Here is a 53971-nt window from a genome sequence, read left to right as displayed (position 1 = left end):
CGGCGAAGTGCTCGACCGGCGCTTCGACGATTGAGCGGGCAGGGGAACCGGTCGGGCGTCTGCCCCTTTCAATTGACTGGTTCCCTTGTCGCCCGATGCCGCTAAGCATCTCCCGGAAAGTGACAGGGAGAGATGCGCATGGCCTACGAACATATCCTGCTCGACGAACAGGACGGCATCGCGACGCTCACCATCAACCGGCCCGAGGTGCTGAACGGTCTCAGCACGCATTCGGTGGGCGAGATGATCCACGCGATCGACGCGGTGCGCGACGGCGGCACCGCGCGTGTCCTGCTGCTCACAGGCGCGGGGCGCGGCTTTTCCTCGGGTGCCGATCTTTCGGGCGGGAACGCGGGCGCGGCGCCGGACAGCAGCGGTCTTCCTGCCGGTCTGGCGGATACCGGAAAGGTGCTCGAAAGCCATTTCAACCCGCTGCTCGAACGCCTGCTCGATCTGCCTTTGCCGTTCATCACCGCCGTCAACGGCCCGGCGGCGGGGGCGGGGGCATCGCTTGCGCTTGCCGGTGATATCGTCATCGCAGGGCGCTCCGCCTATTTCCTGCAGGCCTTCATCAATATCGGCCTCGTGCCCGATGTCGGCTCGACATGGCTCCTGCCGCGCCTCGCCGGCCGCGCGCGGGCGCAGGCGATGATGATGCTGGGCGAAAAGGTGCCCGCCGCGCAGGCTCTCGAATGGGGCATGATCTACAAGGTGGTCGACGATGAAGCGCTTGCGGCCGAGGCGCAGGCGCTCGCCGCGCGGCTCGCGAAGGGCCCGACGAAGGCGTATGCGCTGATCCGTCAGGGCCTGCGCCAGTGCCTCGACACGACGCTCAGCGAAGGCCTGATGGTCGAGCGCCGCAACCAGCGCCTCGCAGGGCTGACCGAGGATTTCGCGGAAGGCGTCAGCGCCTTCCTGCAAAAGCGCCCGGCGAACTTCAAGGGGCGCTAGCCCGCCTGCGTGCGGCCCCGGTCGAGAACGGCCTTTCGCCGCGCCTCGACCGCTGCGGCGCCGATCGCGCTATTGCCCGCCGCCCGCGCCGTCTCCAGCGCCATCGCCTCACCGAAGGGGAGCGCGAACCCGTCGTCGATCAGCGCCTTGAGCGCCTTCAGCGTCTCGGGATCGGCCGACAGCATATCCTCCGCAACGCGCCGCGCCGTCGGCATCAATTCGGCAGGCGCGACGACCCGGCTCACGAGGCCCCAGCGATCCGCCGTCGCGGCGTCGATGAAATTGCCGGTCAGCGACAGTTCCTTGGCACGGGCAACGCCGATCGCGCGGCTCAGACGCTGGCTCAGCCCCCAGCCGGGCATCAGGCCGACGCGCGCATGCGTATCGGCGAAGCGCGCGGTGTCCGACGCGATCAGCACGTCGCAGGCGAGCGCGAGTTCGAAGCCCCCGGTGATGGCGACCCCGTTTATCGCCGCGATCACCGGGCCTGAAAATCGTCCGATCGCGCTCACCGGGTCTTCTTTCGTGACGGCGTCGGCAAGGCTCGACGCGCCCGATCCCAGTTCCTTGAGGTCGAGCCCGGCGGTGAACGCCCGCTCGCCCGCGCCGGTCAGGATCGCAACGCGGATGTCGGGATCAGCCTCCAGCGCGTCGAACGCGCGCGCGAGGTCGCTGCGCAGCGCCGCCGAAAGCGCGTTCATCGCGTCGGGGCGGTTCATGGTGACGACGGCGTAACCCCCGCAGCGCTCGATCTCGACAATCGCCATCAGGTCTCCCTTCGGTAGCGGCTGACGAACGCGCGCGCGAACGCCTCCAGCCGCCCCTCTGCGATGGCCTGTCGCAGCCCCGCCATCAACTGCTGATAAAAAGAGAGGTTGTGCTGGGTCATCAGCATCGCGCCCAGGATTTCGCCCGAGCGGACCAGGTGGTGGATATAGGCGCGGCTCCAGGTGGCGCAGACCGGGCAGCTGCAATCCGGGTCGAGCGGGCCTGTGTCTTCCGCGAAGCGGGCGTTGCGAAGGTTGATCGGCCCGTCGTGCGTGAAGGCCTGCCCGTTGCGGCCCGATCGCGTCGGCAGCACGCAGTCGAACATGTCGACGCCGCGCTGCACCGCGCCCACGATGTCGTCGGGCTTGCCGACCCCCATCAGGTAGCGTGGCCGGTCTTCGGGCAGCAGCCCCGGCGCATAATCGAGCACCTCGAACATCTGCGCCTGCCCCTCGCCCACCGCGAGCCCGCCGATCGCGTAGCCGTCGAAGCCGATCTCCGTCAGCGCCCCAGACGACGTCCGCCGCAGATCCTCGAACATCGATCCCTGCTGGATGCCGAACAGCGCCGCGCGGCCCGCGTGCGCGTGACCGTCGAAGGCGTCCCGCGAACGCTTTGCCCAGCGCATCGACATTTCCATCGATTTCGCGGCGACGGCGTGCGGTGCGGGAAACGCGGTGCATTCGTCGAACGCCATCACGATGTCGCTGCCGAGATTGCGCTGGATCTCCATCGAGCGTTCGGGCGTCAGCAGGTGCCTTGAACCGTCGAGGTGCGAGGCGAAGCGCACGCCCTCTTCGGTCACCTTGGTGAGGTCCGAAAGGCTCATCACCTGATAGCCGCCCGAATCGGTGAGGATCGGCCGGTCCCACCCCATGAAGCGGTGCAGGCCGCCGAGGCGCGCCATGCGCTCGTCGCCGGGGCGCAGCATCAGGTGATAGGTGTTGCCCAGGATGATGTCCGCGCCCGTCGCGCGCACGTCCGTGGGTTTCATCGCTTTGACGGTCGCGGCGGTGCCGACGGGCATGAACGCGGGCGTGCGGATTTCGCCGCGCAGCATGCGGATGGTGCCCGTGCGGGCGCGGCCCTCGCGGGCATGGACGGAAAAGGAAAAGCGGTCGGTCACCGCCGCCCCATAGACCGAACACCCGCGAGAGGGAACCGGCCCGCCGCGCGAAACGGTCAGGGCAGAAGCAGGCTCGCGTCGCCGTAGGAATAGAAACGGTATTCGTTCGCGATCGCGTGTGAATATGCGCCGCGCATGGTCTCCAGTCCCGCAAGCGCGCTCACCAGCATGAACAGCGTCGAACGCGGCAGATGGAAGTTGGTCATCAGGCCCTGCACGGCGCGGAAGCGGTAGCCGGGCGTGATGAAGATGTCGGTGTCGCCGCTGAACGGCGCGATCACACCGTCCTCGCGCGCGGCGCTCTCCAGAAGGCGCAGCGACGTGGTGCCCACGGCGATGATGCGCCCGCCCGCCGCGCGCGCCGCGTTCAGCCGCGCTGCCGCTTCGGGGCTCACCTCGCCCCATTCGGCGTGCATCCGGTGGTCGCGCGTGTCGTCCACCTTCACGGGCAGGAACGTCCCCGCGCCGACGTGCAGCGTCAGCGTCTCGCGGGCGATCCCGCGCGCATCCAGCGCCGCGATCAGGTCGGGCGTGAAGTGCAGCGCGGCCGTCGGCGCGGCGACCGCGCCCTCGCGCGCCGCGAACATCGTCTGATAATCCTCGGCGTCGCGGGCGTCGGCGGGGCGCTTTCCCGCGATGTAGGGCGGCAGCGGCATGGTGCCCGCCCCGTGCAGCGCCGCTTCGAGCGGGCCTTCGCATTCGAAGCGCCACAGGATGCTGCCGTCCGCCGCCTTGTTCAGCACGGTGCCGTCCAGCCCCGCGCCGAAATCGATTCGGTCGCCGGGCTTCAGCCGCTTGGCGTTGCGCACGAAGGCGAGCCATTCATAGGGCCCCTCGCGCTTGTGCAGCGTCACGCCGATCTTCGCGTCGCCCTTGCGGCCGAAAAGCTGCGCGGGGATGACGCGCGTATCGTTGAAGACGAGCACGTCGCCGGGGGCGAGCAGCGCGGGGAGATCGCGCACGACGTGGTCGTTCAGCCCGCCCTCCCGCACAAGCAGCATCCGCGCCGCATCGCGCGGGCTCGCCGGACGAAGCGCGATCAGATCCTGCGGAAGCGCGAAATCGAAATCGTCGACGCGCAAGTCAGTTCTGCGGCGGGACCGGAGCGGGTGCCGGAGTCGCGGGAGTCGCGGCCGGGGCCGGAGTCGCAGCCTCGGCGGGCGCGGGAACCGCAGTCGGCTCCACCGCCGTTGCGGCAACCGTGGGCGGCGAGGGAGGGGGCGGCACGTTGTCGGCCCCGATCGAGGCCTTCAGGATGCGCGAGGGCGTCGCGGGCGGTTCGCCGCGCGCGATCTTGTCCACGAATTCCATGCCCGAAAACACGCGGCCCCATCCGGTGTAATTGCCGTCCATCGTCCCGGTCATCGGCATGAACATGATGAAGAACTGGCTGTTGGCGCTGTCGGGTTCCTGCGTGCGCGCCATCGAAACCGTGCCGCGCAGGTGCGGCAGCGCATTGAATTCCGCCTTGAGATCGGGAAGGTCGGAGCCGCCCTGGCCGGTGCCCTGCGGGTCTCCGGTCTGTGCCATGAACCCTTCGATCACGCGGTGGAAAATGATGCCGTCGTAGAAGCCGCGCCGAACCAGCGTCTTGATCCGTTCGATATGGCCCGGCGCCAAGTCCGGCCGCATCAGAATGGAGACGCGGCCGCCCGTCGAAAGGTCGAGATGGAGCACATTCTCGGGATCCTGAATCGTCGGCGCGGCGGTTGCGGCGACTGCTGCGCTCGCTGTCGGCGCGGTTTCGAGGGCCTTCATCGCCGCCTCCGGCGACATCTTTCCCGCTTCCTGCGCGGCAGCGGGCATCGCCGTCGCGAACGCCAGCATCGCAATCAGCGCAGTCAATACTCGTGTCATGCTGAACCCTCGATTTCCACCTTGCCGCCCGCCCTAGTCCGGAAAGGCTGCACCCATTCTGAACATCATGATTTGGCCGCGTCGACCTTCGCCTTCACCGCCGCCGCGACCGACGGGGTCACGAACTTGATGATTTCCCCGCCGAACACGGCGATCTCTTTTACAAGGCGCGAGGCGATGGGTTGAAGCGCGACGTCCGCCATCAGGAACACCGTCTCTATGTCGCTGTTCAGCTGCTGGTTCATGCCCGCCATCTGGTATTCATATTCGAAGTCGGCAACCGCGCGCAGGCCCCGCACGATCATGCTTGCGTTCTGGCTTGCGGCGAAATCCATCAGCAGCGCATTGAACGACACCACTTCGATCGTGCCGTTCGCGATCCCCGCGATTTCGCGGCGGACCTGATCCAGCCGTTCGTCGAGCGTGAACATCGGCGATTTGGATGGATTGGTGGACACGCCGATAATCAGCTTGTCGACCAGCTTGGCGCCGCGCCGAATGATGTCGATGTGGCCGAGCGTGATCGGGTCGAACGTCCCGGGATAAACGCCGATGCGCATGATGTGTCCCCCTGCTGCCGTTCTAGCGGTCGCGTTCGATCGCGAAGCGCGCGATTGCGCGCAGCAGATCGGCGGACTGGCCGAAGCTGTGCAGGTGTCCGATCGCCTGATCGATCAGCATCTCCGCCTGCTTGCGCGCGCGCTCGATGCCGAACAGCGACACGAAGGTCGCCTTGCCCGCGCCTGCGTCCTTGCGCACGGCTTTTCCCGTGCGGCTGCTTTCGCCTTCCACGTCGAGCAGATCGTCAGCGATCTGGAAGGCGAGGCCGAGATCGCGCGCATAGCCGCGCAGCTTCATTCGGCTTTCGGCGTTCGCCTTGCCCATGATCGCGCCGGCCTCCACCGAAAACCCGATCAGCGCGCCGGTCTTCAATTGCTGAAGCCGCGTCGTCGTCGGCAGGTCGAACGTCTCCGTCTCGGCGACGAGGTCCATCATCTGCCCGCCCGCCATGCCGCCGGGACCGCTCGCGCGCGCAAGTTCGAGAACAAGCTCGGAGCGCACATAGGGGTCTTCGTGCGTGGCCTCGTCGGAGAGCACCTCGAACGCGAGCGCCTGCAGCGCGTCCCCGGCAAGCACGGCGGTCGCCTCGTCGAACGCCTTGTGCAGCGTCGGCTTGCCGCGCCGCGTGTCGTCGTCGTCCATGCACGGCAGATCATCGTGGACGAGGCTGTAGACATGCACGCATTCGGTGGCGATCGCGGCGCGAAGCGCGCGCTCCTTGTCGACATGGAACAGGTCGCAGGATGCCACCACGAGCAAGGGGCGCATCCGCTTGCCGCCGCCCATCGCGGCATAGCGCATCGCCTCCACGAGACGGCGGCGCGGATCGGAAGGCACGGGGAGAAGTTTGTCGAAGCGCTGATCGATCGCGGTTCCGATCGCGTCGAGCGCGGGTTTCAGACTGAGCGAAGCGTACACCTGCGCGCCTATTCGGTGTCGAAGGGCCGCGTGCCCTTCGGTTCGCCGTCGGGGCCGAGCTGAATGAGTTCGATGCGGGCCTGCGCCGCCTTCAGCTTCGATTCGCAGAAGGCCTTCAATTGCTGGCCCTGTTCGTAAAGACCGATCGAGGCTTCGAGATCGACCTCGCCGGCCTCGAGCTGGTGCACGATCTTCTCCAGCCGCGCGAGCGCAGCTTCAAAGCTCATCCCATCCAGCGATGCCGTATCTGCGCCGGTCATCAGACTCCCTGCCTTCGGTCCATGCAGGGCGTTTTGGACGGGCGATGCCCGCCGGTCAACAGGGCTTTGGGCTGATGGCTTGCACGGCGCACTCAAACGCCGCAGCATCCGGCGGAGGGGCGCGGGGCAAGCAAGGCGCATTGATGCAGACAGTCTTCGACATCGCGAACACGCGCTACGAGGAATGGGTGTTCTTTGCGATCCCGCTCGCGCTGTTCATTCTGGCGGCCATCGGGCGCCGCCGCAGCAAGGCGCAGCGCTGGTCGAAGGTGCTTCTGGTGTTCGCCGCGCTCACGTTTCTGGTGATGCTCATTCCGCTTTGGGATTACCACGCGATGAAGGGCGTGATGGCTGAAGGCCGCGACATCAAGGTGGCCGAAGGCATCGTCAGCGATGCCTGGACACGGGAACGCCGCGAAGCCCGCAGCCAGGGCGACATCGGCTATCGTTACCGCACATGGGAAGGCTTCACCGTCGGCGGCGTCACGTTCGGCTACTGGCGCGGGTTCCAGCCATCAGGCGCGAGCTTCACGAACCGGGGCGATCCGCCCGTTCCCATCGAAAACGGGATGCGCGCCCGCGTCACCTACCACGAACAGTGGGACGACAAGCGCATCCTGAAGCTGGAACTGGAACCGGCCGCCGTGAGCAATCCCGGCGCCGTAGCATCGTTCGCAGCCGACTGGACCCGTTTCGCCACTGCCGCCGCCACAGGCGACGCCGCGACCGTCAAGGCGCTGACCCGCTTTCCGTTCCTCTTCGAAGGCCGGAAACTCACTGCCGACCGCTTCGATTCGATCTGGATGGGCCTGTTCACCCCGACCGTCCGCGAATGCATGGGCAGAGCGCAGCCGCAACCCGAAGACAATCGCTTCGCCGTATTCTGCGCGCCCTACGCCTTCTACTTCGATCAAGGCGCCGAAGGCTGGCGCTTCAGCGAATTCACCGCCGACCCGGAGGGTTAGCACTTTCCCCCCTCCTCTTCAGGGGAGGGGCCGGGGGTGGGGCGTATCCTCAAGCCCGGCGTTGGAGAAGCGGCACTGCCCCACCCCAACCCCTCCCCTGAAGGAGAGGGGCTTCGAGATACTACTCGGCCGCGATGCTCTCCGGCGTCCAGCTCAGCACCGGTTTTCGTGCCGCCAGCGTCTCATCCAGGCGGCGGCGGGGGGCGAAATAGGGCGCGGTCCTGAAGTAATCCGCCTCGCCCGCCTTTGCGCGCGCCACCAGATGCCGCAGCGTGGCGATGAACTGGTCGAGCGCCGCCTTGCTCTCGGTTTCGGTGGGTTCGATCAGCATCGCGCCGTGGACGACGAGCGGGAAGTACATCGTCATCGGGTGATAGCCCTCGTCGATCAGCGCCTTGGCGATGTCGAGCGTGGAAACCCCGGTGCCTTCCAGGAAGCCGTCGTCGAACAGCGCTTCGTGCATGCACGGGCCGGACGCCCCGAACGGCGCCGTCATCACGTCGTCGAGGCTGCGCAGCACGTAGTTCGCATTCAGCACCGCGTCCTCGGCGACCTGTCGCAGGCCGTCGGCGCCGTGGCTCATGATGTAGCTGAGCGCGCGCACGAACATGCCCATCTGGCCGTGGAACGCGACCATGCGGCCGAAACTTTTCGCATGCGCGTCGCCGCCGTGCGCCTGCTCCTCCTCGACCAGTTCGAAGTGCGTGCCGGTGTGGCGCACGAACGGCAGCGGCGCGAACGGCGCGAGCGCCGCCGAAAACACCACCGGCCCCGCGCCCGGCCCGCCGCCGCCGTGCGGCGTCGAGAAGGTCTTGTGGAGGTTGATGTGCATGGCGTCGATGCCCAGGTCGCCGGGGCGGACCTTGCCGACGATGGCGTTGAAATTGGCGCCGTCGCAGTAGACGTAAGCGCCCGCCGCGTGGACGGCCTGCGAAATCGCGATCATCTCGGGCTCGAAGAGCCCGCAGGTGTTAGGGTTGGTGATCATCACCGCCGCCACGTCCGGCCCGAGCCGCGCCTTCAGCGCCGAAAGGTCGACCCGTCCGGCGGGTGTCGCCGGGATGTTCTCCACCTCATAGCCGCAAAAAGCCGCCGTCGCCGGGTTGGTGCCGTGCGCCGATTCGGGAACCAGAACCACCTTGCGCGCCTCGCCGCGCGCCTCGTGCGCCGCGCGGATCGCGAGCATCCCGCACAGCTCGCCGTGCGCGCCCGCCTTCGGGCTCATGGCGACCTCGGGCATCCCCGTCAGCGTCTTCAGCCAGTGCGCGAGGCTGTCGATGAGTTCGAGCGCGCCCTGCACGCTGTCCACCGGCTGCAGCGGGTGGATGTCCGAGAAACCCGGCAGGCGCGCCATCTTCTCGTTGAGGCGCGGATTGTGCTTCATCGTGCACGAACCGAGCGGGAAAAGCCCCATGTCGATCGCGAAGTTCTGGCGGCTGAGCCGCGTGTAGTGGCGCACGACCTCGGGTTCCGACAGGCCGGGAAGCCCGATCGCCTCGCGCTCCAGCCCGCCGAGCCGCGATGCGACCTTGGGCGGCGCGGGCAGGTCGACGCCGGTGCGCGCGTTGTCGCCGATCTCGAAGATCAGGGGCTCTTCAAGCGCAAGGCCCCGGTTGCCGGTGAAAGTATCCGCCTGCGCTTCGGCCGTTCCCGGCGCCGTCTCACGACCTGTGCGGTTCAGCATGACACGGCCTCCTCATACGCTGCGACAAGTTCGTCTACATCGTCCTCGGTCTGCGTCTCGGTCACGGCGACGACGACCCCATTGGCGAGGGCAGTCTCCCCCGGATAGAGCCGCCCGAGCGCGACACCGCCGAGCACGCCCGCGTCCGCCATGCGCCGCATCGCGGGCCGCGCCTCCACCGGCAGCGCCAGCGTGAACTCGTTGAAGAACGGCCCGTTCAGCAGCGTCACGCCCGGTATCGCCCCCAGCCGTTCCGCCACCTGCACGGCGCGCGCGTGATTGAGCGCCGCAAGATCGCGCAGCCCCTTCTCGCCGAGCAGACTCATGTGGATGGTGAAGGCAAGGCTGATGAGGCCCGAGTTGGTGCAGATGTTCGAGGTCGCCTTCTCGCGGCGGATATGCTGCTCGCGCGTCGAAAGCGTCAGCACGAAGCCGCGCTTGCCTTCCGCGTCCACCGTCTCGCCGCAGAGCCGCCCCGGCATCTGGCGGACATGCTTGTGATTGCACGCGAAGAGGCCGAGGTACGGCCCGCCGAAGCTCAGCCCGCCGCCGATCGACTGGCCTTCGCCGACCATGATATCGGCGCCCATCGCGCCGGGCGAGCGGACCGCGCCGAACGCGACCGCTTCCGTCACCACAGCGATCAGCAGCGCACCCTTCTCGTGGCAGCGCGCCGCAAGCTCCGACAGATCGGCGACATGGCCGAAGAGGTTGGGGTTCTGCACGACGACGCAGCTCGTCTCATCGTCGATCGCCGCGATGAGCGCCGCAACATCGTCGCCCGGCGCGCCTTCCGTCAGCGTCGGCACAGAGGCCACCACCGCGTCGTCGGTAAAGTGCGTCAGCGTCTTCGCGACCGCGACATAATGCGGGTGCAGCCCCGCCGAGAGCAGCGCCTTCGCCCGGCGTGTGACGCGCCGCGCCATGAAGATTGCCTCCACGCAGGCGGTCGAGCCGTCGTACATCGAGGCGTTCGCCACATCCATGCCGGTCAGCCGCGCGACCTGCGTCTGGAATTCGAACAGATACTGCAGCGTGCCCTGCGCGATCTCGGGCTGATAGGGCGTGTAGCTGGTCAGGAACTCGCCGCGCTGGATCAGGTGATCGACGCTCGCCGGCACATGGTGCTTGTACGCGCCGCAGCCGAGGAAGAAGGGCACGTGCGTCGCGGTCAGGTTCTTCCGCGCCATCGCCGAAAGCGCGCGCTCCACCTCCATCTCGCTCATGTGCAGCGGCAGGCCCTCGACGGGGCCGGAAAGCCGCGCGGCGGCGGGAACGTCGCGGAACAGATCGTCGACGCCGGGTGCGCCGATGCGCCCAAGCATCGCGGTGCGGTCGTCGGCAGTAAGGGGCAGGTATCGCATTCGCTACTCCGGTTTTGTGGCCGCGAAGCGCAGCCGCACGTAATCCGCAATCCAGTTGCCGTCCGCATCGCAGAGGATGGGACGGAGAAGTTCGACGGTCTCGTCGATCACTGCCTGCCGGTCGCTGTCCGTGACCTTGAGCACGTCGAGAAAGCCCGTACGAAACGTCGTGAGCCACGCCGCCATGCCGCTGGCGAGCGGGGTCTGGCGCGGGATGATGTCGCACGCCTCAACCGCGAACCCGGCCGCCTCCAATGCGGTCCGCGCTTGCGCCGCGGTCATGTAGACCTGATCCTCGTGCCCCGGCACGGCATAGCCGCGCGCCTTCAGGATGCCGCGCAACGCGGCACGGATCGCCGCGATGTTGCCGAAGCCGCCACACTCGGCGACGAACCGCCCGCCCGGCTTCAGCGCGCGGTACACCCCGGCGAAAACGGCGGCGGTATCGGGCATCCAGTGCAGCGCCGCGTTCGAGAACACGGCATCGAATTCGGCGTCGAACGTCAGCCGCTGCCCGTCCATCACCTCGGCATCGAGGCCCTTCATCCGCGCCGCTGCGATCATCGCCGGATCGGAGTCGGTGCCGAGCACGCTTGCGCCCGCCTCGACCAGCTTCTGCGTCAGCACGCCGTCGCCGCAGCCGAGATCGAGAATGCGCTGCCCCGGCTTCGGCGCCAGCAGAGTCAGCACGGCAGCGCCGAGCGCAGGTACGAACGCCGCGTGGGCGGCGTACGCTGCGGGATCGAAATTATGCTGCCGTGCCATTGCTCTAGAGGTCCGCGCAGAACGCTGCGTAGGCGTCCGCGTCCATCAGGCCGGAAAGCTCCGCCGGATCGCCGACGCTCATGCGGAAGAACCAGCCGTCGGTTTCCGCCGCCGTGTTGACGAGCGCGGGATCGGCTTCGAGCGCGTCATTGCCCTCGGTGACCGTACCGGAGATCGGCGCGTAGACCTCGCTCGCGGCCTTCACCGATTCGACGACGGCGGCGTCCTTGCCCTGCACCAGCGCCTTGCCGACGGCGGGAAGCTCGACGAACACGACGTCGCCGAGCTGGCCCTGCGCATAATCGGTGATGCCCACGGTCGCGGTGTCGCCGTCGACACTGACCCACTCGTGTTCTTTCGAATAATAGACGGTCATCACTGGCCTCCCTGTCTGACGTAACGGTGCGGAACAAACGGCATGGGCGCGGCGAGGGCGGCGATGCGCCGGCCGCGAACATCGATTTCGAGCGCGGTGCCGTCGGCGGCGTGGTCGGCCGAGACGTAGCCCATCGCAATCGGCGCACCCACGCTGGGCGCGAAGCCGCCCGAGGTGATGACGCCGACCTTGGTATCGCCTGCGAAGATTTCCGCGCCCTCGCGCGCCGGGAGCTTGCCCTCGACGCGAAGCCCGATGCGCTTCACCGCCGCGCCGTTCAGCAGCTGGCCAAGCACGCGCTCGGCGCCGGGGAAGCCGCCTTCCATCTTGCGGCGCTTGGAAACGGCGAAGGCGAGGTCGGCCTCGATCGGTGTCGAGGCGGTGGAAAGGTCGTGGCCGTAGAGCGGCAGGCCCGCCTCGAGGCGCAGCGAATCGCGCGCACCGAGGCCGATCGGCCTCACTTCGGGCTGCGCGAGAAGCGCGCGCGCCACCGTTTCGGCATGGTCCGCCGCCACGGAAATCTCGAACCCGTCCTCGCCCGTGTAGCCCGATCGGCTGACCCACACGTCGATGCCTTCGATACGAAAGGCGCCCGCGCGCATGAACACCAGCGTAGAGACCTCACCGGCAAGCCGGGAGAGCGCATCCGCCGCCTTCGGACCCTGCAGCGCGAGGAGCGCCAGATCGGTGCGGTGGCGCAGAGACACCGCTGCGGGCAAGTGCGTCATCATGCAGGCGATGTCGCCATGCTTGGTGGCGCCGTTCACCACGACATAGAAATGATCGCCGCGATTCGTCACCATCAGGTCGTCGATGATGCCGCCGTTGGTATCGAGCAGCAGTGAATAGCGCATGCGGTTCTCGCGCAGCGCAAGGAAATCGCCTGGCATCAGCGCCTCAAGCGCCGCCGCGACGCCGTCCCCGCGGAATTCGAGCTGGCCCATGTGGCTGACATCGAACAGGCCCGCGCTTTCCCGCGTCCAGTTGTGCTCGGCCATGATGCCGTCGAACTGCACGGGCATCGCATAGCCCGCGAAGGGCACCATGCGGGCGCCGAGTTCGCGGTGCAGGGCGTCGAGCGGCAATGCCAGCGCGGCTTCATCGGAATGGGACATCAAGGCTCCGTTCGTGACACAGATTCCCGAAGCAAAGCCGCTGCGGGCCGCCCCCATCTGTCACGGAACCTGAGAGTTTCGCGCGAGCCGAGCTCGTGCTTACCCCGTCGGTGGGATGAACCCGAAGGCGCATCCGCTTTCCAGAGCGCCGTACAAGGTGGCCGCGCGGTCCGTTGGCCTGAGAGATTCCGGGGGCGGTTGCTCCTTCGGCGCCGCATCCCGAAGAATGCGGACTCTCCCGCGCGTCACCGGTGCCGGAGCACCGACGGCACGGCCTCAATGCGGGGCGGCAGGGATTCTGTCAACGGCGATCAGGCCCGCGGCTTCACTTCCCGACGTTGTAGGCGAGCGCTGCGTCGTCGAGCTGGAAGCCCACCAGCAGTTCGAAGCTGGCGTTGCGCAGCGCGGCGCGGGCTTCGGGGGCGGCGAGCGGGTCGATCGCGGCATCGGCGTCGCCGGGTTTGCGCTCGCGGTTGATCTCGCGGGTGATGTTTTCGGGCAGCGAGGCGGCGGCGCGGCTGATATCGCTGCGCGCATAGCCGGTCGTGCGGGTGCGAAGCTGTCCGTCCTCGAAGCGCAGGGTCACGCTGCCGATCTGTTTCGACAGCAGTTGATCGCCTGCGCGCAGCACCACGGCGAAATAGGGCAGGGTCACATCGCGTGCGCCGCCGGCGTTCGTGCGCTGCGCGACGACGTCGAAGCTGAGCTGACTGTTCAGCCTGTCGGCCGATTCGGCGCACGTGGCGCGCACGTTGGTGATCGCGGCGGTCACGTCGATCGCGCTCGCGTCCCGGCTTGTCTCGGGCGAAAACAGCGTCACGTCGCTTGCATATTGCAGCGTTCCGGCTGCCGGGCAGGGGCTGCGCGTGATCTTCAGCGGATTGCCGCCGCCGCAGGCCGCCAGAATGAGGAGCGCAGGGACAACAACGAAAAACTGGCGCACGTGTGACGGTCCTTCCCGCATCGGGCTAAAGACGCCCTCTGGCGCCCCTGTCGTCCGTCTCTATAGGAAGCGGCTTTTGAAGCGGCAAGCAATCGCGTAGAGGAAGCGCCGTTATGGCTGACATTGATCCAGAACTGAAGCGACCGCTCCGCGTGCTCGTCGCAGGCCCGCGCGGCTTCTGCGCGGGTGTGGACCGCGCGATTCGCATCGTCGAGCTTGCGCTCGAAAAGTGGGGCGCGCCCGTCTATGTGCGCCACGAAATCGTCCATAACCGCTTCGTCGTCGATAGCCTGCGCGCCAAGGGCGCCGTCTTCGTCGAGGAACTGGACGAAGTGCCGGAGGATGTGCCGGTGATCTTTTCGGCGCACGGCGTGGCGAAAAGCGTGCCGAAGGCGGCCGAGGCGCGCAAGATGGTCTATGTCGATGCGACCTGCCCGCTCGTGTCCAAGGTTCACCGGCAGGCCGAGCGGCTGATCGAGCAGGGGCGGCACATCATCTTCGTCGGCCACGCCGGGCATCCCGAGGTGATCGGTACGTTCGGACAGGTGCCCGAAGGCGCGATGACGCTGGTGGAAACCATCGAGGACGCGGAAAGCGCGGTATTCGCAGACACGTCGCGCCTTGCTTTCCTCACGCAGACGACGCTCTCGGTGGATGATACGCACGCGATCGTCGATGCGCTGCGCCGCCGTTTCCCGGAAATTCAGGCGCCGCGCGGCGAGGACATCTGCTACGCGACCTCCAACCGGCAGGATGCCGTGAAGGCGATTGCGGGAGACTGCGACGTCGTATTCGTCATCGGCGCGCCCAATTCCTCCAATTCGCTTCGCCTGCGTGAAGTGGCGGAGCGGTGCGGCGCGCGCGCCTATCTCGTCCAGCGTGCCGCCGAACTCGATTGGGCATGGCTGGACGGTGCGAACACCGTCGGCATCTCCGCCGGAGCGTCCGCGCCCGAAGTGCTGGTGCAGGAACTTCTGGAGGCCCTCGGCAAGCGGTGTGTGCTCAGTGTCGAGCAGATATCGACTGCGGTGGAGGACGTCGCCTTCAAGCTGCCGCGCGTACTCTCGGAGTAATTCGGTGGCGGTTTACACGCATGTTCCCGGCGAGACGCTGGCTGTCTTCATCGCACGCTACGATATCGGCGATCTGGTTGCGGCCAAGGGCATCGCCGAGGGCGTCGAGAATTCCAACTATCTGATCGATACCACGCGCGGGCGCTACATCCTGACGCTCTACGAAAAGCGGGTCGACACCGCCGATCTCCCCTATTTCCTCGCGCTGATGCGTCACGCCGCAGAGGGCGGGCTGCCCGTGCCGCGCCCGATCGAAGACCGGGAGGGCGCGGCGCTGCAGGATCTTGCGGGCCGACCGGCGTGCGTGATCGAGTTCCTGACGGGCATTTCCGTGACGGAACCGACTCCCGCGCTGTGCCGCGCAGCGGGCGAAGCGCTCGGGCGCCTGCATGCCGTGACGGCGGATTTCAAAGACATACGCGCCAACGCGCTCGGGCATGAGGGGCGGCTGAAGCTGGGCGCGCAATGCCTGCCGCGCGCGGACGAGATCGATCCGGCGCTTGCAGCGCTCATCGAAAGCGAAATGGCGTTTCAGGCCGCGCACTGGCCTGCCGATCTGCCGCAGGCGACGATCCATGCCGACCTGTTTCCCGATAATGTTCTCGCGCTCGGCGAAACGGTGACCGGCATCATCGACTTCTATTTCGCCTGCACCGATGCGCGCGCCTATGATCTTGCCGTGATGCACGGCGCCTGGTGCTTCAGCAACGACGGGGCCGTGTTCTATCCGGAGCGCGCCGAAGCCTTGCAGGCAGGCTATCGGGCGGCCCACCCCATCAGCGAGGCCGAAGCGGCGGTGATGCCCGTCCTGCAGCGCGCCGCAGCGCTTCGCTTTCTGCTGACCCGCGCGTGGGACTGGCTGAACACGCCTGCCGACGCCCTCGTCACCCGCAAGGATCCCATGGCGTTCGCGCGGCGGCTCCGGCACCTTCGCGAGGCGCAATGAGCGCCGCCCCCGACGTCGAAGTGTTCACCGACGGCGCGTGCAAGGGCAATCCCGGCCCGGGCGGCTGGGGCGCCCTGCTCCGCGCGAAAGGCAGCGAGCGGGAACTGATGGGCGCAGAATCGCTCACAACCAACAACCGCATGGAACTCACGGCTGCGATCGAGGCGCTGAAGGCGTTGAAGCGCCCCTGCACCGTGATCCTGTCCACGGATTCGGTTTACGTGCGCGACGGGATCACCAAGTGGATTCACGGGTGGCAACGAAACGGTTGGCGGACGGCCGATCGCAAGCCCGTGAAGAACGCCGATCTCTGGCAGGCGCTGATCGCTGCGGCCGCCCCGCACAGCATCGACTGGCAGTGGGTGAAAGGCCACAGCGGCCACCCCGAGAACGAACGCGCCGACATGCTGGCGAATCTCGCCATTGCGGAGATGAGGGCGGCGGCCGACATCTGATCGGTCCCGCTTACTATTTGTCCCGGAAACGCCCGGGCGCATAGCGCTCTGGATCGACGCCCGGCGCGCTCCACGCGGTGTCCGTTATCAATGCCGCCGCCATGGCGCCCGCCGCCGGAGAGGTCTGGACGCCGAAGCCGCCCTGACCGGCGCACCAGAAGAAACCCGGCGCGTCCGCCGCGAAGCCGTAAACCGGCAGTCTGTCCGGCGCGAAGCTGCGCAGCCCCGCCCACGACCGCGCCACGCGCCGCACCCTGGCGGTCGTCGCATCCTCGAAGCGATCGACCGCGACGGCGATATCGATTTCCTCGGGCTGCACGTCACTTGCCGGTGCGGGCGTTTCGTCGTGGGGGCTCACCCACATCATCCCGGCGTCCGGCTTGAAGTAAAAGCGGCCTTCCACGTCGAACACGACCGGCAGGTCCGGGTTCACGGGTTCGCCGAGGTCGGCCACGACCATCGTGCGTCTCAGCGGCTGCACGGCGAGCGGCCTCGCGCCCGCCAGAACTGCGATTTCGTCCGCCCACGCTCCGGCCGCATTCACCACGATGTCGGCTTCAAAGCGCCCTGCGCGGGTTTCGATCCGCCAGCGCCCGCCGCTGCGGTCCAGCCCGTGAACGCGGGCGTCGGTGACGAGCGCCGCGCCGCGCCGCCGTGCGCCTGCCAGGAACGCCTGATGCAGGCGGGCCACTTCGATATCGGTGCATTCCGGATCCCAAACGGCGCTTTTCCGCCATGCTGGTGCAAGCAAGGGCGCGCGCGCTTCTGCCGCGTCGGCGTCGAGGCGCTCTATGGCGATGCCGGTGGCGCGAAACGTGCGTTCCAGGCGATCGAGCGCGCCCTGCGCGTCCGATGCCGCGATGTGAAGCGCGCCGCGCGGCGTCACGAGCGGGCCCTCCGCGAAACCCGCCGCAGGCTGGAGGAGGAACGCCTTCGACGCGGTCGTCAGCGGCTGCACACCCGGCCCGCCGTAGGTTTCGGCGAAGAAGGCGGCCGATCGCCCGGTGCTGTGCAGACCCGGATGGGTTTCCGCCTCGATCAGCAGAACGGATGCCTGCCGGCTCAGAAACCACGCAAGGCTCGCGCCCGCGATGCCCGCCCCCACAACGACAACGTCGTACCGATCCGTCATAACCCCACCAACCCGTCGACCGCCGCGAGCACGCTGTCCTGCACAGGGCTACGCTCGCGCAGCAGTTCGTGCGCGGCGCCTGCAATGACGTGGAGCCGCCCCTGCGGCAACCGCTGAACGAGCCGCCGCGCGGCAGCCGCATCAACCAGCTGCTCGTTCTCGCCGATGAACACATCGATCGGCAGTTTGATCGCTTCGGGAACGCCGCGCGCCGCGAGCTTGTCGCACGATGCCGATGCCTCGAACAGCCAGCGCCAGCTCGCGCCGCCGAAAGCAAGCTGCGGATCTTTGTCGATCCACCACGCCTCATCGGCAAACCGCGCGGGGTCGCCGGTCAGGATGCGCTGGCGGCGTACGGAGCGCGTGCGCTCTCCATAGGGGCCCTGCAGGGGCGGATAGGTGTCGCCCGCACCGGCTTGCACGCGTGCGCGTGCTAGCCACGCGAGAACGCGTTGCGGAATGCCGTGCGCCGCGATGCCCGCCATCGGCGCGAACAGCACGGCCCGCCGATAATGCCGCGTGCCACCTGCCGCGAGATGCCGGAGCGCGAGGTGGCCGCCCATGCTGTGCGCGGCAAGCACCAGCGGGCCGCTCAGACATTCCGCCGCGCTGTCGGCAAGCCCGTCGAGGTCCGCGAGCCAGGCGTCGAAAGAGTTTCCCGCCCCTGCCGGAAACCGACCCGACGCGCCCTGACCCCGCCAGTCGAACGTCATCAGCCCGTAGCCGCGGCTGCGCCAGTGCCAGTAACTCTCGGAATATTTCTCGATGAAATCGGCGCGCCCGTTCAGAAACAGGATCGAGGGTTTGCCGGGTGCCGGCGGCCACATCACCGTGCGGATTCGCCACCCGTCGGCGGCGGTCCAGTCCGCGCAGCGGGCGCCCGGAGGCAGCGAACGGCGCCGGATCAGCGCATCATCGTGGGGCGGGTTCGGCGTCACGCGCGCATGGTTACGTTTTTTTCAGTGATGACGTCTAGGACCGTGTCCTCATGGCCGGGGCTCTTCAGATCATTTGCGTCGCAGTGCTTTTCGCGCTGCTCGTCTACGTCATCTACAGCGACGTAACCCGGCGTATCATTCCGAATACCGTCAACATCGCCGTCGCGCTGCTTGCCATTCCATTCTGGTTGGGATCCGGCGAGGCGCTTTGGCCGCTCGTCGGCTGGCAGGTGTTGCTTGCTGTTGGCGTATTCGCCGTTTTCGCCGGAATCTTCGCGCTGGGCGCCATGGGCGGAGGGGATGTCAAACTCCTCACCGCGCTCGCACTCTGGCTCCCGGCTATCCCCTATCTGCGGATGCTGGTGATCATGTCGATCATCGGCGGCGTGCTCACGCTTGCCTATCTCGTATGGCATCGGCGGCGCAAAAAAGAGGGGGAACCGGAGGTTCCATACGGCTGCGCTATCTGCCTTGCGACCTTCATCGCGCTTGGCGAACCGATTGTTAAGCAATTCGCGGGATAGTGCACGCAGGGGTTTTCGCCTGGAGGCAACTGGGGTCATGGACGTAAAGAAGCTGATATTGCTGGTCGGGGCGCTCGTCGTAGCGGGTATCTCGGCCTTCTTCGTACGCGCGCTGGTCAGCGATGGCGGTGCGCCGCAGGTGCAGGCAGGCGAAGTCGAACAGAAGGGCCCGAAAGTGCTCGTCGCGACAAAGCCGCTGCCGCTCGGCACCATCCTCACGCAGGAGATGTTCAAGCTCCAGCCGTGGCCGAAGGATCTCGTCGAGAACGTCTATTATCTCGAGGGCGAGACCAATCTCGAAAGCCTCACCGGCAAGGTCGTGCGTGTTTCGGTTCCGGCCGGACAGCCGCTCACCAAGGGCTCGATCGTCGGGCCGGGCGAGCGCGGGTTCCTCGCTGCGGCACTCACACCCGGCATGCGCGCCGTCACCGTGTCGATCAATGCGGAGAGCGGCGTCGCCGGCTTCGTGTTTCCGGGCGACCGCGTCGACATGATTCTCACGCACGGCGTCAGCTATCAGGGTGATACCGAGGAAGGCACGCCGGCGCCGTCGCTGCGTGTTTCCGAAACCATGATGCGCAACGTCCGCGTGCTCGCCATCGATCAGCGCACAAACGAACTCGGCGGCGAAGGCTCCGGTCCCAAGACCGGCCGCACCGTGACGTTCGAAGTGCCGCCGAAGTTCGTCGAGAAGATCGCCGTCGCGCAGACGCTCGGCCAGATTTCGCTCAGCCTGCGTCCGCTTGCGGAAAATACGCAGGAGCTGGAGCAGATGATCGCGACCGGCGAAGTTGAGGTCGGCGACGATCTGAACGCGACGCAGGAAAAGCATATGCAGATCGCGATCCAGATGCAGCCGAACGACCGCAATCCGTCGTTCACCACCGGCGGCGAGGTCTCGCGTTTCGCGTCCAACCTCGATCCGCGTCCGGTGGCCGTGAAGTCCGGCAAACCTGCGGGCCCGAGCGTCCGTGTGTTCCGCGGCAACAAGACCACCGAAGTTTCTGTGGGGGCAGAATAACATGAAGCTCAAGGCAATCCTGTGCGGCTGCACCGCCGCATTGTCGCTGGCCGTAGCGGCCACGCCCGCGACACAGGCGCAGGACACGACGATCACGTCGGCGTCGTCCTCGCTCAACGTGGGCGTCAACAAGGGCACGCTGATCCGGCTCGAACGCTCGATGAGCGACGTGTTCGTCGCCAACCAGAAAATCGCCGACGTCCAGGTTCGCTCCGATCGCCTGCTCTACGTCTACGGCGTGGGCGCGGGTGAAACGACGATCTACGCCACGGACGGCGCCGGGCGCATCGTCTATTCCGCGAACGTCCGCGTCGCGCAGAACATCGATCAGATCCGCACGATGCTGGGCCTTGCGATGCCCGGCGCTGCGATCACGGTCAATTCGATGAACGGCATGACGCTGCTCACCGGCACCGTCGCCAATCCCGAAGAGGTCGAGGAGGCGACACGCCTCGTCAAGACCTTCGTGGGCGAAGGCCAGGCCATCGTCAACAAGCTGCAGACGGCAACGCCCGCGCAGGTCAACCTCCGCGTGAAATTCGCCGAGGTCAGCCGCAGCCTGGTGAAGGAACTCGGCCTCAACCTGACGACGATCGACAATACCGGCGGCTTCCTGTTCGGCATGGCGCGCGGACGCGGCACCGGGGCGCTCACATATGATGCGGCTGCGGGATCGTGGACGCTCAATCAAAACTCCGGCTCCACCACGATCGGCGGCGTCGCCTCGTTGTTCGGGCTGGACGTCGGCGCCGCAATCGACGCGCTTGAACAGGACGGTCTCGTATCCCTTCTGGCCGAACCGAACCTCACGGCGCTTTCGGGCGAAACCGCCAGCTTCCTCGCGGGCGGCGAGTTCCCGATCGCGGTCAGCGACGGCAACGGCGGCATCAGCGTCGAATTCAAGGAATACGGTGTCGGCATCGCCTTCACGCCGACCGTGCTCGACGGCGGCCGCATCAGCCTGCGCGTTCGCCCTGAAGTGTCGGAACTTTCCGAAGCAGGCGCCATTCGTCTCGACAACATCTCGATCCCCGCGCTCACCACGCGCCGGGCCGAAACCTCCGTCGAGCTCGGCTCGGGCCAGAGCTTCATGATCGCCGGCCTGCTCAGGAACCGTGTCGGCACGACGCAGGAGAAGACGCCGCTGCTCGGCAATCTTCCGATCCTCGGCGCGCTGTTCAAGTCCGATCGCTACGCGCGCGACGAATCCGAGCTGGTCATCATCGTGACCCCCTATCTCGTCAAGCCGTCCAACACGCGTCTCACGCTGCCGACGGACGGGCTTGCCGTTCCCAACGATGCGGAACGCTGGCTGCTCGGCAAGACGTTCAAGGGCGCCAAGGCGCCGGTCGCAGAAGCGAAGGTTGCCGCCCCGTCGGCAGTCACCGGCGCCGCCGCGCCCGGCTTCTCTAACAATTGATGGATGGGAAGGGCACAATGACCATGAAGACCATCACCATGCGCCGCCTCGCGGCTGCTACCCTTCTTGCCTCGTCGCTCGCGCTCGGCGCCTGCGGCGGCAGCATGCCCAATCCTGGAATGGCGTCGGCAAAGGCGCCGCTCGTCACGCAGACGATCCTTGTTCACGATCTCGGCTATGCGGGGTCCGACGGTCTTTCCGGCGAACAGCGCAAATCGCTGTCGGAATGGTTCGACGGCATCGGCGTGCGCTACGGCGACCGCGTCAGCGTCGATGACCAGGGCAGCGGTTCGGGCGTTCGCCGCGCGGCGATTGCGTCCGTGCTCGCCGAATACGGCCTTCTGCTGAGCGAGCAGGTGCCGGTGACGCCGGGCGCCGGCAACGCCGGAGCCCGCGTGGTCGTCATGCGCGCGGCGGCGACTGTTCCGGGTTGCCCCGACTGGACGCGCGGGTCGAACGCTGAATTCGAAGCCTCGACGATGAGCAATTACGGCTGCGCCAGCGAGAGCAATCTCGCGGCGATGGTCGTCGATGCCAATGATCTGGTGTCGGGCAAGGCCCACACGGGCACCGATGCGCTCACCACGGTGAAGGCGATCGAAACCTACCGGGGCAAAGCCGCCGAGGGCACCGACAAGGTGAAGAGCACCGTCGGCACGGCCGGCAGCAATTAAACGAGGGGATCAGCAGGTATGAACGCGCCTTGGAATCCGAAAACCGGTGTCGGTGCACGCGACGCCTTCAACGCCTTCGTCTGCGACGACGAAACCGCCGACGCCGTGAAGGTGGTTGCGGCTGAACTCGGCTGGGCGGTCGAGAAGGTCAACAAGGGCGGCCTGCGCAACGCCGTCCAGACGCTCTCGGTCTCTTCGAGCCCGATGGTTCTGCTCGTCGATTTGTCCGAATCGGGCGATCCGCTGAACGACATCAACGCGCTTGCCGAAGTCTGCGAGCCGGGCACGATCGTGATCGCCGTCGGCATGATCAATGATGTGAAGCTCTACCGCGATCTCGTCGCGAGCGGCCTGCAGGATTACCTGCTGAAGCCGCTTTCGGCAGACGCGATGCGCGAAGCCTTCATGCATGCGCAGGTCACGCTGCAGGGCCCCAAGCATGTGGAGGTCGATACAAGCGATCGTCCCCGCTCGACGATCGCGGTCATCGGCACGCGCGGCGGCGTCGGCGCCTCTACGGTGGCAAGCTCGCTGGCGTGGCTTTCAGCCGACAGCCAGGGTCGTTCCACCGCGCTGCTCGATCTTGACGTTCAGTTCGGCACGGGCGCGCTTTCGTTCGATCTCGAACCGGGCCGCGGTCTCACCGACGCGCTCGAGAACCCGAGCCGCATCGACGGTCTCTTCATCGAGCGCGCGATGGTGCGCGTGGGCGACAAGCTCGCCGTGCTTTCGGCCGAAGCGCCGATCAGCCAGCCGCTGATTGCCGACGGCAGCGCGCTGTTCCAGCTTCAGGAAGAAATGCGCAACGCTTTCGAAACCGTTGTCGTCGATCTGCCGCGTACCGTGGCGGTGCAGCACCCGCATCTGCTCGGCGACGTCAACCACGTCGTCGTCGTTACGGAACAGACGCTGGCGTCCACGCGCGATGCGATCCGTCTGCTCGGTTTCCTCAAAGCGAACGCGCCGCACGCCAAGGTCACGATGGTCGCCAATCGCGTCGGCACGAATCCGCCGCCGGAAGTCGCCCGCAAGGATTTCGAGGCGTCGATCGAGCGCAAGGTCGATATCGTCATTCCGCTCGACGTGAAGCAGGCCGTGGGCGCCGCGAAGCAGGGGCGGGCGCTTTCAGCGGTCGCGACCGGCAAGGTCAGCGGGGCGCTCAACGCCCTGGCTTTCCAGCTCGCGGGCGAACTCGCCGCCGAGGTCGAGGCGAAGACGCTGATGAGCAAGGTTCGCAGCCTGCTGCCTCAAAAGGGCACCGCCAAGGCGTCGGGCAAGAAGTAACGATTCCCGTCCGGGCAAACCGGGCGGGGCTCACTGCGTAAACGGGGTAAGGCATGCAGCCCAAAGGGTTCGGAAAACGAAGCGGCGCAGGACTGCAGGTTGTTGGCGACGGTTTCGGGCAGAGCCCCGCTGCCGCCAGCACCGGCAGACGGCCGCTTGTTGCCGATTCCGGGGATTACGGCCTTTCCAAGCCCGTAGAGGCGCCGCGCGGGCGCAGCACTGAAAACTGCGTCTGGGAATTGCACGCGATCCTGTCTCCGCAGCTTGCCGAACTGTTTCCGCCGGCCAAGACGCGCACGCGCCGCCGCGGCGAACTCGCCGCGCAGATGGAAGACACGATCAAGCGCCTCGCCGATATTCAGGGCATGGCGATCGACGACGGGCAGGTGCGTGATACCGTCACCGTTCTTCTCAACGAACTCATCAATCTCGTCGGCGGGCTGAAGTCGCCGGCGGGTGCGGATGCTGCCGAGCGCACCGCGCGGGCGACGAGTGCGAGCAATCAAAGCGTGCTCGCCGCCAAGGAGCGCGTTCATCCGATTCTGATGGAGCGGATCGATGCGAGCGTCATCGCCGATCTTTCGCGCGGCGAACTCGCCGAACAGATCTCCGATGTCATCTCCGAAATTCTCGTTCAGGAAAAGATCGGTCTCAACCAGCGCGAACAGCGCGATCTCGTCACGCTGCTGCTCAACGACATGCTCGGCCTCGGGCCGCTCGAACCGCTGCTGAACGACGACGACGTCAGCGAAATCATGGTCAATGGTCCCAACGTCGTTTACGCAGAGCGCAAGGGCAAGCTCGCGCAGACCGACGTAAAATTCCGCGACGACGCGCACCTTCTCAACATCGCGCAGCGTATCGTCAGCGCGGTCGGTCGCCGCGTCGATGAAACCTCGCCGATCTGCGATGCGCGTCTCCTCGACGGCAGCCGTGTCAACGTCGTCATCCCGCCGCTCGCCATCGACGGCACCTCGATCTCGATTCGGAAATTCTCCAAGATCAAGCTGACGCTCGACCGCATGATGGACGGCGGATCGATGTCGCCGGCCATGTGCAAGTTTCTGAACATCGCCGGACGCTGCCGTCTCAATATCCTGATCTCGGGCGGCACCGGTTCGGGCAAGACGACGATGCTGAATGCGATCTCGCGCAACATCGATCCGGGCGAACGCATCGTCACGATCGAAGACGCCGCCGAGCTTCAGCTCCAGCAGCCGCACGTCGTGCGCCTGGAAACCCGCCCGGCGAATCTCGAAGGCAACGGCCAGGTCACGATGCGCGATCTCGTGAAGAACGCGCTGCGCATGCGTCCCGATCGCATCATTCTGGGCGAGGTTCGCGGCCCCGAGGCGTTCGATCTGCTCGCCGCCATGAACACGGGCCACGACGGCTCGTTCGGCACGCTGCACGCGAACCGCCCGCGCGAGGCGCTGACGCGTCTTGAAAACATGATCAACATGGCCGGGCTCAATCTCAGCCCCAACGCCATCCGCCAGCAGATTTCCGACGCGCTCAATCTCGTCGTGCAGATCAGCCGCATGCGCGACGGCGGCCGCCGCATCACCCACATTTCCGAAGTGGTCGGCATGGAAGGCGACGTCATCACCATGCAGGATCTGTTCCTCTACCATTACAACGGCGAGGACGAGACAGGGAAACTGCGGGGCGACTACGTGAGTACGGGCCTTCGCCCGCATTGCTACGAACGCGCGGAATATTTCGGCCTTGGCCGCGCCTTGATGGAGTGTATGGGATGAGCCGTGATCTGATGATCGCCGTGATCTTCGGCGGCGTCTTCGTGGCGTTGGCGCTGATCATCATGATGACCGGCGACGGCAACGCGAAGCGCGGTGCAAGGCGGCTGGAGCAGCTGCGCGAGCGGCATTCGTCCTCGCGCGAGGTGCTCGCGCAGGTGCAGATGCGCCGGATTCTCGCCTCGCGCGAGAGCAGGCTCGACACCATGTTCCAGGGCCTGATCCCGAACCGGGCGCTGCTGCGTCAGCGGCTGGAGCGCACCGGAAAATCCTGGTCGCTCGGCCAGTATGCGGTTGCAAGCATCGGCGTCCTGGCGCTGGTTTTCATCGGGGTGATGGGTGCGGGCGCGCCGATTGCGCTTGCCGCGCTGGCGGGGCTGTTCTTCGGCCTGTTTCTTCCCCACATGATCGTCGGCTTCTTCATCAAGAAGCGCATCAAGAATTTCAACGCCCGTTTTCCCGATGCGATCGACCTGCTCGTGCGCGGTCTGCGTTCGGGTCTGCCGATTTCCGAATCGATCGGCGTGGTCGGCAAGGAAATCCTGGACCCGGTCGGATACGAATTCCGTCAGGTGTCGGACAAGATCCGCATCGGCCGCACGATGGAGCAGGCGCTTCAGGAAACCGCGAACCGTTTGACGACGCCGGAATTCCAGTTCTTCGTCATCACGCTGTCCATCCAGCGCGAGACGGGCGGCAACCTTGCCGAAACGCTGAACAACCTCGCCGAGGTGCTGCGCAAGCGCGCGCAGATGAAGCTGAAGATCCGGGCGATGTCGTCTGAATCGAAAGCGTCCGCCTATATCGTCGGCTCGCTGCCGTTCATCGTGTTCACGCTCGTGTACATGATGAACCCCTCGTACCTCAATCCGTTCTTCATCGATCCTCGCCTGATGGTGGCGGGTGTCGGCGGCCTGATCTGGATGTCAATCGGCGCCTTTATCATGGCCAAGATGGTGAGCTTCGAAATCTGATGGAAGAAAAAACCCTCCTTCTCGGCATGACCGGGACCGATCTCGCCACGCTGCTTGCAGCGCTCGGAGTCTTCGCCATGATCGTTGCGGTCTGGTCGGTGGCGACCGTGCGCGATCCGATGCGCGGCCGCGTGAAGGCGCTTCAGGATCGCCGCGAGCAGCTGAAGGCCGGCATCGTCGCGCCTCGGCGGCGCTCCAGCCTTGCCGCGAAGACCGAAGCCACCGATTTCATGCGCGGCATCCTCAAGAAGATGTCGGTCATGCAGGACGAGCAGACCAAGCTCGCCGAAGCGAAACTGGTGCAGGCCGGTATCCGCTCCAAGGATGCGGTCGTCCTCTTCATGTTCAGCCGCCTGATCGCGCCGTTCGCGCTCGGCGCCATCGCCGCGTTCTACATCTACGGCCTCGGCATGTTCCCGGATTATTCATCGTCCACCCGGGCGATGATCGTCGGCGGTGCGCTGCTGATCGGCTACAAGGCGCCCGACATCTACGTGAAGAACCTCATCACGAAGCGTTCGGATGCGATCCGCAAGGGCTTGCCCGATGCGCTCGATCTGCTGGTGATCTGCGCCGAAGCCGGCCTCACCGTGGATGCCGCGTTCAACCGCGTCGCCAAGGAACTTGGTAACGGCTACCCTGAACTCGCGGACGAATTCGCGCTGACCGCGATCGAACTCGGCTTCCTCACCGATCGCCGCCAGGCGTTCGAAAACCTTGCAACCCGTGTCGATCTCGAAGCGCTGCGCGGCGTCGTCACGACGATGATCCAGACCGAGAAATACGGTACGCCGCTCGCGTCATCCCTGCGTGTGCTCTCGGCCGAATTCCGCAACGAGCGCATGATGCGCGCCGAGGAAAAGGCCGCGCGGCTTCCCGCGATCATGACCGTGCCGCTCATCCTGTTCATCCTGCCGGTGCTGTTCGTCGTGATCCTCGGGCCTGCGGCCTGCGCGATCGCCGACAACTTCACGAGCTGAGGCTTCAGGCGCGGGCGTTCGTTTCCACGACGCCCGCCGCCGCCAGCGCATTGATCTCGGCATCGGACAGTCCGGCGGCGCGAAGCACGTCCGCACTGTCCGCGCCGAGTTCCGGCGGCGCCTTGGCATAGTCGGGCGGCGTCTTCGAAAAGCGCATCGGCTGCGCCATCGTGCGCACGGTTCCGGCAAGCGGATGCGTCTGTTCGATCACTAGGCCCCGTGCCTTTGTCTGCTCTTCGGCAAACGCCTGCGCCAGATCGTTGACCGGCCCCGCAGGCACGCCCGCCGCGTCGAGCGCCGCGAGCCAGTGCTCGGCGGTCTCCTGCATCAGCACGGCCTCGATCTCCGCGACCAGCGCGGCGCGGTTGGCGACGCGCGCGGGGCTCGCGGCGTAGCGTGCGTCCTCGCCCCATTCGGGCCGCCCCAGCGCGTTCGCGAAAGCCCGGAACTGGCCGTTGTTGCCGACCGCGACCGCGATGCGGCGCGTGGCGGTGGGGAAGTCCTGATAGGGCACGATGTTGGGGTGCGCATTGCCCATCGGCCGGGGCACCTTGCCCGAAACGAGGTAGTTCATCGCCTGGTTCGCCATCCAGCCGAGCGCCGTGTCGAACAGCGCCATGTCGATATGCTGTCCCTCGCCCGTCGCGTCGCGGTGGCGGATCGCCGCGAGGATGGCGATCGTCGCGTAGAGCCCCGTGGTGATGTCGGCGATCGCGACGCCTGCCTTGGTCGGCGGTCCCCCCGCCGGCCCGGTGATGCTCATCAGCCCCGCCATCGCCTGGATGACGAAATCATAGCCGGGCCGCTCGGCATTGGGGCCGTCCTGCCCGAAGCCGGTGATCGAGCAATAGACGATGTCGGGCTTTACGGCGGCAAGCGCGGCATAATCGAGGCCGTAGCGGGCGAGCCCGCCGGCCTTGAAGTTTTCGACGACCACGTCCGCGCGTTCGGCAAGCGTCCGCACGACCGCCGCGCCGCGCGGGTCGGCGATGTCGATGGCGAGGCTCTTCTTGTTGCGGTTCGCCGAGAGGTAATAGGCCGCGTCGCCCGGTGTCCCGTCCGCATCTGCGATGAACGGCGGGCCCCAGCTTCGCGTGTCGTCGCCTGCGCCGGGGCGCTCCACCTTCACCACCTCGGCGCCCAGATCGGCAAAAATCTGGGTCGCCCACGGTCCCGCGAGCACGCGCGAGAGATCGAGAACCTTGAGCCCGGAAAGCGGTCCCATCGCGATTGTCTCCTTGGATTCGGCGGCGACCGCGCTATCAGTTCGCGGGAAGGACGCCAAGCGAGGACAGGATCATGCCCATAGACATCACCGCGCTGCTGACATTCGGCCTGCCCGGCCTTGTCATCGGGCTGGCGCTCGGCTGGCTGCTGTTTCGCGGCACCGCGAAACTAGAGCTTGTGCAGGCCGAGCACGATCAGACCGCCTCGCGGCTGGCGAGTGCGGGCGCTGAGATCGCGCAGTTGGAAAAGGATCTCGCCTCGGCGCGCGATCAGGTGAAGCCGCTTGCCGACGAAGTCGATCGGCTGCGCCGCGAAAAGGCCGCGCGCAAGGCGGCAGCGCCCGGAACACTGCCGGCAGACAGCGCGCCGAGCGCAGCGCCGACCCCCGGAATCGGCTGGAAACCGGGCCGCAAGCTGCCGACCTTCCTCGAAGCGCCGATCGGCCCGACGGACGATCTTTCGCTTCTGAAAGGCGTCGGCCCCCGTCTCGCCGCGCGGCTTCGCGAGATCGGTATTTTCTATTTCGCGCAGATCGCCGACTGGAGCCCCGAAGAGGTGAAGCTCGTCGATGCCAAGCTCGACAACTTCCGGGGCCGGATCGAAAAGGATCACCTGCTCGAGCAGGCGAAGCTGCTCGCAAGCGGACGCCTCACCGAATACGAAGCCCGCTTCGGCAAGCTCGGCAGCGACTGATGCGCACCGTCTCGATCGCCTTTCTCACCGCGCTCGCCGCCTGCGGAAGCGCGCCTGAACCCGCGCCTGCGGAAAAGGCGGCAACGGCGGCAGTGGAGGCGCCCGCTGAACCTGCGGTGCAATTGCCGCCCCCGCCGCGCTACGTCGGCCGCTGGGCGGAAAGCGCCGATCAATGCACCGAAGGCTGGTGGCGTTTCTGGCACGACGAACTGCTCACCAAGGCGGGAATGCGCTGCGATATCCTGCCGCCCGACGTTGCGAGCGGCGATGAAATGCGGCGCATGGTCTGCCAGAGCGGCGGCAAGTGGTCGCGCGAAGAGTGGACCCTTGCGTATCCGAGCGCCAATACGATGACCGTGTCGCGCGACGGCGGCGCGCCGACGACCTTCGGGAAATGTTGATCTCTCACTGCCCGGTGGAAGGCTTTCGGATGTCGCCGGGCTTCAAGGATTTGATGAGCGGCAGATAGGCGCGGCAGGCGATGGTTTCCAGCCAGTCCATGCGGTGCCGCCAGGGTTTGTCATGGCCCGCAAACATTGTGGTGCCCTCCAGCGATGCTGAAATGAACAGGGCGACCGTTTCGCGCTCCTCCTCCGGCAGCGCCGGGTTGATCTCCGCGATGAGTTCGTTGAGCACGACGCGGGCGCGCCGGTAAAGCTCGTCCATCCGTTCGGATACGAACGCATCATGGTTGGCGAGCGCCCAGATTTCGGTGAAGAAGCGCGTCGTTTTCTTCGTGGTGATGTCTTCAAGGATCAACCGGACGATATTTTCGAAGCGCGCGTCGATGCTTGCGCCTTCCTCGTGGCTGATCGCCTCGAACGATTCCTCGTAACTGCTGATGACGGCATCGAAGAGCGCGCGGACGAGTTCGTCGCGGGTCGGGAAGTAATACGTGACGTTGCCGAGCTTCATGTCGCAGGCCTTGGCGATCGCCCGCATCGTCACCGCGCCGAAGCCCTGCTCGACCAGGATCGTGAGTGCCGCGCGGAGAATTTGCTCCACGCCGTCCTGCCCGCGCGCATAGCCGCCCTCGCGCGGCACCACTTTCAAATCCGGAACAATGAACTCAGGCAACATGGCACTCCATTCGACTCTTGCGGGTGCATAGCGTGCTGTTCTTGAACCGACAAATTAGTACACTTGACAAAATTTGGACATAAGACCTAAATCATTTCCGCATTTGAGGGAAGTGCGACTCGTCGAAAGACGATGCCGAGGGAGGGAATGATGTCACGACGCGCCGGGCTTCTGGCCGCCACGTTGCTGTTTGCCGCAAGCGACGCGCAGGCGCAGCAGGCATTCCCGCAGCCGCTTGCCGAAGAACCGATCCCGGTCGTGGAGACGCTGCCCGAACGCTATCCCGACAGCTTCGTTTTCGTGCACGACCTGCACTTCAAGAGCATTCCCGACGGGCGTGCAGCACTGGTGGATGTATCCAGTCCGGTGTCTTCGGTGAAGGGGCAGATCCCGGTCGCGCAGTTCGGCACGCTGCTGCCGTCCACGACGGGCAGCGAAATCTATGCGGGCGAAACCTTCCTCTCGCGCCTGACGCGCGGCGAGCGCACCGACGTGGTTTCGATCTGGGACAAGGCGACGCTGGCGCACAAGGGTGAAATCGTCCTGCCCGGCGGCAAGCGCGGCATGTTCGTGACGCTGAAGAACGCGATGCAGTTCACGAATGGCGAGAAGTGGATGCTCGTGTTCAATTTCACGCCGGGCTCATCGGTCACGGTGATCGATCTCGAAGCAAGAACGATTCTCGGCGACATCGACCTGCCCGGCTGCATGCTGACGTATCCGACGGGCGCGCGGGGCTTCACGTCGCTGTGCGCCGACGGCACGATGATGACCGTGCTGCTCGACGAGGTGGGCAAGGCGAAATCGACGACGGCGACCAGGGCCGTCAACGACATCGATAATGATCCGTGGTTCATGATGCCCGCGATGGCGGGTCGCACCGCGTGGTTCGTCAGCTTCAAGGGCAGGCTGCACGGCTTCGATCTGTCCGGTGACAAGCCCCGCGATCTCGGCGGGTTCGCGATGGTGCCGGGCGATGCCGCGAAGGGCTGGCGCCCCGGCGGCTGGCAGGTGACCTCCGCCGATGCGGCGGGGCATGTGTATGTGCTGATGGACCCGAACGGCGCGGCGGGCAGCCACAAGAACGGCGGCACCGAAGTCTGGGTGGCGGACACGGCGAAGAAAGCCGTCGCGCGCAAGATCACGATGCAGAACCACACGCTTTCGATCGAGGTGACGGCGGGCGCGAAACCCTACCTCGTCGCGTCGCGGCCCGACGGCAATCTCGACGTGTACGACGCGAACAGCGGCACCTTCCTGCACACGGTCGCACAGGCCGTGAACGACCCGATGACCATGACGGCGGCGGGCAAATGAGCTTCGCGGGCGACAGCATCGCGCTGTTCCTCGCGCTCGTGCTGCTGTCGGCGGCAGTGCAGAAGGCGTTCCAGCAGGACCGGATGGCGGCGGCGGCGGCGCGACTTGCCGGCACCGGCACGGGCTTCGGCAAGGCGCTCGCCGCCGCCGCCGGTGCGACCGAGTTCCTTGCCGCGATCGCACTGCTGTTCGCTGCGACGCGCCCGGCAGGCGCGGCCATCGCCGCAGCGCTCTGGCTTGTCTACGCCGTGCTGCTGGTGCGGCGGCGCGGCGAGGCTTTCGATTGCGGTTGCACCTTCGGCGCGCACGCCGCGGCTCCCCGGGTCTTTGCTCCGGCGCGCGCGCTTCTGTTCTCGGGCCTTGCGATTGCGGCGGCGCTGCTGCCCGCAGGCGCCTGGTCGCCCGAGCCGCTGTTCGCCGCGCTCGCGCTGTTCAGTCTGCAGTCCGCCGCCGGTGAACTGGCGGCCATTCCCCATCCGCATTGGAGGCACGCATGAGCCTGATTTTCGTCTCGCAGGTGCTGCTCTGGATCACCGTCGCCGTTCTCGGCGTGCTCGTCGCCGCGCTCGCGCGGCAGGTCGGCGTGCTTCACGAGCGCATCGCGCCCGCAGGCGCGCTGACGCTGCATCAGGGCGTGAAAGTCGGCGACGCTGCGCCGGAGATGCATGTGAAGTCGCTCGGCGGTGACGCCGTCGTGATCGGCGGCGCGCGCGGCCGCAGCCAGCTGATCTTCTTCCTCTCGCCCGATTGCCCGATCTGCAAGACGCTGCTGCCGGTCTTCAAATCTGCCGCCGCTGCCGAGCGCGGCTGGCTCGACGCGATCCTCGCCAGCGACGGCGAAGAGGCCGCGCACCGGCGCCTGATGATGGCCGAAGGGCTCGCGGCATTCCCCTACGTGCTGTCCGAGGATCTCGGCCGCCGCTTCGGCGTGTCGAAGCTGCCTTATGCGGTGCTGATCGGCGAAGACGGCAGGATCGCCTCGCTCGGCCTCGTCAACACGCGCGAGCATCTCGAAAGCCTGTTCGAAGCCAAGGAGCGCGGCGTCGCCTCGCTCCAGGACTTTCTTGCGAAACGATAGGGGGAAGCGGCCATGGCCATCGACAAGATCACCGAAGCGCTCACCCGGCGGGTGGCGAAAACCACCTCGCGCCGCAGCATGCTGACGCTGATCGGCGGCGCGATCACCGGCGCGGCGGCGTTCCCCGTGCTCCCCGTCTCGCGCGCCTATGCTGCGGCGAATCCCGCGCACGGCGGCGGCGGCGTTGCACCGCAACCCACGGGCAATCCGCAGGATCCCGGCGATCAGGCGTCGTGCGACTATTGGCGCTACTGCGCGATCGACGGTTATCTCTGCTCTTGCTGCGGCGGCACGGCGAGCACCTGCCCGCCCGGAACGGAAATGTCGCCGATCACCTGGATCGGCACCTGCCTCAACCCGGCGGACAACCGCTCGTACATCATCAGCTACAACGATTGCTGCGGCAAATCCTCGTGCGGGCGCTGTCTGTGCAACCGCAACGAAGGCGACCGGCCGGTCGTGCGCCCGCAGGAGAACAACGACATCAACTGGTGCCTCGGCACGTCGAGCGCGATCTACAATTGCTCGACCGCCGTCATCCTCGGCGTCGCGCTGGAAAAATGATGCTGCGGCGGCTGGCCATCACTGTTCTGCTGGCCGTGCCCGCCGCCGCCGCGCAGGCTGCGGACGGCCCCGCGCTCTACAAGCGCTGTGCGGCGTGTCACCTTGCGAGCGGCGCGGGTGTCCCGGGCGCCTTCCCGTCCCTGAAGACCGAGCCTGCGGCGCTTGCCGCAAAACCCGACGGCCGCCGTTTTCTGTCCTTTCCATAACGCGGGGCCTCTCCGGGCCGCTCGTGGTGGACGGCAAGACGTACCGCGGCGTCATGCCCGCGCAGGGCGGCATGAAGGATGACGACGTCGCCGCCGTGCTCAATCATGTGCTCGATGCCATCGCCGCGGCAGACAGGAAAGTGATGCGCTTCACCGCTGCCGAAGTTGCGGGCATCCGCGCCGGCGGCGCGAAATTGACCCCGCGCCAGGTGGCCGAACTGAAAGCCGCGATCAAGTGATGCGCGGCGTTCTTGCGTCGGCGATCCTTGCCGGAATTGCCGGGGCGGGGTTTGCCGCGCAGGGCGTCTCTCGCGAAGCGGCCGTTTCCAATCCCGCGCTCGCGCGGCAGAACTGGATCCTGAAATGCCAGGGCTGTCACCGGCCCGACGCGACGGGAACCCCCGAGACGACGCCTGCCATGGCGGGCATCGTGGCGAAGTTCCTGCATGTGCCGGGCGGACGCGAATACCTGGCGCGCGTGCCGGGCGTGGCGACGGCGCCGGTCAGTGACGCCGAACTTGCCGATCTCCTGAACTGGACGCTTTACCGGTTCGACGCCGGTCATGTTCCTGCGGATTTCAAACCCTATTCGGCTGCGGAAATCGGCAAGCTGCGCAAGGCGCCGCTGCGCACCGAAGCGCCCGCGATGCGCGCCGCACTCATGACGAAGATCAACGCTCTTGCGGAGGGTGACGACACGTAACTCGGGAAACAAAAAGGGGGAAGTCATGACCATGAAAACTTCAGGACGCGCGGCGCTTTCCGCCGCCATCGTGCCGGTCTTGCTTGCGGGCACCGCCGGTATAGCGAACGCGCAGGAAAATACCGCGGCAGCCGCCGACACGGAAATCGTCATCACCGCGACCAAGCGCGCCGAGCGATTGCAGGATGTGCCGATCTCGGTTTCCGCAATCGGCGGCGAACAGTTGCAGAAATCCCGCGTCACGACCGCCGACGATCTCGTCACCAAGGTCGCGAACCTGCAGCTCACCAGCATCGTGGGCGACAACACGCCGATCTTCGCGCTGCGCGGTGTTTCGATGTCGGATTACAGTCTCAACCAGTCGAGCCCGGTGGCGACCTATTACGACGAGGTTTACAAGGGCAATTTCGCGTTCCTCGGCGTCGCCATGTACGACCTTGAACGCGTCGAGGTTCTGCGCGGACCGCAGGGCACGCTCTACGGCAAGAACACCACGGGCGGCGCGGTCAATCTCATCAGCCGCGCGCCCGAACTCGGCGAAACGAGCGGCTACCTCAATCTCGGCTACGGCAATTACAACCGCATGGACGCGAACGGCGCGATCAACGTGCCGATGGGCGACAAGGCCGCCGCCCGCGTCGCGTTCAGCTTCGCGCGCGCCGACGGCTGGTTCAGGAACCAGCTCCCCGGCGAACCCGATCTCGCAGGCGTGCGCGAATATGCGGTACGCGCCTCGGTGCTGCTCGAACCGTCGGAGGGCGTGCGTTTCATGCTGCGCGGCTCGACGAGCTATCAGAACCCGCGCAACTACGGCATCTACGCGCAGCCTGCGGAGGTCCACCGCGCCGGTCTTAGCAAGCGCGAGATTGAGGCGAACGTCACCGAACGCCGCCGCGCGCGCACATACTCGCTGGCGCTCACCGGCAACATCGATGTGTCGGATGCGCTCACCGTCACCAGCATCACCTCGTGGGACAAGGGCACGCTCTCGTTCTATGAAGATACCGACGGCACCGCGACGCAGCTGCTGGAAATCCCCTATTACGACAAGGCCAGCCAGTTCGCGCAGGATCTGCGTCTCACGAGCGACACCGGTGGTCCGTTCGATTTCATTCTCGGCGCCTATTACAACCGCGAGAAGGTGTTCAACAACACGACGTTCGAAATCGCCAAGGATGTCGATTCAGACGGGCTTCCCGGCGTCACCGATGCGGACTGCGCGATCGGCCTGCCGCTCGGCTGCCTGTTCGCCAACAGCTTCGATCAGGTGAAGAAGAGCATCGCGATCTACACCGACATGAACTACGATATCACCGACGCGATCACTCTGCGCGGCGGCCTCCGCTACACGCACGATACGGGGCGGCAGACGGATTTCGAATCGAATGCGCTGGGGCCGAACGGCGTTCTGGTGGTGAACCTGATTCCGCCGTCGAACCTGCGGTACAGCACGGATAATATTTCCGGCAAAATCGGCCTCGATTTCAAGCTGGCCGACGGCAATCTGCTCTACGCGCACTACAGCCGGGGCTACCGGGCGAGCAGCTTCAACGCGCAGGCGTTCTTCGATCCGTCCGAGCTGTCGATTGCAAAGCCGGAGGAGGTGAACGCCTACGAGATCGGCGCCAAGACCCAGTTCGCGGGCCGCAGCGTGACGCTCAATCTCGCGGGCTTCTACTACGATTACCGCAACCAGCAGTTCATCAACGTCGACCCGCTGACTGCGGCGCAGACGCTGCTCAACATTCCGAAATCGCGGATCATGGGCGGCGAAGTCGAACTCAGCGTTCGGGCGAGCGACATGCTGTCGCTCCGCGCCGGGCTCGGCCTGCTCGATTCGAAGATCAAGGTCGGCACGGTGAGCGGCGCTGACGTTTCGGGCAATGAACTGTCGAACGCGCCTTCCGTCACCTTCAACGGCGGGGTCGATCTTACGGTCATGGATTCGAACTCCGGCAAGCTCAGCCTGCACGGCGACGTCAGCTATTCGTCGAGCCAGTATTTCGAAGTGCTGAACGTCCCGCGCCTGCAGCAGGGCAGCTACGCCATTCTCGGCGCGCACATTGATTACGAAACGGCGGACGGGCGCTGGAACGCGTCGATCTGGGGCAAGAATCTCGGCAACGAATTCTACTTCACCTCGCGCGTCGATCTGCTCGCGGGCTTCGGGTTCGATTACAATCATATCTCCGCGCCGCGCACCTACGGTGTCACGGTCGGTCACAAGTTCTGAAAAAGACGATACTGGGGAAGGATCGGTTATGGACGACTATCGGCTGCTGATCGGCGGCGCGCTGGTGCCGGGGGACATGACGATGGACGTCATCAACCCGGCGACCGAAGAGGTGCTCGCCGTGTGTCCGCGCGGATCGGAAGCCCAGCTCGATGCGGCCGTCGCCGCCGCGAAAGCCGCCTTCCCCGCCTGGTCGCGGCGTTCCATGCAGGAACGCCGCGATCTCCTCCTGAAACTCGCCGATGCGATCGAGGCGAAGTTGGAAAGTTTCGCCCGGCTGCTGACGCAGGAACAGGGCAAACCGCTCAGCGAATCGACCGCCGAGATCGTCTACACGTCGGCGTTCATCCGCTACCTTGCGTCGCTTGAACTCGAATCGAAACTGATCGAGGACAACGACAACCGCCGCGTCGAAATGCGGCGGCGGCCGCTCGGCGTGGTCGGCGCGATCATCCCGTGGAACTTCCCGGTGCTCATCGTGGCGTTCAAGATGCCGCTCGCACTGCTGGCCGGAAACACGATCGTCATCAAGCCCGCGCCGACGACGCCGCTGACGACGCTGAAACTCGGCGAACTCTGCGCGGAGATTTTCCCGGCGGGCGTCATTAACGTCATAACCGATCAGAACGATCTCGGCGGCAAGCTGACGGCGCACCCGGATATCGCGAAGATATCCTTCACTGGCTCCACCGAAACCGGCAAGAAGGTGATGGCGAGCGCGGCGTCCAGCATCAAGCGCATCACGCTCGAACTCGGCGGCAACGACGCGGCGATCGTGCTGCCCGATGCCGATCCGAAAACCATTGCGCCGGGCATTTTCGGCGCGGCGATGATGAATGCGGGGCAGGTGTGCCTCGCGGTAAAGCGCGTCTATGCGCATTCGTCGATCTACGAGGAACTCTGCGCGGAACTTGCGAGACTCGCCGACGAGGCGATCGTCGACGACGGGCTCGCGCAGGGCGCGCAGATCGGGCCGCTGCAGAACAAAATGCAGTACGAGAAGGTGAAGGGCTTCCTGGATGATGCGCGCGCGGCGGGCACGATCATCGCGGGCGGCGATGTCGTCGATCGGCCCGGCTATTTCATCCGGCCGACGATCGTGCGCGACGTGACGGACGGCACGCGCATCGTCGACGAGGAACAGTTCGGCCCCATTCTGCCGGTGATCCGCTACGACGATGCCGAAGACGCGCTGGAGCGCGCCAACGCCTCGCCGTGGGGCCTCGGCGGCTCCGTGTGGGGCAGGGATCGTGACACGGCCTACGACATCGCGACGCGCATGGATTCGGGCACGGTGTGGATCAACAAGCACCTCGATTTCGGGCCGAACATCCCCTTCGGCGGCGCCAAGCAATCCGGCATCGGCGTGGAATTCGCGGAGGAAGGCCTGCACGAATTCACGCAGGTGCAGATCATCAACGAAGCGCGATGACGGAGCAGCCTTTCGAATGGACTCCGCCCGTGCGGACCAATTTCGCGCGCGACCGGATGCAGCGCTTCGCGCGCGAACGCGGGGCCGATCGCGCGCTGCTGTGGGTCGATGCAGGCGGGCGCGTTGAAGACATCAGCTTCGCCGCGCTCGACGCGCGGGCGGCGAAGGCCGCCGCCGTTCTGAAGGGCGCGGGCGTGAAGCGCGGCGATACCGTGCTGATCCTGCTGGCGCGCGAGCTGGAATGGTGGGAACTGATGCTCGGCTGCCTGCGGCTCGGCGCGATCGCGTCGCCCGGAACCGTGCAGCTGATGCCCAAGGATATCGCCTATCGCCGCGCGGCGGCGAAGGCGGTGTGCGTGATCGTGGGGGCGGACATCGCCGACCGCGTCGATACCGCGCTCACAGGCGATCCGATAGCCAGGCTGCACATCGGCGGCCCCCGCGCGGGGTGGGGCGATTATTCCGCGCTTGCGGCGCAAGCCGAGCCGTCGGAAGCGATCGCCGACACGGCGTTCGACGACCCGGCGCTCTGCTATTTCACCAGCGGCACGACCGGCAATCCGAAGATGACGATCCACGGCGCAGGCTATCCGCTCGCGCACGAGATTACGGCACGTTACTGGCTGGATCTCGGCCCCGGCGACCTGATGTGGAACGTGTCCGACACCGGCTGGGCGAAGGCGGCGTGGTCCAGCCTGTTCGCGCCGTGGATGATGGGCGCGGGCATCTTCGCCTATCACGCGCCGGGGTTCGATGGGGAGGCGGTGCTCGGTCTTCTCGGCACCTATCCGGTGACGACATTGTGCGCGCCGCCCACCGCATACCGCATGTTCGTGCGCTCCGATCTCGGCACGCGCCGCTTCGAAACACTGCGGCGCTGCGTCAGTGCGGGCGAACCGCTCAACCCGGAGGTGATCGATCTCTGGCGCGCGGCGACCGGCCTTTCGATCCACGACGGCTACGGCCAGACCGAAACCGTGATGCTGTGCTGCAACCGTGCGGGCGCGGAGCGGCAGGGCGCGATGGGCAAGCCTGCGCCGGGCATCGATCTTGCGGTGATCGGCGAGGGTGGGCAGCGCCTGCCGCCCGGCGAGGAGGGCGACATCGCGCTGCGCGTGGCGGGAAGGCGCCCGCCCGGCCTGTTCCTCGGCTACCGCGACGACGACGCGCGCACCGCGAGCGTGTTCCGGGACGGCTGGTATCTGACCGGCGACCGCGCCTTCGTCGACGAAGACGGCTTCTTCTGGTTCGTGGGCCGCGCCGACGACGTGATCCTTTCGGCCGGATACCGGATCGGGCCGTTCGAGGTGGAAAGCGCGCTGTTCGAGCATCCGGCGGTCGCCGAAAGCGCCGTCGTGGCGAGCCCCGATCCGACGCGCGGCGAGGTGGTGAAGGCGTTCGTCGTCCTCGCCTCCGGGCACGGCGCTTCCGATGCGCTCGTCGAGGAATTGCAAACCCATGTGAAATCCACGACGGCGCCCTATAAGTATCCGCGGAAGATCGAATTCGTCGCGACGCTGCCCAAGACGGTGAGCGGCAAGATTCGGCGCAAGGAATTGAGGGAGCAGGAATGGTCCGGGGAGAATCGCAGGAACTGAGCCACGTCGTCGGTGCAAGCGCGCCGCCGCTGATCGAGAAGACGATCGGGGCGATGCTTGCCGATGCGGCGGCGCGCGATCCGGACGGCGAAGCGCTCGTCGTCCGTCATCAGGGTGTGCGGCTGACGTGGGCGGAGCTGAAACAACGCTCGGACGCGGTGGCGTGCGGGCTGCTCGCGGCGGGCGTGCGGCCCGGCGACCGCGTCGGCATCTGGGCGCCCAACTGCGCGGAGTGGACGATCCTGCAGTTCGCGACCGCGACGGCGGGGATGATCCTCGTCACCATCAACCCGGCCTACCGCACCAGCGAACTTGCCTATGCCTTGAAAAAAGTGGGTTGTTGCGCCTTGATTGCTGCAAAGCAGCATAAAACGAGCGACTATGTCGCCATGCTGCGCGAGCTGCTGCCGGAGCTTGAAACCGCAACCCCCGGACTCTTGATTGCGCGGAACCTTCCCGAACTTCGCCTCGTCGCCACCATAGGCGACGACGCCTCCGCCGGCTGCCTGTCGTTCAACGCGCTGGAAGCCGAAATCACCCCCGCGCTTGCCGCCATTCCGGTAGACGCAAGCGACGCGGTGAACATCCAGTTCACCAGCGGCACGACGGGCTTCCCCAAGGGCGCGACGCTGACGCACCGCAACATCCTCAACAACGGCTATTTCGTCGGCGCGGGCATCGGGCTTTCGAAAGCGGACCGCGTGTGCATCCCGGTGCCGCTCTACCACTGCTTCGGCATGGTGATGGGCAACCTCGCCTGCCTGACGCACGGCGCGACGATGGTCTATCCGGCGGAGAGCTTCGATCCGATGGCCGTACTGGAAACCGTGGCGGATGAGCGCTGCACGGCGCTCTACGGCGTGCCCACCATGTTCATCGCGGTGCTCGGGCGGCCGGAATTCGACAGCTTCGACGTGTCGTCGCTGCGCACCGGCATCATGGCGGGGTCGCCGTGCCCGGTCGCGACGATGCGCGAGGTGATCGACCGGCTCGGCATGCACCAGGTGACGATCGCCTACGGCATGACCGAGACGAGCCCGGTGAGCTTCCAGAGCGCGATGGACGATCCTATCGAGGAGCGCGTTTCCACGGTGGGCCGCGTGCAGCCGCACCTTGAGGTGAAGATCGTCGGGCCGGACGGCGAGACGCTGCCGCGCGGGGAGGCGGGCGAGCTGTGCACGCGCGGCTATTCGGTGATGCAGGGATACTGGGACGATGCCGCGCGCACGGCCGAAGCCATCGACGACGACGGCTGGATGCACACCGGCGACATCGCGACGATCGACGAGAAGGGCTATTGCCGCATCACCGGGCGCATCAAGGACATGGTGATCCGGGGCGGCGAGAACATCTATCCGCGCGAGATCGAGGAATTCCTGCTCACCCACCCCCATATCGCCGACGCGCAGGTGATCGGCGTACCCGACGACCGCTACGGCGAGGAACTGTGCGCGTGGGTGATGACGCGCGGCGGCGCGCAGCTCAGCGAGGACGAGGTCCGCGACCACTGCCGCGGCAGCATCGCGCACTACAAGGTGCCGCGCTACATCCGCTTCGTGGAAGCCTTCCCGATGACCATCACGGGGAAGGTGCAGAAATTCGCCATGCGCGAGACGATGATCGCGGAACTGAAGGGGTAGGCGTCAGCCGAACAGCGCTCGTGCCTTCGCCATGCGTTCCAGCGCGGCATCGATCGTCGCGTCGGTCTTGGCGAAGCAGAAGCGCACCACCGACGTGACCGGCGCCTCCGCGTAAAACGCCGAGACCGGGATCGCGACGACGTCGCCCTCACGCGCCAGTCGGTCGCAGAAGCTCACGTCGTCGAGCGCGATGCCCGAGGCGGCAAGGTCGACGGAGAGGAAATAGGTGCCCGCGCTCGGCAGTGTCTTCCAGCCTGCCGCATCGAGCCCCGATGCCAGCCGATCGCGCGAGCGGGCGAAATCCGCGCGCATCGCGGTGAAATAGCCGTCGTCCTTCCCGAGCCCGTAGGCAATCGCCGTCTGCAGGTTCGGCGGCGTCGTGAAGGTAAGGAACTGGTGCGCGCGGGCAAGCGCGTGCATCAGCCGGGGCGCGGCGCACATCCAGCCGACCTTCCATCCGGTGAGCGAGAAAATCTTGCCGCCCGAGCCGATCTTCACCGTGCGTTCCCTCATCCCCGGCTGCGCCATGATCGGCGAATGCGCGCGGCCATCGAACACGACATGCTCCCACACCTCGTCGCTGATAACGACGGCATCGTGCTCCACCACGAAGCGGGCAAGCAGCGCGAGTTCACCTTCCGAGAACATCGTCGCGGTCGGATTGAGCGGGTTGTTGAGCAGCACGACGCGCGTGCGCGGGCTGAACGCTTCGGCGAGCGCGGCTTCCGTCAGCCGCCACTCCGGCGGTTCGAGGCGGATCAGCTTCGGCACGCCGCCCGCCTGGCGCACCATCGGCAGATAGGCATCGTACATCGGCTGGATCAGCAGCACCTCGTCGCCGGGGCTGACAAGCGCCATGACCGAGGCCGCAAGCGCCTCCGTCGCGCCCGAGGTGACGGTGATTTCGCTCTGCCAGTCGAGATCGACGGCCTGATGGCGGCGGTAGTGATCGGCGATCGCCTGCCGAAGCTCCGGGATGCCCGGCATCGGCGGATACTGGTTGTAGCCTTCGGTGAGCGCGCGGGCGCCGGCTTCCAGCACGTCGCGCGGCCAGCCCGCGTCGGGAAAGCCTTGCCCCAGGTTGATCGCGCCCGTTTCGCGGGCAAGCGCGGACATCTTCTCGAAGATGGTGGTCGGCAGGTTGGCGTAGAGCGGATTCATGAGAATGGTTCATAGAAGAGCGGAAACCGCTTCGCCAGCGTCACAGTCATGGTTAAGAAAACATCATGGTTGCAAGCACATTCGAAACGGCGGCCGACGCCATCGTTGCCGTGGGGCGCGCGTTCGACGTGCGGGGCTGGGCGCCTGCGACGAGCGGGAACTATTCGGTGCGCCTGGAAGATGGCAGTTTCGCCGTGACGGTTTCCGGGTGGCACAAGGGACGCCTGACGCGGGACGGGGTGATGCGCGTGGATGCGCGCGGCGCATCGCTCGACGGCAAACGGCCGAGCGCGGAGACGGCGCTGCATCTGTCGCTTTACCGCCGCTTTCCGGAGGTCGGCGCGGTACTGCACAGCCACTCGCCGCAGGCGGTGGCGCTGTCGCGGGTGCTGCGCGACGACTGGACGATCCGGGGGCACGAACTGGGCAAGGCGTTTCCGGGTGTGACCACGCATCTGGCGGAGATCATCGTTCCGGTTGTGGAAAACAGCCAGGATATGGGCGACATCGACGCGGCGATCGCTTCCCGCCTCGCGGGCCTGCCGCCGCCCGCTTACCTCATTCGCGGACACGGGCTTTACGGCTGGGGCGCGGACATCGCGGAGGCGGAGCGGGTGATCGAGGCGACCGAATGGCTCGCCGCGTGCGAGGTTGCCGAGCGCAGCATGAGGAGGGACGCATGAGTCATCTTGCCGTTTATGCGGAGGGCGCGCCGGAGCGTGCATTTCTGGAAACCGCCGACGCGGAAACGATCGCGCAAACGCTGGGGGAGATCGGCGTTCTCTTCGAACGCTGGCCTACGCGGGACGTGCCCGAAGGCGATATCCTTGCGGCGTACGCCGAGGAGATCGAACGGCTGAAGGCGAGGGGCGGCTATCAGGCGGTGGACGTGGCGAGCATGGTGCCCGACCATCCGGAGCGCGCCGCATTCCGGCAGAAATTCCTTTCCGAGCACCGCCACATGGAAGACGAAGTCCGCTTCTTCGTGGACGGCGAAGGCCTGTTCACGCTCCACGAGGATGGGCGCGTTTTCAACATGCTCTGCACGAAAGGCGACCTCATCGCCGTGCCTGCGCGCATGCGGCACTGGTTCGACATGGGCCCCGCGCCGCGCTTCACGGCGATCCGCCTGTTCATCAATCCCGAGGGCTGGGTGGCGCATTTCACCGGCGACGACATCGCCGACCGCTTCCCGCGCCACGAACCGGCGCTCGCCTGAATGGTGCGCGCGGTTCTCACCGACATCGAAGGCACGACGAGCAGCATCGCCTTCGTGACCGACACGCTGTTTCCCTATGCGCGGGCGCGGCTGGCGGACTGGATCGCGGCGCACCCCGAGGCCGCGCCGATGCTGAAGGACGTGCCCGGCGATCCGGTGGAAACGCTCACGCGCTGGATCGACGAGGATCGCAAGGAAACCGCGCTCAAAACGCTGCAGGGGCTGATCTGGGCGGAAGGCTATGCGGACGGCACGCTGAAGGGCCATGTTTACGCCGACGCCGCCGAGACGCTGCGGCGCTGGCACGCGGATGGGATCGGCCTCTACGTCTATTCGTCGGGGTCGGTGGCCGCGCAGAAACTGATCTTCGGGTACAGCAACGCGGGCGATCTGACGCCGCTGTTTTCCGGCTATTTCGATACCACCACCGGCCCGAAGAAAGAGGCGGAGTCGTACCGCCGCATCGCGGCCGAAATCGGCCTGCCGGTGGAGGATATCCTGTTCCTCTCCGACAGCATGCCGGAGATCGAGGCCGCGCGTGAGGCGGGCCTGAAGGCCTGCCTCGTTGACCGGGAGGCGGGGGAGGGCGACGTCGCCTCGTTCGCGGAGATCGCGCTGTGAGGCTGGAGGGCGAACACCGTCGATCGATCGCGCGCACGGCGGATGGCAAGGGCGCGCGTATCCTCGATCAGCGCCGCCTGCCGTGGGAGATCGTGTGGACGGATCTGCGCTCCGCCGCCGATGCCGAGCGCGCCATCCGCGAAATGTGGACGCGCGGGGCCCCACTGATCGGCGCGACCGCCGCCTACGGGCTTGCGATGGCGCTCGCCGAGGATGGATCCGATGCAGCGCTGGAGGCCGCCTGTCACCTGCTCGCCGAGGCGCGGCCGACAGCGGTGAACCTGCGCTGGGCGCTGGGTGAAGTGGCGAAGGCGGTGCAGCCGCTGCCGCCGGCCATGCGCGGCGCGGCGGCGTTCGCGCGCGCCGACGCGATCTGCGACGAGGACGTGGCGCTCAACCGCGCGATCGGCGCGCATGGGCTCCAGCTTCTGCGCGACCTTCATGCGCGGAATCCGTCGCGCCCGCTCAACATCCTGACGCACTGCAACCCCGGCTGGCTGGCCACCGTGGATTACGGCACCGCGACCGCGCCGATCTATCTGGCGAAGGACGAAGGGCTGCCCGTGCATGTGTGGGTGGACGAGACGCGCCCGCGCAACCAGGGCGCGCTGCTCACCGCGTTTGAACTTGCCGGGCACGGCGTGCCGCACACCGTAATCGCCGACAACACGGGTGGGCTTCTGATGCAGCGCGGCGAGGTCGATCTCGTTATCGTCGGCACCGACCGCGTGACCGCGAACGGCGATGTCTGCAACAAGATCGGTACTTATCTGAAGGCGCTCGCGGCGCACGACAACGGCGTGCCGTTCTACGTGGCGCTGCCGTACACCACCTTCGATCCCGCGACGGCGACCGGCGCCGATGTGCCGATCGAGGAGCGCGATCCCGACGAGCTTGCATTTCTGACCGGACCCGCCGCAAACGGCGCCGCGACCGTGCGCGTGACGGCATCGCCCGCTTACAATCCGGCCTTCGACGTGACGCCTGCCCGCCTTGTCACCGGCTTCATCACGGAGCGCGGTCTGCGCGCGGCCTCCGCACTCGCATTCTGATCCGCCGGGAACGCCTTTCGCAGGCGCGCGTTTGTTCAGTCGATACACATGGAGGACAACGCGCATGTACGGCACCGCAGTACGCGAGGACGGACGCAGCAAATTTGGATTGATCGGGCTTGTCGCCGGGATCGGCGCCGCAGCGGCGCTTGCGGGCTGGCAATTCTTCCGGTCGCGCAAAGAGGCCGGCGGCGCGCCCGCCTTCGCGCCCGGAGAGGTCGACCCCCACAATCTGGACCAGACGCGCTCCGCAGGCCACGAAGCGATGCGCGACAAGCCGACGGACGCGTGGGACAAGGTGGATCAGGCGGTCGACGAGTCCTTTCCGGCGAGCGACCCGCCCGCCTATTAGTGCGGCCGATGGCCGAAACCCTGTCTCCGGCCTTGCCCGATGCGTTGGAGCGCGCCGTCCACGCTTTGCTTCAGCGGCTGCATGATGCGGGCGTCAGGATAGGCACTGCGGAAAGCTGCACGGGCGGCCTGCTCGCCTCGCTCCTTACCGACGTGTCGGGCTTCGGACACGTCTTCGAATCCGGCCTCGTCGTTTATACGGACGCGGCAAAGCAGCGCCTGCTCGGCATTGATCCCGGCCTTATCGAACGCCACGGCGCGGTTTCGCATGAAGTGGCCGTCGCCATGGCGGAAGGGTTGCTGGCAATCTCGGATGTCGACATCGCGCTCGCGATCACCGGTTTCGCCGGCCCGGCCGGCGAAGGCGAAGAACCGGGTCTCGTCTATCTCGCACGCGCCGGACGGACAACGCGGACCGTGTTCCGCGAGGAGCATTTCGGTGACATCGGACGCGGGGCGACGCGGCTCAAATGTATCGAAGCTGCTATCCGTCTGGCGGATGGCGGCATCACCGATGAACACCGCGACGGGCCGCATGTTCCCTCGCATGCGGTTTAGCGGTACACAGGCATGGGGGCTCTGAAGGGAGATTTTGATGCTCAAACGGCTGATCCTCGCCGCCACGCTTGCCGGCATACCCGCGGCCGCGCTCGCCCACCACGGCTGGAGTTCCTACGACGCGGAAAAGACGCTGGAGATCACCGCGCCGCTGTCGGCGGTTTCGTGGAGCAATCCGCACGGCACCGCCAAGGTGATGCACGGCAAGCAAAGCTGGGATGTGGTGCTGGCGCCCGTCGCGCGCATGGAGGCGCGCGGGCTTACGCGTGAAATGCTGGCCCCCGGCAAGTCGGTGACACTCGTCGGCTACCCGCGCCGCGACGGCGCGCCCGAGATGCGGATCGAGCGCGTGATCGCGGAGGGCAAGACGGTGGAGCTGCGCTGACCTGATGGACGCGTTCGCCGCCGCGATCGAGGCCTCCGCGATCGGCGGCGTCATGCGCGCCTCGCCATGGGCCTATCCGGCGGCGAACCTCCTTCACCTGCTGGGCCTGGTGCTGCTTGTCGGCGGCATCGGGTTTCTCGATCTCCGGCTCATCGGCGCGTTCCGACAGATCCCGGTCGTTGCGCTGTCGCGCGCGCTGACGCCGATTGCGGTCGCGGGTCTCGTCCTCATGCTGCTCACGGGACCATTGCTGTTCGCGGCCGATGCGACCGCGCTGGTGCGGTCGGACATGTTCCTCTGCAAGATGGTGCTCGCTGCGATCGCGGTTGCAAATGCGCTCGCCTTCCGCGGGCTCTGGAGGCGGCATGCGGGTGAACCCACGCCGCCGCTCAAACTGATGGCGCTGACCTCGATCGGCCTGTGGCTTGCCGTGGCGGCGCTGGGCCGGCTCATCGCTTATACCTGAAGCCCTTTACGCGCGGGGGCGCGCCATGCTCTATCGGTGCCGTGGTGCCGGGGCGCGAACGTCCGGGCCTTTGTGAAACAGGCCGGAGGGCACATGACGAATCGCGGCAATTCGGGCTTCGAGCGGCGCGACCTGCTTGCCATGGGCGGCGCGGCTGCAGCGCTCCTGGCGGGTGGGTCGGCGTTTGCCGCGCCGGCAGGCCTCCGAAACAGCGCGATCATCGTGAACACGCTCGGCGGCCTCTCCAATCCGAATGTCGAGCCCCCCGAAACGAAGGAGAGGTCCGGCTGGACATCGACCGAGGCTGTCATCGATCAGCGGGTGATCGACGATGCCCGCCACTCGGGCCTCACCGCCGTGAACCTTACGATCGGCCATGTGTTCGGGCCCGACGAGCCGTTCGAGCAGACCGTGCGCGAGATCGCGCACTGGGATGCGGTCGCGCGGCGCTATCCCGCCGACCTCGTGAAAATCACCAGCGCGGAAGACATTCTGCGCGCGAAGCGCGACAACCGCATCGGGCTCATCTACGGCTTTCAGAACACGACGATGCTCGGCAGCGATGCGAGCCGCGCAGACGTTTTCGCGAACCTCGGCGTGCGGATCATCCAGCTGACATACAATCCCGCCAATGCCGTCGGCGACGGTTCGATGGCGCCGGAGAACCGGGGTCTGACGCCGTTCGGGCGCGAGGTAGTGGAGCGGCTGAACGCGAACCGCGTGATGGTGGATCTGTCGCACAGCGGCGAGAACACCTGCCTTGAAGCCGCGCGCATCTCGAAGCAGCCGATCTCGATCAACCACACCGGCTGCCGCGCGCTGACCGACATGCCGCGCAACAAGACCGATGCCGAACTGCGCCTTGTGGCGGCGCGGGGCGGGTTCGTCGGCATCTATTTCATGCCGTTCCTTAACCCGACCAGCAAGGCGACCGCCGACGATGTCGTGGCGCATATCGAGCACGCCGTGAACGTCTGCGGTGAGGACCATGTCGGCATCGGCACCGACGGCGGCATCACCACGATCGACGATCTGGACGCCTACAAGGTGAAAATCGCCAGGGAGATCGCGGACCGGCGCGCGGCGGGCATCGGCGCGAAGGGTGAAAACCCCGATACGTTGCCCTTCGTGATCGACTTGCGCGGCCCCTCGCAGTTCCACGATCTTGCCGACCGTCTGGCGCGGCGCGGCCATTCGCAGGCGCGTATCGAAAAGATCCTCGGCGCGAATTTCGTTGCCTATGCAAAGACCGTCTGGGGCGCATAGAGAGACGCGAGGGGGAGTTCCATGTCTGACGCGATGATCGCTTTCATCAACACCACATTTGTGCCCGTGGGCCTGATGCTCATCATGTTCAGCATGGGGCTGACGTTGAAGCTCGGCGATTTCGCGCAGGTGCTGAAGAACGGCCGCGCGCCGCTCGCGGGGCTGGTCGGGCAACTGCTGGCGATGCCGCTGCTGGGGCTGGCGATCGGCATCCTGTTCCGCCTGCCGCCGGAACTGGCGCTCGGTGTTTTCATTCTGGGCATCTGCCCGGCAGGGACGACGTCGAACGCGCTGACCTTCATCGCGCGCGGCAATGTCGCGCTTGCGGTGGTGCTGACGGCGCTGTCGAGCCTGGTGACGGTGTTCTCGATTCCCGTGCTGCTGGACTGGGGAATCACTCACTTCGGGCTCGAGGGCACCGCGCCCGCGCTGTCGATCGTCGATACGATGCTCCAGCTCGCGCGGATCACCGTGCTGCCGGTGGCGGTGGGCATGCTCATCTGCCGATTCGCGCCGGAGACCGCCGAGAAACTGAGCGGATGGCTGCGGCCGGTGTCGATGATCGTTCTGTTCGGTGTCATCGCCTTCGCGGTGGGTGTCAGCGCGGAAATGGTGCTTGCGAACCTGCTCGGCGTCGGCCCGGCGCTTCTGGTGATGAACATCGCCGCGATGGGGGCGGGGCTTGGCATCGGATACGCCTGCAAGGTCAGCAGCCGCGATGCGATGACGCTCGCCATCGAGGTCGGCGTGCAGAACGTGACGCTCGCCACGTTCCTGACGCTGACGGTGCTGGACAGTCTGTCGCTTGCCGTTACCCAGAATATCTACGGAGTTCTCATGATCGTGAATACGCTGGTCCTCGTCCGCTGGTTCCGCGCGCGCAGGGCGGGCGCATGAGCGCGCCGCTGCTGGTCATCGGAGCCGAAGACGTCGAGCGTCTGCTCGGCTACGAGGATTGCATCGCGCTGATGCGCAAGGCGATGAAGGCGCTCGCGCGGGGGGAAACCCGGCAGCCGCTTCGGAACATCATCGACCTGCAGGCGGGCAATGCGTTCGGCGTGATGCCCGGCGCGATGCTCGGCGGCACGTTTGGCGCCAAGATCGTCAGCGTCTATCCGGGCAATTTCGCACTGGGCAAGCATTCGCACCAGGGCATCGTCGTTCTGTTCGAGCCCGAAAGCGGCGCGCCGGTCGCCATCATCGACGGCAGCATCGTCACGGCGATCCGCACGGCGGCAGCGTCCGCCGCCGCGACCGAAGCGCTCGCGCGGCCGGGGCCGTCGCGCCTTGCCATCCTCGGCTACGGCGAGCAGGCGTGGCGGCACGCCGCAGCGATACGCCATGTGCGCCCGATCACCGGAGTGAGCGTTTGGGGCCGATCGGCTGAGCAGGCCGAACAGTTCTCGCTGCGCGTGCGCGAGGAACTCGGCCTGGATGCCGAAGCCGCGCCCGATGTGGCGCGCGCGGTGCGCGGCGCCGACATCATCTGCACCACCACCCCGGCGGCGGAGCCGATCCTCGCGCTCGCCGACGTGCAGCCGGGCGCGCACATCAACAGCGTCGGATCGAGCCGCGCCGGGCCTGCCGAGATCGCGAACGATCTTGTCGCGGCATCGCGCTTCATCGCGGATTACCGCGTCGGCGTTCTCGCGCAGGGCGCGGAGTTCCTGAACGCAAAATCGGCCGGGCTCGTTGATGATGCCCACATCGTCGGCGAGATCGGCGAGGTGTTCGACGGCACGCTCGCGGGGCGCACAGGCGACGCGGAAATCACCATCTACAAATCGCTCGGCCACATCGTGCAGGATCTTGCCGCAGGCTGGCACGTCTTCGAACAGGCCCGCGCCAAGGGTCTGGGAACGACTGCTCCGTTTTAACGGTTATCCGCGCGCTTGGTGCGGAGCGTCGGCGCCGCGGCGGCGGGGTCTTCGGGCCACGGGTGCCTGGGATAGCGCCCGCGCATCTCCTTTGCGACCGCCGCCCAGCTTCCCGACCAGAAGCCGGGCAGATCCTTCGTGGTCTGGATCGGACGCCCGGCGGGCGAGGTAAGGCGCAGCACGAGCGGCACGTTCCCGGCAACCACCGGGTGCGCCCCGAGCCCGAAGAGTGCCTGCACGCGCAGCTCGACCGCCGGACCGCCTTCCGCCGCATAATCGATCGCATGGTGGCTGCCGAGCGGCGAGACGAAGGCTTCGGGCGTCAGACGATCGACGGCGGCCTTGCCCGCCCAGCCGAGGCGCGCTTCCAGCATCTGCGTGAGCGCGGAGGCGTTTACCGCGCCGAGCGACCGCCTGTTTTCGAGAAGCGGGGGCAGCCAGTCGTCCATGTCGGCCGCGAGCGCTTCGTCGCCTATGTCCGCGATCGAAGGATCGACGCGGCGTGCGAACGTGGCGCGCCGCTGCAGCGCCCGCGCAGTGTCCGAAAAGGGCAGCGCCCCGATCCCGGCCCTGCGCGCGCCTTCGAGAAGTGCGGCGGCGACGGCGGCGGGATCGGGGCTGTCGTCCTGCCCGGTCGAGAGCGCCAGACTGCCGAGGCGCCGTTCGCGCACCGCGACGATACCGCCGGTGCTCTCGTCGAAGCGCACGCGGCGGACGGTTTCGATGCGCTCCGCAAACAGCGACTCGATGAGATCGGGCGCAATCGCGGTCGCGGCGAGGATACGCGCGCCCGAAGCTGCACCCTGCACTTCGGCCACGGCGAGATACGTCTGCGCGGCGAGCGGCGAAGCGGGGTCGAGCCGGAAACCGCGCCCGCCGGAGGATGCCCAGTCCGTCCCGTCTGCCCCGCGCCGTTTCGCGATACGGTCCGGGAACGCAAGCGCGATGCACGCTGCGACCGGCCCTTCGCCGTCGCCGCTCGTGCTCGCCATGCGCTGCCAGCGTCCCGCCAGGGCGCGCGCACCATCCGCGCGCGGCCCGCGCTCGCGCCGCCAGCGCTCGCGCCGGTGTTCGAGATCGATGTCGGTGCCGCCAAGCCCGCGCTCGGAAAGCAGCACGGCGACGTCGGCGGCGGTTTTGCCCCAGCCGCGCTCGGCCGCCGCGAGCATCATGTGCGCGAGGCGCGGGGGCAGCGGCAGTTCGGCGATGCGGCGGCCGTGGGCTGTGGGTCGGTTTTCCGCGTCGAGCGCCCCGAGTAGCCGCAGCCGCTCGCGCGCTTCGGCAACGGCTGCGGCGGGCGGCGGATCGAGCCAGCGCAGCGAAGCCGGATCGGCTGCGCCCCAGATCGCGCAGTCGAGAACCAGCGCGGAAAGATCGGCTTCAAGGATTTCGGGCGGATCGAACGGCGGCATCCCCGCCGTCGCGGCCTCTTCCCATAGCCGGTAGCACACGCCCGGCGCCTGCCGCGCGGCGCGGCCCGCGCGCTGCGTGACGGCGGCCTGGCTGGCGCGCTCGGTGACGAGCCGTGTCATGCCGCCGCCGCGATCGTAGCGGGCGCGGCGCGCGAGGCCCGAATCGACGACGATGCGGACGCCGTCGATGGTGAGGCTGGTTTCGGCGATGCTGGTTGCAAGCACCACCTTGCGCCCGTGCGCGCCCTTGCGGATCGCTGTGCGCTGGGCGGCGGGATCGAGGCTGCCGTGCAGGCGGTGGAGCGCGATGCCCGCAAGCGTTTCCAGCCGCTCGGCGGTGCGCTCGATCTCGCCGACGCCGGGCAGGAACGCGAGCAGGTCACCTTCGGCCTCCCCGAGCGCGCGGCGGATCGCTGACGCGATGCTGTCTTCGATACGCTGTTCGGCGGTACGGCCGAGATAGCGGACATCGAGCGCATGGCTGCGGCCTTCGCTCTCGATGACGGGCGCGCCGTCCAGCAGCTTCGAAAAGCGCACGCCGTCGAGTGTTGCGGACATCGGCAGAATGCGCAGGTCGGGCCGCAATGCGCCTTGCGCATCGAGCGCGAGCGCGAGGCCGAAATCGCTGTCGAGGCTGCGTTCGTGAATTTCGTCGAAGAGCACGGCGGAAACGCCCGCGAGTTCCGGGTCGGCCTGGATGCGGTTGCGGAAGATGCCTTCGGTCAGCACGAGGATGCGCGTGTCCTTGCCGTGCTTGCTATCCAGCCGCGTCGCATAGCCGATCGACTTGCCGACGGGCTCGCCCGCCGTTTCCGCCATGCGTTCGGCCGCAGCACGCGCAGCGAGACGGCGGGGGGACAGCAGCAGGATCTGCCCGGTACACCAGGGCTCGCCGACAAGCGCGGGCGCGACCGCCGTGGTTTTGCCCGCACCCGGCGGCGCGACGAGCACGGCGGATGCACGTTCGCGCAGCGCCGCGAGCAGCGCGGGCAAAACGGCATGGATGGGCAGGGCGTCGCTCACGCCCGCCCTTTACGGTTCAGACGAGCGCCGCGTCGAGTGTGATCTCGGCGTTCATCAGCTTCGAGACCGGGCAGTTCGCCTTGGCCTTGGCGGCAAGCTCCTGAAACGCCGCATCGTCCGTGCCGGGGATCGTCGCTTCCAGGTTCAGGTGGATCGCGGTGATCGTGAAGCCGCTGTCCAGCTTTTCGAGCGTCACGGTGGCTGTCGTGTCCATGCTCTCGGCGGTGAGCCCGGCTTCGCCGAGGATCAGCGACAGCGCCATCGTGAAGCAGCCCGCGTGCGCCGCGCCGATCAGCTCTTCCGGGTTGGTGCCCGGCACGCCTTCGAAGCGCATCGCGAAGCCGTAAGGGCGCTTGTCGAGCGCGCCGCTTTGGGTGGAAATGCTGCCGCGGCCATCCTTCAGGCCGCCTTCCCAGTGCGCGGAACCCTTGCGATCGATCTTCATGGCCTGCTCCTTTTGAGGAAGGCCGCGAGGCTATGGCGATTCGGAGGGCGAGTCCACCGGGCCTAATCCCGGAAAACCACCGTGGTGGCGCCGTTCAGCAGCACGCGGTCCTGCAGGTGGTAGCGGACAGCGCGGGCGAGCACGCGGCGTTCGATATCGCGTCCCTTGCGGACGAGATCGTCGGGTGTGTCGGTGTGGCTGATGTGCTCGACGTCCTGCGCGATGATCGGGCCTTCGTCGAGGTCGGCGGTCACGTAGTGCGCGGTGGCGCCGATGATCTTCACGCCGCGCGCGTGCGCCTGATGATAGGGCTTGGCACCCTTGAAACCGGGCAGGAAGCTATGGTGGATGTTGATGCAGCGGCCGGAGAGGAACGCGGCGAGATCATCCGAAAGGATCTGCATGTAGCGGGCGAGCACGATGAGTTCGGCACCGCTTTCATCCACGATCCGCTTGATGGCGGCTTCCTGCGCGGCCTTCGTGTCCTTCGTGATCGGCAGGTGGTGAAAGGGAATATCGCCGTTGATCGGCGCGGCCGCATCTTTCGGGTGGTTGGAAATAATGCCGACCACGTCCATCTCAAGCTCGCCGATGCGTTTGCGGTAGAGCAGATCGGTGAGGCAGTGATCGAACTTCGAAACCAGCAGCAGAACGCGTATTTTCTCGGCGGCTGCGCGCAGCCGCCAGTTCATGCCGTGCGCGTCGGCAAGCGCGGCGAAATGCGCCTTGAACTCCGCCTGCGCCGGGGCGGCGAGATCGAAGACGACGCGCATGAAGAAGCGGTCGGTCAGCTGGTCGTTGAACTGCTGCGCATCGAGGATGTTGCCGCCGCTCTCCGCGAGCAGCGTGGCGACCGCCGCGACAAGGCCCGGCTTGTCGGCGCACGACAGCGTCAGCGTGCAGATGTTGCTGGATTCCATCGCCATATCCCCCTGAGACCCAAGCGCTACATGACGCGCAAGAGTGAATCTTCCCTTGTCAGCACGTGCAGCGCGAGGCCTGCCTGCCGCGCGCGGTCTATCGCAAGCGTCGTCGGCGCGGAGATGGTGGCAAGCGCGCGGCCACCCGCGACGACGGTTTTCTCGACGAGTTCATAGCTGCAGCGCGCGGTGAGCAGGAAGAATCCGTCCGCCGCCGGTATCCCGGTGCGGGCGAGCGCGCCGATCAGCTTGTCGAGTGCGTTGTGGCGGCCGACATCCTCGCGCGATTCCAATATGCGCCCGGCGATATCGCAGAAGGCGGCGGCGTGGACGGCGGCGGTGCGGCGGCCGAGGTGCTGCGCTTCACGCAGCGCGCCGAGCGCGGCGAAGATCGCCTGCGGGTCGATATCCAGCGGATCGGCGATGCGGGGCAGGGGGCGGGCGATCTGTTCCAGATTCTCGATGCCGCAGAGGCCGCAGCTGCTTTCGGAAACGCGGCGGCGTGCGCGTTCCAGCACCGGCGCGGCGGCGCGCGGCGCGAGCATGACGCGGACGATCCAGCCCTTGTCGGTCTCGGCGATGTCGATGTCCTCGATCTCGTCGGCGCGCGCGA

At 66.7% G+C, this 53971-nt stretch carries 60 protein-coding genes and 2 riboswitches (2 of these 62 cut by a window edge); of the genes, 38 read left to right on the top strand and 22 right to left on the bottom strand.

Features of this window, described 5'->3' with window-relative positions:
• A protein-coding gene (locus GGQ98_RS03140; RefSeq protein ID WP_184064953.1) for a PepSY domain-containing protein crosses the window boundary here: on the top strand, positions 1 to 34 show its end. Its footprint begins 221 nt before the window's first position; the window shows 34 of its 255 coding nt (coding positions 222-255); the start codon falls outside the window, past its left edge; its stop codon occupies positions 32 to 34.
• Positions 35 to 138: 104 nt separating this feature from the next.
• Positions 139 to 951 (top strand): enoyl-CoA hydratase-related protein, encoded by an 813-nt coding sequence (locus GGQ98_RS03135; protein WP_184064950.1) that lies wholly within the window; start codon positions 139 to 141, stop codon positions 949 to 951.
• On the opposite strand, the gene GGQ98_RS03130 is transcribed toward GGQ98_RS03135, so the two are convergent.
• The 7 genes from GGQ98_RS03130 to GGQ98_RS03100 form a co-directional block, all read right to left on the bottom strand.
• Complete coding sequence (locus GGQ98_RS03130; protein WP_184064947.1) at positions 948 to 1718, bottom strand: enoyl-CoA hydratase; 771 nt, start codon at positions 1716 to 1718, stop codon at positions 948 to 950. The two genes, GGQ98_RS03135 and GGQ98_RS03130, sit on opposite strands and share 4 nt — an antisense overlap.
• Positions 1718 to 2845 carry a tRNA guanosine(34) transglycosylase Tgt gene (gene tgt, locus GGQ98_RS03125; protein WP_184064944.1) on the bottom strand — a complete coding sequence of 376 codons (1128 nt, stop codon included), beginning with the start codon at positions 2843 to 2845 and terminating at the stop codon, positions 1718 to 1720. Before tgt ends, GGQ98_RS03130 begins: the two co-directional genes overlap by 1 nt.
• A 56-nt stretch (positions 2846 to 2901) precedes the next feature.
• On the bottom strand, positions 2902 to 3927 hold the full coding sequence (gene queA / locus GGQ98_RS03120) for a tRNA preQ1(34) S-adenosylmethionine ribosyltransferase-isomerase QueA (protein ID WP_184064941.1): 1026 nt from the start codon (positions 3925 to 3927) through the stop codon (positions 2902 to 2904).
• 1 nt (position 3928) lies between these two features.
• Entirely contained in the window at positions 3929 to 4702 is a 774-nt protein-coding gene (locus GGQ98_RS03115) for a peptidylprolyl isomerase (RefSeq protein WP_279380210.1), read from the bottom strand.
• A 65-nt stretch (positions 4703 to 4767) separates the two neighbouring features.
• Entirely contained in the window at positions 4768 to 5262 is a 495-nt protein-coding gene (gene coaD / locus GGQ98_RS03110) for a pantetheine-phosphate adenylyltransferase (protein ID WP_184064938.1), read from the bottom strand.
• A 22-nt stretch (positions 5263 to 5284) separates the two neighbouring features.
• A complete protein-coding gene (locus GGQ98_RS03105; RefSeq protein ID WP_184064935.1) occupies positions 5285 to 6181 on the bottom strand; it encodes a farnesyl diphosphate synthase in 897 nt (298 codons plus the stop codon).
• Positions 6182 to 6189: 8 nt separating this feature from the next.
• Positions 6190 to 6441, bottom strand: coding sequence for an exodeoxyribonuclease VII small subunit (locus GGQ98_RS03100; RefSeq protein ID WP_184064932.1), 252 nt, complete (start codon positions 6439 to 6441; stop codon positions 6190 to 6192).
• 143 nt (positions 6442 to 6584) lie between these two features.
• Between GGQ98_RS03100 and GGQ98_RS03095 the strand changes: the two genes are divergently transcribed.
• On the top strand, positions 6585 to 7406 hold the full coding sequence (locus tag GGQ98_RS03095; RefSeq protein ID WP_184064930.1) for a hypothetical protein: 822 nt from the start codon (positions 6585 to 6587) through the stop codon (positions 7404 to 7406).
• 121 nt (positions 7407 to 7527) lie between these two features.
• On the opposite strand, the gene gcvPB is transcribed toward GGQ98_RS03095, so the two are convergent.
• From gcvPB to GGQ98_RS03065, 6 genes are all read right to left on the bottom strand, one after another.
• Positions 7528 to 9090 carry an aminomethyl-transferring glycine dehydrogenase subunit GcvPB gene (gene gcvPB, locus GGQ98_RS03090; RefSeq protein ID WP_184064928.1) on the bottom strand — a complete coding sequence of 521 codons (1563 nt, stop codon included), beginning with the start codon at positions 9088 to 9090 and terminating at the stop codon, positions 7528 to 7530.
• On the bottom strand, positions 9084 to 10454 hold the full coding sequence (gene gcvPA / locus GGQ98_RS03085) for an aminomethyl-transferring glycine dehydrogenase subunit GcvPA (RefSeq protein ID WP_184064926.1): 1371 nt from the start codon (positions 10452 to 10454) through the stop codon (positions 9084 to 9086). The genes gcvPB and gcvPA overlap by 7 nt, the downstream gene beginning before the upstream one ends.
• Positions 10455 to 10457: 3 nt before the next feature.
• Positions 10458 to 11219: a class I SAM-dependent methyltransferase gene (locus tag GGQ98_RS03080; protein WP_184064924.1), complete on the bottom strand. Its 762-nt coding sequence runs from the start codon at positions 11217 to 11219 to the stop codon at positions 10458 to 10460.
• 4 nt (positions 11220 to 11223) lie between these two features.
• Positions 11224 to 11595 (bottom strand): glycine cleavage system protein GcvH, encoded by a 372-nt coding sequence (gene gcvH / locus GGQ98_RS03075; protein ID WP_184064922.1) that lies wholly within the window; start codon positions 11593 to 11595, stop codon positions 11224 to 11226.
• Positions 11595 to 12710 carry a glycine cleavage system aminomethyltransferase GcvT gene (gene gcvT, locus GGQ98_RS03070; RefSeq protein WP_184064920.1) on the bottom strand — a complete coding sequence of 372 codons (1116 nt, stop codon included), beginning with the start codon at positions 12708 to 12710 and terminating at the stop codon, positions 11595 to 11597. The genes gcvH and gcvT overlap by 1 nt, the downstream gene beginning before the upstream one ends.
• Positions 12711 to 12757: 47 nt before the next feature.
• A riboswitch (glycine riboswitch) is annotated at positions 12758 to 12864 on the bottom strand.
• Positions 12865 to 12866: 2 nt separating this feature from the next.
• A riboswitch (glycine riboswitch) is annotated at positions 12867 to 12961 on the bottom strand.
• A 74-nt stretch (positions 12962 to 13035) separates the two neighbouring features.
• Positions 13036 to 13653, bottom strand: coding sequence for a hypothetical protein (locus tag GGQ98_RS03065; RefSeq protein WP_341534119.1), 618 nt, complete (start codon positions 13651 to 13653; stop codon positions 13036 to 13038).
• Positions 13654 to 13766: 113 nt separating this feature from the next.
• Here GGQ98_RS03065 and ispH point away from each other — a divergent pair, with 113 nt between their 5' ends.
• From ispH to rnhA, 3 genes are read left to right on the top strand one after another with little or no spacing between them, the layout of a single operon-like run.
• On the top strand, positions 13767 to 14726 hold the full coding sequence (gene ispH, locus GGQ98_RS03060; RefSeq protein ID WP_184064916.1) for a 4-hydroxy-3-methylbut-2-enyl diphosphate reductase: 960 nt from the start codon (positions 13767 to 13769) through the stop codon (positions 14724 to 14726).
• Positions 14727 to 14730: 4 nt separating this feature from the next.
• Positions 14731 to 15672 carry a homoserine kinase gene (gene thrB / locus GGQ98_RS03055; protein WP_184064913.1) on the top strand — a complete coding sequence of 314 codons (942 nt, stop codon included), beginning with the start codon at positions 14731 to 14733 and terminating at the stop codon, positions 15670 to 15672.
• The gene (gene rnhA / locus GGQ98_RS03050) at positions 15669 to 16127 is read left to right on the top strand and encodes a ribonuclease HI (RefSeq protein WP_184064910.1); all 459 of its coding nucleotides are present in this window, start codon (positions 15669 to 15671) and stop codon (positions 16125 to 16127) included. The genes thrB and rnhA overlap by 4 nt, the downstream gene beginning before the upstream one ends.
• 13 nt (positions 16128 to 16140) lie before the next feature.
• On the opposite strand, the gene GGQ98_RS03045 is transcribed toward rnhA, so the two are convergent.
• The gene (locus GGQ98_RS03045) at positions 16141 to 17259 is read right to left on the bottom strand and encodes an NAD(P)/FAD-dependent oxidoreductase (RefSeq protein ID WP_184064907.1); all 1119 of its coding nucleotides are present in this window, start codon (positions 17257 to 17259) and stop codon (positions 16141 to 16143) included.
• Positions 17256 to 18197 (bottom strand): alpha/beta fold hydrolase, encoded by a 942-nt coding sequence (locus tag GGQ98_RS03040; protein WP_184064904.1) that lies wholly within the window; start codon positions 18195 to 18197, stop codon positions 17256 to 17258. The genes GGQ98_RS03045 and GGQ98_RS03040 overlap by 4 nt, the downstream gene beginning before the upstream one ends.
• A 50-nt stretch (positions 18198 to 18247) precedes the next feature.
• On the opposite strand from GGQ98_RS03040, the gene GGQ98_RS03035 reads away from it, so the two are divergent.
• Genes GGQ98_RS03035 through GGQ98_RS03000 form a run of 8 tightly spaced genes read left to right on the top strand, consistent with a single transcriptional unit; the run spans position 18248 to position 26831 of the window.
• Positions 18248 to 18721: an A24 family peptidase gene (locus tag GGQ98_RS03035; RefSeq protein ID WP_184064901.1), complete on the top strand. Its 474-nt coding sequence runs from the start codon at positions 18248 to 18250 to the stop codon at positions 18719 to 18721.
• A 37-nt stretch (positions 18722 to 18758) separates the two neighbouring features.
• On the top strand, positions 18759 to 19742 hold the full coding sequence (gene cpaB, locus GGQ98_RS03030; RefSeq protein WP_184064897.1) for a Flp pilus assembly protein CpaB: 984 nt from the start codon (positions 18759 to 18761) through the stop codon (positions 19740 to 19742).
• Position 19743: 1 nt separating this feature from the next.
• Entirely contained in the window at positions 19744 to 21162 is a 1419-nt protein-coding gene (locus tag GGQ98_RS03025) for a type II and III secretion system protein family protein (RefSeq protein WP_184064894.1), read from the top strand.
• 17 nt (positions 21163 to 21179) lie between these two features.
• Positions 21180 to 21836, top strand: a complete 657-nt coding sequence (locus GGQ98_RS03020; protein WP_184064891.1) for a CpaD family pilus assembly protein — start codon at positions 21180 to 21182, stop codon at positions 21834 to 21836.
• A gap of 18 nt (positions 21837 to 21854) precedes the next feature.
• Entirely contained in the window at positions 21855 to 23120 is a 1266-nt protein-coding gene (locus tag GGQ98_RS03015; protein WP_184064888.1) for a CpaE/TadZ family protein, read from the top strand.
• 53 nt (positions 23121 to 23173) lie between these two features.
• Complete coding sequence (locus tag GGQ98_RS03010; protein ID WP_184064885.1) at positions 23174 to 24880, top strand: TadA family conjugal transfer-associated ATPase; 1707 nt, start codon at positions 23174 to 23176, stop codon at positions 24878 to 24880.
• Positions 24877 to 25851 (top strand): type II secretion system F family protein, encoded by a 975-nt coding sequence (locus tag GGQ98_RS03005; RefSeq protein ID WP_184064882.1) that lies wholly within the window; start codon positions 24877 to 24879, stop codon positions 25849 to 25851. Before GGQ98_RS03010 ends, GGQ98_RS03005 begins: the two co-directional genes overlap by 4 nt.
• Complete coding sequence (locus GGQ98_RS03000) at positions 25851 to 26831, top strand: type II secretion system F family protein (RefSeq protein ID WP_184064879.1); 981 nt, start codon at positions 25851 to 25853, stop codon at positions 26829 to 26831. The genes GGQ98_RS03005 and GGQ98_RS03000 overlap by 1 nt, the downstream gene beginning before the upstream one ends.
• Before the next feature lie 4 nt (positions 26832 to 26835).
• Here GGQ98_RS03000 and GGQ98_RS02995 read toward each other — a convergent pair whose 3' ends face one another.
• Positions 26836 to 28056, bottom strand: a complete 1221-nt coding sequence (locus tag GGQ98_RS02995; protein ID WP_184064876.1) for a CaiB/BaiF CoA transferase family protein — start codon at positions 28054 to 28056, stop codon at positions 26836 to 26838.
• Between the two features lie 74 nt (positions 28057 to 28130).
• Here GGQ98_RS02995 and GGQ98_RS02990 point away from each other — a divergent pair, with 74 nt between their 5' ends.
• Positions 28131 to 28751: a hypothetical protein gene (locus tag GGQ98_RS02990; protein ID WP_184064875.1), complete on the top strand. Its 621-nt coding sequence runs from the start codon at positions 28131 to 28133 to the stop codon at positions 28749 to 28751.
• Positions 28751 to 29152, top strand: a complete 402-nt coding sequence (locus GGQ98_RS02985) for a hypothetical protein (protein WP_184064872.1) — start codon at positions 28751 to 28753, stop codon at positions 29150 to 29152. The genes GGQ98_RS02990 and GGQ98_RS02985 overlap by 1 nt, the downstream gene beginning before the upstream one ends.
• 4 nt (positions 29153 to 29156) lie before the next feature.
• On the opposite strand, the gene GGQ98_RS02980 is transcribed toward GGQ98_RS02985, so the two are convergent.
• Positions 29157 to 29828 (bottom strand): TetR/AcrR family transcriptional regulator, encoded by a 672-nt coding sequence (locus tag GGQ98_RS02980; RefSeq protein WP_243451658.1) that lies wholly within the window; start codon positions 29826 to 29828, stop codon positions 29157 to 29159.
• A 153-nt stretch (positions 29829 to 29981) separates the two neighbouring features.
• Between GGQ98_RS02980 and GGQ98_RS02975 the strand changes: the two genes are divergently transcribed.
• The 11 genes from GGQ98_RS02975 to GGQ98_RS02930 are packed head-to-tail and all read left to right on the top strand — an operon-like array spanning position 29982 to position 40602.
• Positions 29982 to 31148: an amine dehydrogenase large subunit gene (locus GGQ98_RS02975; protein ID WP_184064866.1), complete on the top strand. Its 1167-nt coding sequence runs from the start codon at positions 29982 to 29984 to the stop codon at positions 31146 to 31148.
• A complete protein-coding gene (locus GGQ98_RS02970; RefSeq protein WP_184064863.1) occupies positions 31145 to 31645 on the top strand; it encodes a MauE/DoxX family redox-associated membrane protein in 501 nt (166 codons plus the stop codon). The genes GGQ98_RS02975 and GGQ98_RS02970 overlap by 4 nt, the downstream gene beginning before the upstream one ends.
• Positions 31642 to 32226 (top strand): redoxin family protein, encoded by a 585-nt coding sequence (locus GGQ98_RS02965; RefSeq protein ID WP_184064860.1) that lies wholly within the window; start codon positions 31642 to 31644, stop codon positions 32224 to 32226. Before GGQ98_RS02970 ends, GGQ98_RS02965 begins: the two co-directional genes overlap by 4 nt.
• A gap of 12 nt (positions 32227 to 32238) precedes the next feature.
• Complete coding sequence (locus tag GGQ98_RS02960) at positions 32239 to 32790, top strand: methylamine dehydrogenase light chain (protein WP_184064857.1); 552 nt, start codon at positions 32239 to 32241, stop codon at positions 32788 to 32790.
• Positions 32790 to 32996, top strand: a complete 207-nt coding sequence (locus GGQ98_RS18235; protein WP_243451657.1) for a c-type cytochrome — start codon at positions 32790 to 32792, stop codon at positions 32994 to 32996. The genes GGQ98_RS02960 and GGQ98_RS18235 overlap by 1 nt, the downstream gene beginning before the upstream one ends.
• A 26-nt stretch (positions 32997 to 33022) precedes the next feature.
• A complete protein-coding gene (locus tag GGQ98_RS18230) occupies positions 33023 to 33235 on the top strand; it encodes a hypothetical protein (RefSeq protein WP_243451656.1) in 213 nt (70 codons plus the stop codon).
• Positions 33235 to 33699: a cytochrome c family protein gene (locus GGQ98_RS02950; RefSeq protein WP_184064854.1), complete on the top strand. Its 465-nt coding sequence runs from the start codon at positions 33235 to 33237 to the stop codon at positions 33697 to 33699. The genes GGQ98_RS18230 and GGQ98_RS02950 overlap by 1 nt, the downstream gene beginning before the upstream one ends.
• A 25-nt stretch (positions 33700 to 33724) precedes the next feature.
• A complete protein-coding gene (locus GGQ98_RS02945) occupies positions 33725 to 35932 on the top strand; it encodes a TonB-dependent receptor (protein ID WP_184064851.1) in 2208 nt (735 codons plus the stop codon).
• A 28-nt stretch (positions 35933 to 35960) separates the two neighbouring features.
• Entirely contained in the window at positions 35961 to 37364 is a 1404-nt protein-coding gene (locus GGQ98_RS02940; RefSeq protein WP_184064848.1) for an aldehyde dehydrogenase family protein, read from the top strand.
• Complete coding sequence (locus GGQ98_RS02935; protein WP_184064845.1) at positions 37361 to 38962, top strand: AMP-binding protein; 1602 nt, start codon at positions 37361 to 37363, stop codon at positions 38960 to 38962. Before GGQ98_RS02940 ends, GGQ98_RS02935 begins: the two co-directional genes overlap by 4 nt.
• On the top strand, positions 38935 to 40602 hold the full coding sequence (locus GGQ98_RS02930; RefSeq protein WP_184064842.1) for an AMP-binding protein: 1668 nt from the start codon (positions 38935 to 38937) through the stop codon (positions 40600 to 40602). The genes GGQ98_RS02935 and GGQ98_RS02930 overlap by 28 nt, the downstream gene beginning before the upstream one ends.
• Before the next feature lie 3 nt (positions 40603 to 40605).
• Here the strand turns inward: GGQ98_RS02930 and GGQ98_RS02925 are convergent, their stop codons facing one another.
• A complete protein-coding gene (locus GGQ98_RS02925; RefSeq protein WP_184064839.1) occupies positions 40606 to 41763 on the bottom strand; it encodes an aminotransferase in 1158 nt (385 codons plus the stop codon).
• Positions 41764 to 41828: 65 nt separating this feature from the next.
• Between GGQ98_RS02925 and mtnB the strand changes: the two genes are divergently transcribed.
• The 11 genes from mtnB to GGQ98_RS02870 all read left to right on the top strand — a co-directional run bounded on the left by mtnB (position 41829) and on the right by GGQ98_RS02870 (position 49558).
• Entirely contained in the window at positions 41829 to 42446 is a 618-nt protein-coding gene (gene mtnB / locus GGQ98_RS02920) for a methylthioribulose 1-phosphate dehydratase (RefSeq protein WP_184064836.1), read from the top strand.
• Positions 42443 to 42982, top strand: coding sequence for a 1,2-dihydroxy-3-keto-5-methylthiopentene dioxygenase (locus GGQ98_RS02915; protein ID WP_184064833.1), 540 nt, complete (start codon positions 42443 to 42445; stop codon positions 42980 to 42982). Before mtnB ends, GGQ98_RS02915 begins: the two co-directional genes overlap by 4 nt.
• Positions 42983 to 43603: an acireductone synthase gene (gene mtnC / locus GGQ98_RS02910; RefSeq protein WP_184064830.1), complete on the top strand. Its 621-nt coding sequence runs from the start codon at positions 42983 to 42985 to the stop codon at positions 43601 to 43603.
• Positions 43600 to 44655: an S-methyl-5-thioribose-1-phosphate isomerase gene (mtnA, locus tag GGQ98_RS02905; RefSeq protein ID WP_184064827.1), complete on the top strand. Its 1056-nt coding sequence runs from the start codon at positions 43600 to 43602 to the stop codon at positions 44653 to 44655. Before mtnC ends, mtnA begins: the two co-directional genes overlap by 4 nt.
• Positions 44656 to 44719: 64 nt before the next feature.
• Positions 44720 to 45007: a hypothetical protein gene (locus GGQ98_RS02900; RefSeq protein ID WP_243451655.1), complete on the top strand. Its 288-nt coding sequence runs from the start codon at positions 44720 to 44722 to the stop codon at positions 45005 to 45007.
• Positions 45008 to 45015: 8 nt separating this feature from the next.
• Entirely contained in the window at positions 45016 to 45564 is a 549-nt protein-coding gene (locus GGQ98_RS02895) for a CinA family protein (RefSeq protein ID WP_184064824.1), read from the top strand.
• A 37-nt stretch (positions 45565 to 45601) separates the two neighbouring features.
• The gene (locus GGQ98_RS02890; RefSeq protein ID WP_207791218.1) at positions 45602 to 45949 is read left to right on the top strand and encodes a DUF6152 family protein; all 348 of its coding nucleotides are present in this window, start codon (positions 45602 to 45604) and stop codon (positions 45947 to 45949) included.
• 4 nt (positions 45950 to 45953) lie between these two features.
• Positions 45954 to 46415, top strand: coding sequence for a DUF6644 family protein (locus tag GGQ98_RS02885; protein WP_184064819.1), 462 nt, complete (start codon positions 45954 to 45956; stop codon positions 46413 to 46415).
• Between the two features lie 93 nt (positions 46416 to 46508).
• A complete protein-coding gene (locus tag GGQ98_RS02880) occupies positions 46509 to 47681 on the top strand; it encodes a dipeptidase (protein ID WP_184064816.1) in 1173 nt (390 codons plus the stop codon).
• Between the two features lie 21 nt (positions 47682 to 47702).
• Positions 47703 to 48578, top strand: coding sequence for a bile acid:sodium symporter family protein (locus GGQ98_RS02875; RefSeq protein WP_184064813.1), 876 nt, complete (start codon positions 47703 to 47705; stop codon positions 48576 to 48578).
• Positions 48575 to 49558 (top strand): ornithine cyclodeaminase family protein, encoded by a 984-nt coding sequence (locus tag GGQ98_RS02870; RefSeq protein WP_243451654.1) that lies wholly within the window; start codon positions 48575 to 48577, stop codon positions 49556 to 49558. The genes GGQ98_RS02875 and GGQ98_RS02870 overlap by 4 nt, the downstream gene beginning before the upstream one ends.
• Here the strand turns inward: GGQ98_RS02870 and hrpB are convergent.
• The 4 genes from hrpB to fdhD form a co-directional block, all read right to left on the bottom strand.
• The gene (hrpB, locus tag GGQ98_RS02865; RefSeq protein ID WP_184064808.1) at positions 49555 to 51993 is read right to left on the bottom strand and encodes an ATP-dependent helicase HrpB; all 2439 of its coding nucleotides are present in this window, start codon (positions 51991 to 51993) and stop codon (positions 49555 to 49557) included. The two genes, GGQ98_RS02870 and hrpB, sit on opposite strands and share 4 nt — an antisense overlap.
• A gap of 16 nt (positions 51994 to 52009) precedes the next feature.
• Entirely contained in the window at positions 52010 to 52438 is a 429-nt protein-coding gene (locus GGQ98_RS02860) for an OsmC family protein (RefSeq protein ID WP_184064805.1), read from the bottom strand.
• 62 nt (positions 52439 to 52500) lie between these two features.
• Complete coding sequence (gene purU, locus GGQ98_RS02855; RefSeq protein WP_184064802.1) at positions 52501 to 53358, bottom strand: formyltetrahydrofolate deformylase; 858 nt, start codon at positions 53356 to 53358, stop codon at positions 52501 to 52503.
• A gap of 26 nt (positions 53359 to 53384) precedes the next feature.
• Positions 53385 to 53971: the 3' portion of a formate dehydrogenase accessory sulfurtransferase FdhD gene (fdhD, locus tag GGQ98_RS02850; protein ID WP_184064799.1), read on the bottom strand. The gene runs 196 nt beyond the window's last position; only the last 587 of its 783 coding nucleotides appear in the window; the start codon falls outside the window, past its right edge; its stop codon occupies positions 53385 to 53387.

This window comes from Sphingosinicella soli (assembly GCF_014199685.1).
In the GTDB taxonomy this organism is placed as follows: Bacteria; Pseudomonadota; Alphaproteobacteria; order Sphingomonadales; family Sphingomonadaceae; genus Sphingosinicella; species Sphingosinicella soli.
The sequence above is the reverse complement of the archived record's forward strand: the minus strand, read 5'-3'. Positions and strand labels throughout refer to the sequence as shown.

Coding starts and splice junctions, on each gene's coding strand:
- GGQ98_RS02890 (WP_207791218.1), top strand. CDS start 45,602: ATGCTCAAACGGCTGATCCTCGCCGCCACGCTTGCCGGCATACCCGCG.
- gcvH (WP_184064922.1), bottom strand. CDS start 11,595: ATGACCGTCTATTATTCGAAAGAACACGAGTGGGTCAGTGTCGACGGC.
- GGQ98_RS02925 (WP_184064839.1), bottom strand. CDS start 41,763: ATGAATCCGCTCTACGCCAACCTGCCGACCACCATCTTCGAGAAGATG.
- GGQ98_RS02880 (WP_184064816.1), top strand. CDS start 46,509: ATGACGAATCGCGGCAATTCGGGCTTCGAGCGGCGCGACCTGCTTGCC.
- GGQ98_RS02960 (WP_184064857.1), top strand. CDS start 32,239: ATGGCCATCGACAAGATCACCGAAGCGCTCACCCGGCGGGTGGCGAAA.
- GGQ98_RS03095 (WP_184064930.1), top strand. CDS start 6,585: ATGCAGACAGTCTTCGACATCGCGAACACGCGCTACGAGGAATGGGTG.
- gcvPA (WP_184064926.1), bottom strand. CDS start 10,454: ATGCGATACCTGCCCCTTACTGCCGACGACCGCACCGCGATGCTTGGG.
- GGQ98_RS02945 (WP_184064851.1), top strand. CDS start 33,725: ATGACCATGAAAACTTCAGGACGCGCGGCGCTTTCCGCCGCCATCGTG.
- purU (WP_184064802.1), bottom strand. CDS start 53,358: ATGGAATCCAGCAACATCTGCACGCTGACGCTGTCGTGCGCCGACAAG.
- GGQ98_RS02900 (WP_243451655.1), top strand. CDS start 44,720: ATGTACGGCACCGCAGTACGCGAGGACGGACGCAGCAAATTTGGATTG.
- GGQ98_RS03100 (WP_184064932.1), bottom strand. CDS start 6,441: ATGACCGGCGCAGATACGGCATCGCTGGATGGGATGAGCTTTGAAGCT.
- GGQ98_RS18235 (WP_243451657.1), top strand. CDS start 32,790: ATGCTGCGGCGGCTGGCCATCACTGTTCTGCTGGCCGTGCCCGCCGCC.
- GGQ98_RS03135 (WP_184064950.1), top strand. CDS start 139: ATGGCCTACGAACATATCCTGCTCGACGAACAGGACGGCATCGCGACG.
- GGQ98_RS02870 (WP_243451654.1), top strand. CDS start 48,575: ATGAGCGCGCCGCTGCTGGTCATCGGAGCCGAAGACGTCGAGCGTCTG.
- GGQ98_RS03130 (WP_184064947.1), bottom strand. CDS start 1,718: ATGGCGATTGTCGAGATCGAGCGCTGCGGGGGTTACGCCGTCGTCACC.
- rnhA (WP_184064910.1), top strand. CDS start 15,669: ATGAGCGCCGCCCCCGACGTCGAAGTGTTCACCGACGGCGCGTGCAAG.
- GGQ98_RS03000 (WP_184064879.1), top strand. CDS start 25,851: ATGGAAGAAAAAACCCTCCTTCTCGGCATGACCGGGACCGATCTCGCC.
- GGQ98_RS02915 (WP_184064833.1), top strand. CDS start 42,443: ATGAGTCATCTTGCCGTTTATGCGGAGGGCGCGCCGGAGCGTGCATTT.
- GGQ98_RS02930 (WP_184064842.1), top strand. CDS start 38,935: ATGGTCCGGGGAGAATCGCAGGAACTGAGCCACGTCGTCGGTGCAAGC.
- GGQ98_RS02985 (WP_184064872.1), top strand. CDS start 28,751: ATGCGCACCGTCTCGATCGCCTTTCTCACCGCGCTCGCCGCCTGCGGA.
- GGQ98_RS03080 (WP_184064924.1), bottom strand. CDS start 11,219: ATGGCACGGCAGCATAATTTCGATCCCGCAGCGTACGCCGCCCACGCG.
- GGQ98_RS02965 (WP_184064860.1), top strand. CDS start 31,642: ATGAGCCTGATTTTCGTCTCGCAGGTGCTGCTCTGGATCACCGTCGCC.
- mtnB (WP_184064836.1), top strand. CDS start 41,829: ATGGTTGCAAGCACATTCGAAACGGCGGCCGACGCCATCGTTGCCGTG.
- GGQ98_RS02885 (WP_184064819.1), top strand. CDS start 45,954: ATGGACGCGTTCGCCGCCGCGATCGAGGCCTCCGCGATCGGCGGCGTC.
- GGQ98_RS03020 (WP_184064891.1), top strand. CDS start 21,180: ATGACCATGAAGACCATCACCATGCGCCGCCTCGCGGCTGCTACCCTT.
- GGQ98_RS02995 (WP_184064876.1), bottom strand. CDS start 28,056: ATGGGACCGCTTTCCGGGCTCAAGGTTCTCGATCTCTCGCGCGTGCTC.
- cpaB (WP_184064897.1), top strand. CDS start 18,759: ATGGACGTAAAGAAGCTGATATTGCTGGTCGGGGCGCTCGTCGTAGCG.
- GGQ98_RS02940 (WP_184064848.1), top strand. CDS start 35,961: ATGGACGACTATCGGCTGCTGATCGGCGGCGCGCTGGTGCCGGGGGAC.
- GGQ98_RS02935 (WP_184064845.1), top strand. CDS start 37,361: ATGACGGAGCAGCCTTTCGAATGGACTCCGCCCGTGCGGACCAATTTC.
- gcvPB (WP_184064928.1), bottom strand. CDS start 9,090: ATGCTGAACCGCACAGGTCGTGAGACGGCGCCGGGAACGGCCGAAGCG.
- gcvT (WP_184064920.1), bottom strand. CDS start 12,710: ATGTCCCATTCCGATGAAGCCGCGCTGGCATTGCCGCTCGACGCCCTG.
- GGQ98_RS03045 (WP_184064907.1), bottom strand. CDS start 17,259: ATGACGGATCGGTACGACGTTGTCGTTGTGGGGGCGGGCATCGCGGGC.
- GGQ98_RS02950 (WP_184064854.1), top strand. CDS start 33,235: ATGCGCGGCGTTCTTGCGTCGGCGATCCTTGCCGGAATTGCCGGGGCG.
- GGQ98_RS03035 (WP_184064901.1), top strand. CDS start 18,248: ATGGCCGGGGCTCTTCAGATCATTTGCGTCGCAGTGCTTTTCGCGCTG.
- GGQ98_RS03025 (WP_184064894.1), top strand. CDS start 19,744: ATGAAGCTCAAGGCAATCCTGTGCGGCTGCACCGCCGCATTGTCGCTG.
- coaD (WP_184064938.1), bottom strand. CDS start 5,262: ATGCGCATCGGCGTTTATCCCGGGACGTTCGACCCGATCACGCTCGGC.
- mtnC (WP_184064830.1), top strand. CDS start 42,983: ATGGTGCGCGCGGTTCTCACCGACATCGAAGGCACGACGAGCAGCATC.
- GGQ98_RS02970 (WP_184064863.1), top strand. CDS start 31,145: ATGAGCTTCGCGGGCGACAGCATCGCGCTGTTCCTCGCGCTCGTGCTG.
- GGQ98_RS02975 (WP_184064866.1), top strand. CDS start 29,982: ATGTCACGACGCGCCGGGCTTCTGGCCGCCACGTTGCTGTTTGCCGCA.
- GGQ98_RS03005 (WP_184064882.1), top strand. CDS start 24,877: ATGAGCCGTGATCTGATGATCGCCGTGATCTTCGGCGGCGTCTTCGTG.
- GGQ98_RS02860 (WP_184064805.1), bottom strand. CDS start 52,438: ATGAAGATCGATCGCAAGGGTTCCGCGCACTGGGAAGGCGGCCTGAAG.
- GGQ98_RS02990 (WP_184064875.1), top strand. CDS start 28,131: ATGCCCATAGACATCACCGCGCTGCTGACATTCGGCCTGCCCGGCCTT.
- GGQ98_RS03010 (WP_184064885.1), top strand. CDS start 23,174: ATGCAGCCCAAAGGGTTCGGAAAACGAAGCGGCGCAGGACTGCAGGTT.
- GGQ98_RS02875 (WP_184064813.1), top strand. CDS start 47,703: ATGTCTGACGCGATGATCGCTTTCATCAACACCACATTTGTGCCCGTG.
- GGQ98_RS03015 (WP_184064888.1), top strand. CDS start 21,855: ATGAACGCGCCTTGGAATCCGAAAACCGGTGTCGGTGCACGCGACGCC.
- GGQ98_RS02895 (WP_184064824.1), top strand. CDS start 45,016: ATGGCCGAAACCCTGTCTCCGGCCTTGCCCGATGCGTTGGAGCGCGCC.
- ispH (WP_184064916.1), top strand. CDS start 13,767: ATGGCTGACATTGATCCAGAACTGAAGCGACCGCTCCGCGTGCTCGTC.
- GGQ98_RS03115 (WP_279380210.1), bottom strand. CDS start 4,702: ATGACACGAGTATTGACTGCGCTGATTGCGATGCTGGCGTTCGCGACG.